Raw genomic sequence first — 57,671 nt, forward strand, 5'->3', positions numbered from 1 at the left:
TGATCATTTCGGTAATCGGCATCTATTATTTAAATGAAATTTACGTTGGCGCTTCTTATCAAGCGATTAAATATACAGGTATTTCTGAAGCACAATATTTGAAACAATACGCTTTAACAAATCAATTTATTTTAATTTTGAGTCCTATCATGACGATATGTTACTTTAGTTTACTCGTCACGTTGTTACAATATAAAGTCGTGCAACAATTATTGAAACCGTTAAGAACGTATGGGCAAATGGCACTTACGAATTATATCGGACAGACGTTGTTGATACTATTATTTAGCTATGGATTAGGATTATCAGATTGTCGTTTAATACATACGGCGAATCTTTGTTTAATCATTCTTGTCATACAGCTAATATTCTCAAGTTTATGGTTAAGTTACTTTAAATATGGTCCGTTAGAATACTTATGGAAAATTGGTACGTATTTTAAGATGTTTCCAATAAAATAAAAGCATAGAGTCTGGGATATGATATCCCGGAGTCTATGCTTTTTACATGACTTCAATCATAATTTTAGTGATATATTCATTCTCATTATTTTTAATAACTGAATCAAATACATATTCTTCATATACATATTCACCCATCTTTAAATTCAATTCATCTATTTTATTTAACATTTTGTTATACGCTTCTTCAACATGTTCATCAATGCCTATATAATAACCGACTAAATATTTCCCTTTTAACGTAACGGTATTTTTGTAGTGCTTTTTAGAATTTGGGGTATTCACATATAGGTAACTATAATGATAGTAATTACCACTTAAAATATCATTTTTGTGCGTTACGACACCGATTGGCTGACTAGAAAAAATTTCGTGTGATTTCAGCTCATCAATAAACTGGTTAATCGATATTAAGAAATCGAGTTCTGAAGCATTCGCGATGTTGTCACTGATATAGAAAGTCATTTCATCATATTCTTCAATTTTAATTTGATCAAAGGAAGTTTCCATAGCATCTCTGATGAGTTGAATCTTACTATCAATGATCATTTCATTGTATTCTAAATGCTTCTTCTGTTCTTGAATCGTTTTCTTCTGTTGCGTCATCAAATTTAAAAAGTGCTCTGGTGATTTATTTTGTGTATATTCTTTAATTTCTTTTAATGGCATGCCGAGTTCTTTCAATAAAGTTATTACACTTATAAGTTCAATTTGTTTAATGGAGTAATATCGGTACCCAATTTCGTTCTTATAATCTGGTTTGAAAAGATTGATTTTATCATAGTATATGAGTGTCTGACGGCTAACATTTGTTAAGCTTGCAAACTCACTTATAGGTATTTGATTAATTTTTTGCATAAATTAAGTTCCTCCTATTGACTGTATAGTTACTATACACTATAAATTGTATATATTAAAGATTGCATTATGTTATGCAAATCAAAATAAATAGATTAGAATATAGTGAAAATCACTTAATATTTGTAAAAGTAATGAAGAAGGAGGTCTAAAATGAATAATAAGTTAAACGTTTTATATTTTAATATATTTTTAATGTTTTTAGGTATTAGTATTGTCATACCAGTATTGCCTACAATTTTGCATGATTTAGATTTAAATGGAAGTGATTTAGGCATGCTGGTCGCAGTATTTGCAATGTTCCAAATGATCGCTTCACCGTTCGGAGGACGATTTGCAGATAAGTTTGGCAAAAAAATTATTATCATTATCGGCCTGCTGTTATTCTCCATTTCAGAATTTATTTTCGCAATGGGTAATTCATTTTCAATACTTTTAGTTTCAAGAGTATTAGGTGGCATTAGTGCAGCGTTTGTCATGCCTGGTGTAAATGGTATGATTGGTGATTTATCAACTTCAGAAAATAGAGCAAAGAACTTTAGTTATATGTCAGCCGTTATTAATACAGGGTTCATAGTTGGACCGGGTGTAGGAGGATTCTTAGCAGAAATTTCGCATAGAATGCCTTTTTATTTTGCTGGTGCACTTGGCATCATCGCTTTGTTATTCTCGATATTCCTTTTAAAAGAAGCAAGTGACGATGATTCGAATGAAACAGCACGTCCAAAAGTCAAAGAGCCATTTCCATATAAAGTGTTTGTCGTACCCGTCATCATTATGTTGATATTGTCTTACGGTTTAGCATCTACAGAAACAATGTTCTCATTATATACAGCAGAGAAAGTAGGCTTTGAACCGAAAGATATTTCTATCGCGATTACAGGTGGCGCTATAGTAGGGGTTATATTCCAATTATTCTTATTCGAGAAACTTGTCGGTAAGATCGGTGAAATAAAATTAACGCTATTCTCATTAATCTACTCAGTGTTAATACTTGGTGCATTTGTATATGCCTCTCACTACATTACAGTGATGTTAGTCAGTTTCGTAATATTTATAGGATTTGATTTAATCAGACCATCCATGACAAACTATTTCTCTAAATTAGCAGGTAATAACCAAGGTACTGCAGGTGGCTTGAACTCAGCTGCCACTAGCGTTGGTAACTTAATAGGTCCATTAGTAGCCGGAGCAGCATTCGATATTAAAATCGACTTCCCACTATTTATAGCCATGGCATTCTTTATCATCGCTTCAATTATCATCGTATTTTATAGACCAGATAAATTAAAATTCTAATAAAAAGTCAGGGACACCTCGCGTGATGTCCCTGACTTTCTTTTTTGGAGAAGTATATGGGGGTGAGGAGTAAGTTGGGGATGGTTAGATGGATAGTACGGACTGTATTTATAGAAATGGGAGCGACAAGAAAATTAGGAGGTCTGTATTTATCAAGATTGACCAAACAAGATAAATAGAAGCGTTGTATTTATCAAGATTGACCAAACAAGCAACATACGCACCTCACATACCGCCATCCCACACCAAATACACCCATCCACTACATCTCAAATATGAAAAAAGCTGAGGTAGCGGTCAATTTCCGCTGTCTCAGCTTTTCTTTTTATTATATTTGGTTTAATGCTTGGTTTAAGTCTTCTACTAAGTCTTCTGTATCTTCTATACCGATAGATAAACGGATCATGCCGTCTGCGATACCTTCTTTATGACGAATTTCTGCTGGTATTGATGCATGTGTCATAAGACTTGGTACTGAAATTAAACTTTCTACTGCGCCTAAACTTTCTGCTAATGTGAATAATTTTGTGTGCTTAATGACTTCTTTTGCTTTTTCTACATCAGCGACTTCAAATGAAATGATACCTGGGTATCCTGAAGCTTGTTCGAAGTGAATGTCGCGATTCACATGGTCTTCATTTAATGGATGAATTGTTTTAACAACATTTTCATGTTTGTTTAGTAATGCTACGACTTCTTTAACGTTTCTATTAATTTGTTCTACTCTTAAACCTAATGTTTTGATACCACGTGTTAGTAAATAACTATCTTGAGGTCCTAAAATACCACCAGTTGAATTTTGGATGAAACCAATTCTTTCTCCAAGACTTTCGTTAGCTGTTACAACTAATCCTGAAACAACATCACTATGTCCGCCTAAGTATTTTGTAGCTGAGTGAAGGACAATATCAGCACCTAGGTCTAATGGATTTTGGTAATAAGGTGTCATAAATGTATTATCTACAACAGTTAACATGTCATGTTTTTTAGCGATGTTACTTGCTGCTTTAATATCTGTTACTTGAAGTAACGGATTTGATGGTGTTTCGATAAATAACATTTTAGTTGTGTCTTTAATAGAAGATTCTATATTGCTTACATCAGTTGTATTGATAAAATCAAATTCAATACCGAAGCGAGAGAATACTTTTGTTAATGCACGGTAAGTACCACCGTATACATCTGAATTAATTAAAATATGGTCACCTTTGTCTAATAACATGATGACTGCTGAGATTGCTGCCATACCTGAACCGAAAGCATAACCATTAGTACCGTGTTCTAAATCCGCGATTAATGTTTCTAATGCTGTACGAGTAGGGTTAGCTGTTCTAGAATATTCATAACCTTGTCTTAAATTTCCGATTCCGTCTTGCTCATAAGTACTTGTTTGATAAATTGGTGTTGTTACCGCACCTGTATATGCATCTGTTGTTTTACCGCCATGGATGAGTAATGTTTTTTTATTCATAATTTTTTCCTCCATAATTAAATATATTTTTAGACATATATCTATCACTGCCATCAGGAAAAATGACGACAATATGTCCTTGTTCGATTTGTTTTGAAACGTCTATTGCTGCTTGTAATGCTGCGCCTGATGAACTACCAGCAAGAATACCTTCATTTAATGCAAGACCTGATACATTTGTAAATGCATCTTGATCCGAAATGACTTTAATATCATCGATTAAATCTCGCTTTAGAAATGGTGGCCACTTTTCAACGCCAATACCTTCAGTATCGTGAGCATGCGCTTCGCCACCAGCAAGAATGCTTCCTTCAGGTTCTACAATGATATTACGTACTTGATGTTTTTTCATGACTGTAGCTATTCCTGTAAAAGTTCCGCCAGAACCAGCGCCAGCAATCAAATGTGTGATGTCTGGACATTGTTCAAGAATTTCTGTCGCTAAAGTATGAACATATGCTTGTGGATTTTGTTCATTTTCAAATTGATTGATGTAATAAGCGCCATATTGTTCAGCGTAGGACTGTGCTTGTTGACGTGCACCTAACATACCTTCAGAACGTGGTGTTCTTCTTACTTCAGCACCTAAAGCTTTCATAATATTCATTTTTTCTTCAGAAAAGCCTTCAGGTGCAAAGATAACGCAGTTCATATTGTAATGGTTCGCTACGATAGCAAGTCCAATACCTGTGTTTCCGGCAGTGGCTTCAACTATTGTATCACCAGAACGAATATTACCTTCAGCTAGTGCATGTTCTATCAGATGCTTGCCTAGTCAATCTTTGATGCTGCCACCTAAATTATAACTTTCTAATTTCGCAAATATTTTCACATTGTCTGTACTGTAATGTTCCAATAAGACAAGTGGCGTATTCCCGATTAAATCAAATGATTTCATCCCATTACCCCAATTTAAATTAATAAATATCTTAGTTTTTCAATAAGAATTATAGGTTAAACATTATTAAAAATCAACTAAATTAAATTTGTTAGAATATTAAAAATATAATAAAAACAAAGTTAGTATATTTTTTATACTCAAAAGCATTGACATTTATTTGGAAGAGCGTTACAATTATCTCGAAATCGAAATAATATTTGAATAGGTGATGAACATGGATAGAACGAAAGAATCATTAAAAGCGCTAGTAGGTATAAAACGTACAAATGATACGTTAGATCGTATTGTTAAACAAGATATGAAGAACTACGGTTTAAATATTACTGAATTTGCTGTAATGGAACTTTTGTATCATAAAGGTGATCAACCTATTCAAAAAGTAAAACAACGCATCTTAATTGCAAGCAGTAGTACAACTTACGTCATCGATCAACTTGTTAAGAAAGGCTATGTAACACGTCGACAAGATGAACAAGATAAACGTATTACGTATGCTGTTCTGACTGAAAGTGGCCATGAATTGATGGAACGTATTTTTCCACAACATGCTGAAACAATTGAACAAGCATTTTCTATATTAGATGACGAAGAGCTTGCGATTTTTCGTAGAGCACTTAAAAAAATAAGCGCAAATTCTACTGAGTAGAAGATAGCGCAAATTTTTTTACAACTTTTTATTTCGAATTCGAAATAAAAATAAAGAGAGAAGGAAACTATAATGAGTAATCCAGAACTTATCGGTATCCATCACGTAACTGCCATGACAAATGATGCAGTAAGAAACTATGAATTTTTCACACAAGTACTAGGTATGCGTTTAGTTAAGAAAACAGTAAACCAAGATGATATATATACGTACCATACATTTTTTGCAGATGATCAAGGGTCTCCAGGTACAGACATGACATTCTTTGATTTTCCAAATAACCCGAAAGGTAGTCGTGGTACAAATTCAATTAGCCGTGTAGCATTCAGAGTGCCAAACGATGCAGCGCTTGAATATTATTTAAATCGCTTTGAAGAATTTGGCGTTAAACATGATGGTATCCAAGATTTATTCGGTAAAAAGGTATTACCCTTTGAAGAAGAAGACGGTCAAAGATATCAATTAATTTCAGATGAATTAAATGAAGGTGTTAAACCAGGTATTCCTTGGAAAAATGGTCCAGTACCTGAAGATAAAGCAATTTATGGATTGGGACCAATTGAAATTACAGTGAGCTATTATGAAGACTTAAAATCTGTATTGAAACAAGTTTACGGTATGAAACCAATTATTGAAGAAGATAACGTAACATTGTTAGAAGTTGGAGAAGGCGGTAACGGTGGTCAAGTTATTTTGAGAAAAGACGACCAAGGTCCTGAAGCAAGACAAGGTTACGGTGAAGTACACCACGTGTCATTCAGATTAAAAGACCATGAAGCGATAAAAGCGTGGGAAGAAAAATATAACGAACTTCGCATTGGTAACTCAGGTAATGTTGATAGATATTATTTTGAAGCGATATACGCAAGAATCGGTCATATTCTTATAGAAGTATCTACTGATGGACCAGGATTTATGGGAGACGAACCTTATGAAACATTAGGTGAAAGTCTTGCATTACCACCATTCTTAGAAGCAAAACGTGACTACATTGAATCTGAAATTAAAGCTTTTGATACAAGTAGAGAACATTAATGAGAAAAGGTGTGGTTAAGATGAAGGAGATACGACCAGAAGTCTTATCGCAGAAAGAAAACTATAAATTGTTAATAGGATCTATTATTCCTAGACCAATTGCATTAGTAACGACAGAATCAGATGATAACGTACTGAATATAGCACCGTTTAGCTTTTTCAACGTTGTATCTTCAGACCCACCGATTCTTTCTATCGCAGTACAAAGAGTGAATGGTGAAATGAAAGATACTGCACGAAATATCATTCAGAATAAAGAAGCGGTCGTGCATATTGTAGATACAGATAATGTGCGTGATGCGAATCAAACAGCAGCTTTGTTAAGTCATGAAGAGAGTGAACTCGAACGTACGAATTTTGAAACAGTAGATTCAGTTGAAGTATCTGTGAAAGGCTTGAAGCAAAGTAAAGTTCGATTTGAAGTGGTTCTATATGATGATATTGTAATTGAAAAAGACGGACAACCTATTTCAGATTTATTACTGCTAGAAGTAAAGTATTATCATTTTGATGAGCGTATTTATGAGGATGGCTATATTAATAAAGAAAAGCTCAATGCGGTAAGTAGACTTGCCGGGAATGATTATGCTGAAATTGGACACACATTCACAATAGAAAGACCATAATATGATGGGAGATAGTAAATATGAAACATATTTTTAAACAAGGTGCACAAGGTAAACCAGTATTTCCATTACTTCACGGAACAGGTGGAGATGAAAGAGATTTATTACCATTAGCAGAAATGCTTGATCCGACTTATAGTATTTTGAGTGTTAAAGGTGAAGTATCTGAGAATGGTATGGCTAGATATTTCAGAAGACTCGGAGAAGGGCAATATGACTTAGAAGATTTAGAATATAGAGGACATGAACTGTATCAATTTATAGAAGAATCATCTAAAGAATATGGGTTTAAATTAGAAGATGTTATTCCAGTAGGATTCTCTAATGGTTCTAATATGGCGATTAATCTCATATTAAGAGAACAAACACTATTTCAAAAATCATTACTCTTTGCACCACTTTATCCATTAGATTTAGAAAATAATCATAAAGATTTATCTCATTTTAATGTCTTTTTATCAATGGGTGCAAGAGATCCAATCGTTACAAACGCACAAAGCGAGCGCGTGATAGAAATATTTAAAGAACGAAACGCAACCGTGACAGAAGCATGGGTTAACAGTCATGAAATAACGCAAGAAGCGGTACTTAAGGCAAGAGAAATATTATAAAAAGAAGACCAGCTCGGGTGAGCTGGTCTTTTCTTGTGTGAGGGAGAGTGGGGAGCGAGTATGGTGGGAGTATGGGTTGGAGTAGGAGTGGCTAACGTTCAAGAGTGGAAAACAAGATCGTTAGCGCACCAAATCGTAGTTGGAAATGAGTATAAATACACCAAATGAGCTATCTAACGATCAAGAGTGGAAAACAAGATCGTTAGAAATTCTAACGTCCAAGAAAACGAAACAAGATCGTTAGCGCAGCAAATCTCAAGGATTCAAAGTGAAAAAATAACATAATAAAAAATCTCATGTTGCACTGAATAATTCAGGTACATGAGATTTTTTTATTTTATGATGGTACTTCTGTTCTTTTTTCGCTATGTTTTCTAAGGATAGCTGCTGATATAGCTGATACCCCACCGAAGATGATAAAGCCAATAAACATCCACATTGTACTATTAAGTTCGATATCGTGGTGTAAATACAATAGTCCTCGTAATGTTTCTGCATAATGTCTAAATGGATTCCATCCGATCATATAGTCTTGATAAAATTGTGGCAACATTTGTGTTGGTAACATGATGAGTTGCAAACTAAAGAATAACAATACCATAAATAATGGAATAGCTTTGATACCTAACCATGTCATAAATCCTAAGATTAGACTGATGAATGCAAGGATTGCGATTGAAATGTATAAACCGATTTTAGTTGGTTCGTTAATTGTTACATCTAATACGTGCGTCATAAAGTAAATATATCCGAATCCGCTGATTAATGCTGTAACGATTGCACCGCCTAATTGGCCAAGTGAAGCGATAATACGGTCTTTAATTGTGATATTATTACTTGTTCTAAATGAGAAGAATAGAACAACTGACCCAACTAATGATGCTAACCATACTGGTGTGAACATTAAGAGTGGTAAGTTTCCGTTAGCTTGATGTGATTTAACAGCGTTCATGTTTGTTTTATCCACTTTAATTGGATTTGTGATACCTTGAATATCTGAAGCTGAAACATCGACATCCATTTTATCTAGAGTTTGGATACCTTGTTTAGAAATTTGTGTATTCAGTTGATCACCGATAGTCGTTAACATTGTGTTCGCAAGTTGTGCACCTTGCATGCTTGAACCTTCGTTAACGATGATTTCAACTTGTCCTTGTTTCACCTTAACAGGTTCAACTTTGTTTTGTTCTTGCATTTTTTGAGCTTGTTCAGGTGGAATTTGTCCACTTTCGATTTTTTCTTTCATTTGTGACTGCATTTCTTTAATTTTTGCGTCTTGTACAGTTTTTTGAACTTTACTCATTGAATCTTTTGAAAGATTTTCATCTAAAATTAATGCCCCATAATATTTGTTGTCTTTGAAGCCTTGTTTTAAATCTTTCTTACTATCTACATCTACCCATTCAACTTTGTCTGATAAATCTTTATTGTCTTTAATTTTATCTGCAAAAGTTTTCCCGATATTGACATCTTTGTCTTGCATTGTTGTACCTTTATCTTGGTTTACAATCGCAATTGGGACTGATTTAGGTTCTGGATTATATGCTGGAATAAAAGCAATCGCTAATAATAAAAGTATGACGATTACTAGAATAGGTGTCATCCAAAAAAGTTTCTTTTTGAAAATATTCATATTTTTTCCTCCTTGTTTAATGAACGTTGTGTTGATTATTAATAACATTGTTTATTATAATAGAATTTAAGATAGTTACAATCGTCAATTGTTTACGATACGTTTGTTAATCAACAAAAACATGAAAATTGTTCATTAAAATAAGGAGAATGGTGAAAAATGGCAGAAGATCGACGCGTAAGAAAAAGTAAAAGAGCAATTAAACAAGCATTTATCCAGTTATTAAAAGAAAATAACCTTGATCGTATTACGATACAACAAATTTCAGATTTAGCAGATGTTAATAGAGGAACTTTTTATTTAAATTATGAAGATAAATATGCTTTGTTAGATGAAATGGAAAATGAACAAATAGAGAAAATTAAAGGATTTGTAGATATTAGAAAGATGGATTTATCCACTAAGACGAGTGATCGTTTTATTGAAGACTTTGCGAATAAAATTATTAAAAATGTCATTACACATATTGAGCATAATATAGAATTTTATCAAGTGATTCTCAACTTAGAACGTAAAAGTCAAATCGAAGAACAATTAGCAGATATTGTGAGAAGTAATATTAAGCATTTAATAGGTAATAAAGATAATGTATTTGGCATTCCAGAAAATTATTACTTAAGTTATGTAGTAGGTTCAATGATGTCGATAATCAAATATTGGGTATCAGATGAAAATCGCGTATCCGTAGAAGAACTCGTAAATTATGTCTCAACAATCGCATCAACAGGACCACTGTCTATTATGAAACGTATGATAGATGAGAATATTAAGTAATATAGAAGAAAATAATCATGATATGAATATAATTGGTAGATGGTAGAGAATATACTGGCTTGTGCGCACGAAGACTGAAAAATATCGTGCGATAAGGTACAAAATGGAGACATAACGCACGAAGACTGTGAACATAACCCTGTCAAGTAGACACTAAAAAAAGTAATCAATATGTTGGCTGTGCTTTTATAAGCGCAGTCATTTTTAATGAAATTCTTTTAGAATTATAAAATTTTATATATTCATTTATTTGCTTTGTGGCGTGTTTTATATCATTGAATGTTTGAGATTTGTCTTTGAATACCTCTGATTTGAGTAACCCCCAAAAGCCTTCCATAGGACCATTATCAATACATCTACCTACACGAGACATGCTTTGCTTCATAGAAGCATTTTTAATCATCTCTCTAAATAGAACACTCGTATATTGGAATCCTCTGTCGCTATGAAATATAATGCCTTCGGTATTTCTTTTAATTATGGCTTTGTTAAAGGTATCGTATACAAGCTTATTATTGTTTTGAGATGAGACTACATGGCTGATGACTTTCTTAGCACCTAAATCATAAATAGCGCTTAAATACACTTTAGATCCATTTTTCAATTTAAATTCTTTCACATCTGTTAACCAGACCTTATTAACTTTACTTGTTGTAAATTTTCTGTTTAGGATATTTTGAGAAGTGATTTCTGGCTTACTAAGTTTATATTGCCTTCTCTTTTTTCTAATGACAGCTTTTAATCCATACTTCTTCATAATTCTATATACGCGTTTATGATTAACCTGGAATTTAGTATATAATCTCAGATAAATATAAATTCTTCGATATCCATATATGCCATCATGTTCATGATAAATCCTGAAAATCTCATCTTTTAATTCGTTATTGAATCTTTCAGATTCTGAAACCTCTCTGTTTTTCCATTTATAATAACTTGCTCTCGATATTTCAAGTGCGGAGCATATCCATTTGATTGGATACTTATCTTTTAATGCTTCGATTGTCTTGTATGCTGCTATTTGCTTGATTTTCGATTCATCAACTGCCTCTCTATTTCTTCCTGCTTTTTTAATACCTCATTCTCCATTTGGAGAAATTTATTTCTTTGTTCAAGTGCTTTTATTTTTAATTCAAGTTCTTCTTCTCTAGTTAAAGCTTCAACTGGTTTTCCTTTTCCTTTACCTCTACCATCTACTAAACCAATATCACCATGTTTTTCATACTTTTTTACCCAATTATAGACTTGTGAATAGTTAACTTGGTACTTTTCAGCTGTCTTATTAAAGTCTCTATTATTTTCAATACAATATTTAGCTATTTCAATTCTCTCTTCAAATGTTGTTTTTCTAGTATTCATAGTGTCTACCTCCAGATATGGAAAATAAGGTTTATTTTCCTTTCCTTCAGTATACTTTACCACCCAATTTTTTAAAGTAGCATGATGTGAAATATTGTAATAGCCTGCTAGATCTGAATACGTCTTATTAGTCTCTAGATATTCTTTAACAACTTTTTCTTTAAATTCGCGTGTATAGATTTTATTTCGATTCTTATTTATAAGTGCTGTTATACCATGTTGCTTATACACTTTATATTTAAATCGAATCACACTATCACTAATATCTAAATTTAACTTATCAATTACATTTTGAAAGGAATAACCCTTTTCATGCAAATCGAAGATTTCCTGATACAGTTTAACAGGTAGTCTAGTTTTATACATAAAAATACCCCCTATAGAGTTTTAGTTTTTTAATGTCTACTCTATAGGGAATAATACACTGAGAGATATCGTGCGCTTGGGTACAAAATAAGGCTCAACTGCACGAAGACTGAGAGATATCGTGCAGTTATCCACCCAATACAATCCGGTCACATTATATAAATATAGAAGAGGCAGGGGCAACTAACGCAGCCCCTGCCTTTCATGTTACGTTATTTTATTTCATTTCATCACGAGTTTTAATGATTTTGTTAATAAATCCGTAGTCTTTAGCTTCTTGTGTGCTTAACCAGTAGTCACGGGCAGTGTCTTTTTCTACTTTTTCAATATCTTGGCCAGTTTCTCTTGCGATTAATTCATTAATTTTATGTCTTGTACGAATAATTTCTTTAGCTGTGATTTCCATTTCAACAGATTGACCTTGTACACCTCCAGAAGGCTGATGAATCATGAATCTTGTATTAGGTAAACTGTAGCGGTTTTCTTTTTTACCAGCTAAATAAATAATAACGCCTGCACTTACTACCCAACCAGAACCGATAATATTAACTTCTGGTTTAATGAAATTAATCATATCATGAATGTAATAACCTGAATCTACATGACCACCTTGGCTTGAAATGAATAGATTGATAGGTTCATCGCTCATTGCTTCTAATAGTAATAGTTGATTACCGACTTCTTTTGCCACTTTATCATTGATTTCCCCGCTAATAATAACCGTACGTGTTTCTAATAACTTTTCAGTAAGTATATCTTTTTCGTTATGTTTTTCTTCAGACATGAAATCACTCCTATAATGATTGATACTACTATTGTGAACGAGTGCGATTTTGATTTCAAATAATTTGACCTATTTTGACTAAATTAAATATTAAATAAATCGTTAAATGATTCAGCCATCGTAGGGTGCGTATAAATGTTATCTCTTAAAACGGTATATGGAATTTGTTGATCCATTGCAAGTTTCAGAATGTTAATCAATTCTTCAGATTCTTTGCCGTAAAGACTTGCGCCTAGAATGAGTTTACTATCTGCATCTACAACAACTTTGAATAAACCTCTGTCATCATGATTGATTTTGTGACGAGGGATATTCTTCACTTCAATTTGACCCTCTAAAATATTGTGACCATTCTTCTTAGCTTTACTTGCAGTGTAGACAATTCTTGAAAGTGGAGGATCTAGAAATACTGTATAAGGCACATAACCTCTATTTTCTGTTGTGCAGTGATGTTCACCAACTAAATGATCTTTGACAATACGGTAATCGTCTAATGAAATATAAGTAAATTGAGGACCACCTTTAACATCTCCGACTGCATAAATATGGTCTACAGAAGTTTGTAGATGTTCATTAACTTTAATTTCACCTTTATCTCCAAGTTCGATATCTGTATTTTCTAAAGCTAAATCAGTATTAGGCACACGACCAGTAGCTAGTAATACAGCATCCCCAGTTATATCACCTTGAGAAGTATGCACAACAGGACAATTATTTTCGGTAGAGAAGGCCGTTACTTCAGCTTCACAATAAATTCAATATCCTGACTAATAATTTCGTCATAAATAAGAGAAGCAATATCTTTATCTTCAGTTACTAGTACATGCTTACGAGGATGTACGATTTTAATCTTACGGCCTAATTTAGAAAAGATTGTCGCGAATTCTAAAGCAATATAACCAGCGCCAATAATGACAAGCGTTTCAGGTAAGTGATCTAATGCCATAATGCCTTTAGAATCATAAATATTTTCAGTAGTCTTAATACCTTCTATATTAGGTATATTTGAACGCGTACCCGTATTAATCACAATCTTATCCGCTTGAATCGTTACAACCGTTTCATTCTGATCATTTAAAAGTAACACTGTTTGGTTATCTTTAAAATGGGCTTTATAAGTGTATACTTCGATATTGTCATCAGAATTAAGATTGTTGAAATTCTTCTTATTTAAAGCAGCAACAACATCTTTCTTACGATCCATTGCTTCAGAAAATGAATGATGTTCTAGACTTTCATGGAGCAATGTCTTACTCGGAATACAACCAACATTTATACAAGTACCACCATACATATTTGAATCTTGTTCAATAACCGCGACCTTTTGACTTTGCCCAGCAAAATCTTTAGCAAGCGTCTTACCAAAACCAACAATCAACATATCAAATCGTTTCATTAACAAAACCTCCAATTGTGATGATTTATATTTAGTATAACGCTTTTGGAGATGTAAATCTGTGTAGGATGTTTCAATATCAGTTAGCAAGTTTTCTATTATTTTACCGTTTTCAAGTTTATGCATAAAAATCTAAATTAATTATGAAAGCGTTTAATACTATAATGAATTTACAAATTACATAGGAGGCAATAGATATGTCTAATAATTGGTTAGAATATGTTAATATAAAATTGATATACAACGTTATTTTAAAGAAAGCTAGGTCATGCATATGAGAATTGGTACCATTTCAGATTTGCATATAGATAGAAGTAAAGATTACTTTCCTCAAGATTTTGAATATATTTTAGCGCAAGAAATTACTCACTTGAATTTAGACCTTTTATTAATAGCAGGTGATGTTTCAAATCATTATTTACAGACGATGCAGTTTGTTCAAAATGTTAAGCGTCATTCTAAAGTTGAAGTACTGTTTATACCTGGCAATCATGATTATTGGAAAAAAGACCAAGAAGAAAAAAGTTCTTATGAAATTTTTGAATATTATAAAGCGCAGCCTGAAAGTATTATGGCAAGTCCATATATTGTGAATGAAGATTGGGCGATTGTCGGGCACAGTGGATGGTATGATTATAGCTTTGCAGATCAAAACAAATTTAGTTTGGAAAGATTAGAACGTAGAAAATATTACGGTTCTACATGGTTAGATAAAGAACATATCGATTGGGGTAAGTCAGACTTAGAGATGTCGCGATTAGCTGCCGAATCCGTGAGAAATGATTTAGAACAGGTGAAAGATAAAAATATTATATTAATGACGCATATTGTGACCAATCGTAAATTTGCAGTTCCAATGCCACATAGAATATTTGATTATTTTAATGCATTTATAGGTACATCAGACTTTGATAAGTTCTATGAAGCATACCCAATCAAATACAGTATTATGGGGCATGTGCATTTCCGTAATATAATAGAAGAAAGTGGTATTCAATATATATGTCCATGTCTCGGTTATCAAAGAGAGTGGCGAACGACTGATTTAGCAACTGAAATTAAAAATACAATACAAGTTATCGAAATATAAAAATATATATCGCAGAAAATTTATGATTATAATAGGTGATTGAATGAAAAAGTATATATCATTATATATCATAGCAGGAAGTGTGCATGCACTATTTTCATTGTATTGGGGACTTGGTGGAGATGCCGGTCTCATAACAGTTGGCTCATGGGTCTTCACGTTAAGTGCACAGTTTGGAATATGGATTAATATCGCGCTGTTATTAATAGGTTTGTTTAAATTTTTAGCGACCATCGTGCCATTAACATTAACCAATCATTTTGATAAGAAAATATATATCATATCTTTAATAGGTAGTATTTTTCTGATGATATATGGTGGATTAAACATGATAATTGGCATATTGAAAATGTGTAAAATAATCGAGAGCCATAACTATTTCACTACGTTCGGACAAGCATTCGTGTGGGATCCACTATTTTTATTGTGGGGAATCGGATTGTTCGGATATGTTATGAAAGTGAAACAGAATAGATAAAGGAGAACGTCACTGGCAGGAGGCAGTGGCGTTTTTGTCGTATATGATGACGAAGTTTGTATGCTGTAAGGGACAGAATTCCGAATAAAAGTAACTTTTTCATATGTATACTCCTTTATTTTAATATATCTATTGATGGAACGACTTTAAATAAACCTGTTGATTCTATCATGAATTTTAAAATTCTGACATGACTCATACCTGTAAAGACAACTGTTCTATCATGGTTGAGCGCATTTTTCATGATGTGGTTGGCCATAAATTGATTACGTTCTAACCATTCGAGTGAAAAGGCGATACCTGGACTACCTGCAAGTGAACGAATAGCAAAAACTTGTTCTAAAGGAATGACTGAATCTTGATATTCAGTTAATTGTTCATATAATGATAAATCTTGTCCTTTTTTATTTTGGTGGCTTTGTTTTGCTTCGTTTAAATGTTGGTATAGTATAGGGGTATCATTTTCAAGGTATTCATCTGCAAATGCTGCACGAATCTTACGTGTTTGCATTTGATTGTTGTCGATTGGTATAACAGTTGGCAAATTTAATTTCAATGCGAGCGGTATCGCTAAAAAATGATGTTCGTTGAGTTGAAGCGGCAAATGTTTACGGGATAATTGATTAAAGTCTTTATCTAATTGATTTTTATTTTTAATATCCCATTCAATTGCGATTAAATCTGGATTGTATTGCTGTAATTTATTCAAAATGACGTTAGCGTCTTCTAAGTATCTTTGATAAGTTTCTAAAAAATATTGATTGCTTTGGTCTAACCGAATATGTGGCGTACCAATGATGCAAATTTCTTTTTGTGCCAATTTGACACCTCCTTAATTGATAATCGTTATCAATTATACATGAACGTTTTTATAAATATAATGTTGCTATTATTTTAAGATAATTAATTAATAATGTTATAATTAAATAATAGAAAATTTAGATTCAAGAAAGGGCTGGAAGTATGTTTTTAGCTTGGAACGAAATGAGACGTAATAAGACGAAGTTTGGTCTAATCATTGGGGTATTAGTTATGATTAGCTATCTTTTATTCTTATTATCAGGATCAGCAAACGGTTTAATGAATATGAATAGGGAAGCAGTCGATTTATGGAAAGCAGATGCGATTGTATTGAATAAAGATGCCAATCAAACAGTTGCACAATCATCTATTAATACAGATGATGTTAAAGACAAATTTGATAAAAGTGAAGGCTTAAAGCAAACGGCTGTTATCGCTTCAGACGGTAAAAACAAAGAGAATGCTACAGTCTTTGGTATCGATGGAGAAGGTTTCTTAATGCCTAAAATAGAAGACGGCAAACTGTTTAAGAAAGATAATGAAGTCGTTGCAGATCATACTTTAAAAACTAAAGGATTCAAAATCGGGGATACATTAACACTTTCAAATAGTGATGAAGAATTAAAAATTGTTGGTTTCTCAGTGAGTTCTAAATTTAATGCATCACCTGTTTTATTTACAAATAATGAAACGATTGGCAAATTAAATCCGATGCTAAAAAGCGATAAGATTAATGCGCTAGTCGTTAAAGATAAAAATTGGAAAGATGTTGAATTAAACGAAGATCTAGAAGTAGAAGACATTGAATCATTTATTACGAAATTACCAGGCTATCAAGCTCAAAATTTAACATTAAACTTTATGATTGTGTTCTTATTTGCGATTTCAGCAATGGTTATTGGTATATTCTTATACATTATTACGTTACAAAAGAGAAATTTATTTGGTGTCTTAAAAGCGCAAGGATTAACGAATGGCTTTTTAGCACGTTCAGTCATGAGCCAAACGATTATTATCGCTTTAATCGGTACATTGATTGGCTTTGGATTAACGGTGTTAACAGGTTCGTTCTTACCAGAAGCAGTGCCTATTAAATTTGATTATTTAACAATGTTGATATACGGTATCGTGCTTATTATCGTCGCAATTTTAGGTAGTTTATTCTCAGTATTAAGTATACGAAAAGTAGAACCATTGAAAGTTATTAGTTAGGAGGCGAAATCATGTTAGCATTTGAGAATGTCACAAAGTCATTTAAAGACGGTAATAGAACGATAGAAGCAGTGAAATCAACCAACTTTAAATTAGAAAAAGGCGAACTAGTTGCCATTATCGGACCATCAGGATCAGGGAAAAGTACGCTGTTAACAATGGCAGGTGCCTTGCAATTACCATCAGAAGGTACTGTGTCTTTAAACGGTCAAAATATAAATCAATTTAATGAAAAACAATTATCTAAACTACGATTAAAAGAAATCGGCTTTATACTACAAACAAGTAATTTAATACCGTTTTTAACTGTTCAACAACAATTTGAATTACTTAAAAAAGTGAAAAAAGACGTCATGAATGAAGAAGAACATACAAGGTTATTGAAACAACTCGGATTGGATAAAATTTTATCTCAATTACCAAGTGAAATATCGGGCGGTCAAAAACAAAGAGTGGCTATCGCTAAAGCACTTTACACAAATCCATCCGTTATACTAGCAGACGAACCAACCGCATCATTAGATACAGAAAATGCAATAGAAGTTATGGAAATATTGAGAAGAGAAACAAAAGAATTAAATAAATTATGTATTATCGTAACACACGATCAAAGACTGACATCATACTGTGATAAAGTATTTAAAATGGTAGATGGTGAGTTGAAAGAAGAAGTATAATGGGTTGATTATAAAAATAACAACCCATTTTTACTGAATAAATCAGTCGAATGTGTTGTTATTTATTTTGAGATAGTATTGATATCCTATCCTTTTATTTTTTATTCATAACTTTTTAATGCTTTTTCCATGATGTCCCATGCTAAGTCTACATTTACTTCTGTAGCGAAATAGGCGTTAGGTTCTTGTTTATAAGTATTATGCAAATCAACAGACATTGTGCCATATGTGAGGTCACTTTGATGCTCGATTTGGATAAATGTTTTTTGTAACGTGAATATTTCAGGATGCAGTAAATATAAAATTGTACAAGCATCATGAATAGGACCACCGTCCATATCGAATTGCGATTTATAAGTAGATTTAAAGAATTTCAAGAGTTCAACTACGAATTGAGAAATTGGATTATTGATTTGATGAAATCTTTCAATTACAGCATCATCTGCTAATAATTGATGCGTCACATCTAATCCGAATACTACAACCGGGATGCCACTTTCAAATACTTTTCTAGCTGCCTCTGCATCAACCCAAATATTAAACTCTGCTGTAGGTGTCCAGTTACCAAACGTTCCTCCTCCCATAATGACGATTTCTTCTATATTATGAGCAATTTTAGGTTCTTGGATAAGTGCCATCGCAACATTTGTTAACGGTCCTGTTGCTACGAGTGTTATAGGTTCGTTACTGTTTAGTACTTCTTCAATTATGACATTTACACCATGCTGATTTGTAGGCTTTAAGTTTGGAACTTTCGGTAATTCAGGACCATCTAAGCCACTTTCACCATGAATACTTTCAGCAAAAGCAGCTTTCTTGATTAAAGGTCTGTCCGCACCGACTGAAACAGGAATGTCGCCTCTATTCATAATATCTAAGACATTTAAAGCATTTGTTGTATTCTTATCTACTGATTGATTTCCCGCAACAGTTGTCACAGCTAAGATGTTTAATGGACTAGATTGAGCACCAGCCAATATTAATGCGATAGCATCGTCATGCCCTGGATCACAATCCATAATCATTTTTCTATTTTGTAACATTTAAACACGTCCTCTTAATTAATGTATGTCTTGATGTCATTATACTAAAGCGTTTTCAACTAAACAAAATAAACAGACTATAAAAAATTATTCTAAATAAGGTCTTGTTTTTTAACAAAGATACGTATATAATTTTAAATCGTAAACGTTACTATTTGTATAAGGAGTGTACGAGATGAAAAAATGGATTGGGGTACTAACAGTTGTTTTTGCAATTTGTATGGTATTAGCTGGCTGTAATCAAACAGATAGCAAAAATAATGATTCTGATAAATTAAAGATTAAGACGACGGTTTACCCATTGAAATCTTTTATAGAACAAATTGCCGGTAAGCATGTAGAAGTAGAATCAATTTATCCTGCAGGAACAGATTTACATAGTTATGAACCAACGCAAAAAGATATTTTAAACGCGAGTAAAGCAGATTTATTTGTTTATACAGGAGACGATTTAGATCCAGTAGCAAAGAAAATTGCCTCAACTATTAAAAAAGATGATAAAAAATTATCACTTCAAAATAGTATGGATCAATCAGAACTTTTAACAGATCAACATGAACATAGTCATGAGCACGGGGAAGATCATGATGACGAAGATGAACATCATGAACATGGAGAAGACCATGAAGAGCATGAACACGAACATGAACATGAAGGTCATAACCACGGTGGATTTGATCCTCACGTATGGTTAGATCCTAAAATCGACCAAGAAATGATTAAAGGAATTAAAGATGAATTAATTAAGAAAGACCCAGATCATAAAGCAGATTATGAGAAGAATTACAAAAAATTAAATAATGAATTATCGGATATCGATCAATCATTAAAAGATGCTACTAAAGGTCATGAAGGCCATACAGTATTTATCTCTCATGAATCTCTAGGTTACTTAGCAAATCGTTATGGATTTGTTCAAAAAGGTGTTCAAAGTATGAATGCTGAAGATCCATCACAAAAAGAATTAACTGAAATTGTTAAAGAAATTAAAGATACAGATGCGAAATACATCTTATATGAAAGCAATATTTCATCAAAAATTACAGACACAATTCGTAAAGAAACAGATGCTAAACCATTAACGTTTAATAATATGGAATCTTTAACGAAAGAACAATTAAAAGAAAAAGACCTTTCATATCAATCATTAATGAAGGAAAATATTAAAAATATCGAAAAATCATTAAATGATAAGATTACAACGAAAGATGACAAGAAAGCTGCATCACATGATAAAGCAATTGAAAAAGGTTATTTCAAAGATTCACAAGTAAAGGACCGTAAACTATCAGATTATGAAGGTGACTGGCAGTCAGTATATCCATATTTAAAAGATGGCACACTTGATGAAGTCTTCGAACATAAAGCTGAAGAAGATGGTAAGATGTCTGAAAAAGAATATAAAGCTTATTATGATAAAGGCTATAAAACAGATGTCGAGAACATCAAAATTGAAGGGAATAAAATCAGTTTCACTAAAGAAGGCAAAACAACTACTGGCGAATATGAGTACGATGGCTATGATATCTTGAAATATGAAAAAGGTAATAGAGGCGTAAGATATACATTTAAATTAAAAGGTGAATCAAACGATAACTTACCGAAATATGTACAATTTAGCGATCACAATATTTATCCTAAAAAAGCTGTACATTTCCATATATTCACGGGCAATGATAAAGATAAAGTCTTAAAAGAATTAGACAACTGGCCAACATATTATCCAGCTAAATTATCTAAAGACGAAGTTAAAGAAGAAATGTTAGCACATTAAACTAAAGAACCTGAGACCACCGTGGTCTCAGGTTCTTTTATGTATAAATGATTGCTATACTAAATTTAATAAAAGGGGGATGTATCAGATGACAAATATTTATGATCAAGATGATTTCTTTGAAGGCTATAAACAAAAAAGAAATCATGCATTAAGTTATAACGAAGTTGTTGAAATGCCTGAGATGAAGCGGTTAATGCCAGATTTAGAAGACAAAACAGTACTCGATATTGGCTGTGGTATGGGGCATTTAATTGCGCATATGTTGACATTACATCCTAAACATATTACAGGAATAGATGAGTCATTCAATATGATTAACGCAAGTCGCGATAAATTCAATTCTAACAATGTCACGTTATACCATGAATCATTTATGGATTTTGAGACGAATGAAACGTATGATGTCATCGTATCTTCACTTGTGTTTCATTATATTGAAGATTTTAAGAGATGCACCGAGAAGTTGAATCAGCTATTAAATAGTAGTGGCACGTTACTCTTTACAATGGAACATCCTATACAAACAGCCACTAAAGGTCCAGAAGTTGCACTAGAAGATGACAAAGGTATATTTTTACGAATGGAACATTATTTTGATGAGTCATCTCGTTCAGCAAATTGGCTAGGTGCGGATGTTTATAAATATCATCATACAATTGAGACAATCTTCAATAATTTAATAGAAAATGACTTTGAAATTCAATGTGTAAAAGACCTCGGGCAGTCTGAGGAAGTATTTAAAATGTACGATCAAGCACGTATCAATAAGCTGAAACAATTTCCACCATTTCTATTAGTAAAAGCAAAGAAAAAGTAGAAGAGAAGGTTATATATGATTTTGAATTTATTTGACTTTGTTATTTTTTAAATATATCTTTGGTTTGTGTTAGTAAAAGAAGGGGTGAATATTTTGGTTAAACGATTAATTAGTGCAAATACGTCTGATATTTTGAATTTTTCATCAGAGGAATTGAAGCAAAGTATTAAGGCGAGTGAAGGTAGAACGGTACTTAGTGAAAATGTTGTCGTACATACGCCTGCTTTAGTTCAAGATATTACAAATGCGGAAATGGCGACTGCTTTTGGAGCGGATATGATTTTACTGAATGCTTTAGATGTCAATGAACCAGAAATTAAAGGTCTATACCATGAAGCTTATCAAGGTACTGGCAATGCTGTTCAAGATTTAAAGAATCTTGTCGGTAGACCTATTGGCGTAAATTTAGAACCAGTTGATGATAAAGCGAATATGGCAGAAGTCAAACTGGATATTTCTGCAGGTAGAAAAGCGACTAAAGAAACTTTTATACAAGCTGAAAAATTAGGTTTTGATTTTGTATGTTTAACTGGGAATCCAGCAACAGGCGTTACAAACAATCATATTTTAGAAGCGATTAAAGTAGGGAAATCTCATTTTAATGGGCTCATTATTGCTGGTAAAATGCACGGATCAGGTGTAGATGAGCCTGTCGTTAATTTAGAAGCAATATCGAATTTTGTAGAAGCTGGAGCAGATATTATATTAGTGCCGGCAGTAGGAACAGTATGGGGTGTCAGTGAAGCAGAAGTGAGAGAAGCTGTTCAAGTAGCGCATAAACATGGCGCACTAGTGATGAGTGCAATCGGTACATCACAAGAAGGTTCGGATGAGGCGACAATTAGAGAAATAGCTATTAAAAATAAAACATTAGGCGTTGATATTCAACATATAGGTAATGCAGGATACGGTGGATTAGCACCAGTCGAGAATATATATGCATTAAGTAAAGCTATTAGAGGGCAACGCCATACGGTATCTAGAATAGCAAGATCCATTAATAGATAAATGGGAAGTTGGAGAGGATGAGACAGTGTAGGCTGTCTCATCCTTTTCATATTTGTTGGGAAAGGTAGTATCGGTCCGGAAACAGGAAATATGGACCGATAAAAATAATTACCGGTCCAGAAATGAGAAATATGGACCGATAAAAAAATTTACCGGTCCAGAAACGAGAAATATGGACCGATAAAGAATATGTCCATATAATTGTGTAATAAAAAAAGAGCCACATATAGCTCACTTTGGTACAATGTAATCGACTAAGAAAAAATTGTAGAGGTGACTATATATGACTCAATTAAATGTTAACTTAGATTATGAAGAATTGGCAAGTGCTATTTTTGGAAGTGATATGAATGCGTCTATGAAAACAATAGCTATGACTGTCATAAATGCATACATGGAAATGGAAAGAGACAAGTATGTTAATGCTGGATATAAACAAAAGAATTCAGGAAGAAACGCACAACGTAATGGCTATTATGAGCGTGATTTCCTGATGCCTATTGGCAATCTGACATTAAAAGTTCCAAGAACACGTGACGGTGAATTTACAACTGAAGTATTTAATCAATATTCGCGTTCTGACCAATCGCTTATTTTAGCGATGACAGAAGCATACATTAATGGTGTTTCAACTAGAAATGTTAATAAAATTGTGGAATCCCTAACGGGAAAATCTGTGTCTAAATCAACTGTTTCAGGCGTAATAAAAAACCTAGATCCTGAAATTAAAGAATGGGCTGGTAGACCTATTGTTAGTCATCAGTATAAGTATGTATTTGTTGATGCTATGCACATTAAGGTAAGAGAGAATAATAAAATTGTTTCTAAAGGTGTTTATATCGCTATGGGTATCAACGAAAATAGAAAACGCGACATTATTGGCTTTAAAATTTCTAATCAAGAGTCAGAATTAGCTTGGTCAGAGTTTTTTGAAGACTTAAGAATGCGTGGTTTAACAACACCTGAACTTATTATCTCTGATGCGCATTCTGGACTTATTAAATCTATTAAGTCACAGTTTATTGATTCATCTTGGCAACGTTGTACATTCCATTTTCTTAAAAATATTGTAGAGAGATTTCCTAAAAAGAACTCTAAAGAAGCTAGAATGTTACTTAAATCAATATTCCAAGCACCAACATATCGTCACGCTGTTCAGCTCAAAGATGAATTCATTGCACAATATGAAAGTAATCCTAAGTATGTGGAAGCTATTAAAATATTGGATGAAGGCTTCGAAGATGCCTCACAATTCTATAGATTTCCTGCTCAACATCATAAAAATCTAAGAACTACTAATTCAGTTGAAAATATTAATATGCAACTCAGAAAACGAGAAAAAATAGTTAAAACATTCCCTAATCTAGATTCAGCTTTTAGATTAATTGGCGCAGTACTTATGGATATTCAAGAAAGATTTGATAAGTCTAACAGACCATTTATCGCTTAATTAAGCTACTTATTTTTTAAAAAATAAGTAGTGATCAAACAACTATATCTGTTTAAACTTCAAAACAAATATAGTTGTTCGATTCATTAAAAAACCAAAGGTTGATTACATTCTAAAGATATTACACAAACATATGGACTTGACCCCGATAAATAAAAATAGCGACCCGAAAACGGGATTATCAGGCCGATAAATAAAAATAGCGACCCGAAAACGGGATTATCAGGCCGATAAATAAAATAGCGACCCGAAAATACACCCCGCAACACCCCCCGCAACACCCCATCATCCATTTTATTTCGGATACAAAAACAATTTTAAATAAATTATTAAAAAGTGCAGAAAAAATATAATTCTATAGTATAATTAAATTTGGTCGAAATTTATTTAGGAGGTCCGTTATGAAAGAATTCTTCCAATATTATAAACCCTATAAAGGATTGTTTTTCTTAGATTTTGGTTCGGCTGTTTTTGTAGGTATTCTCGAATTGGTGTTTCCACTTATTACAAGTATATTTATAGATCAGCTATTGCCAACTAAGAATTGGAGTTGGATTGTGATTTTTGTTTTTCTTTTATTATTCATATACGTTGTTGAATCTGTATTGAAATTCATCGTGACGTATTGGGGGCATAAACTGGGTACTAATATTGAAAGAGATATTCGTAATGAGCTTTATGAGCATATTCAAAAAATGAATTTTGGATTCTTTGATAACCAAAAATCAGGTAAAATCATTGGACGATTAACGAACGATTTAATGGATATTGGAGAAGTTGCTCACCATGAACCTGAAGATGTGTTTGTAGCAGTTATGACGCTTGTCGGTTCGTTTGTTATTATGTTGACAATCGATGTGAAACTCGCGCTTATTACGTTCTGTGTTGTACCGATTATTTTTGTATTAACGATTTACTTTAATCAAAAAATGTCAGGTGCTTTTAAAAACTTATTTAGCAATGTTTCGAGATTTAATGAGCTTATTGCTGATAATGTTGGTGGTATGCGTCTTGTACAAGCATTTACAAATGAAGGTCACGAATTAGCAAGATTTAAAAAGGTCAATGATAATTTTAGAGCGACAAAATTAAAAGCATATTCTTATATGTCTTGGAACTTGTCGATTAGTCATATTGCTCAAAAATTAACGTTAATCTTTGTACTGATTTTAGGAAGTTATTTTGTATTAAATGGATCACTGTCATATGGTGGATTTGTAGCGTTTATTATGATTACAAATCTGTTATTTAAACCGTTAGAGTCTATTAATATGGTTATTGAACTATTTCCTAAAGGTATTGCTGGATTCAAAAATTTTAAAGAAATCGTAAATATGGATCCAGAAATTAAAGATAATGACGATGCTATCGAATTTATAGATGAACCAGATACGATTGAATATGAAGATGTATCATTCAAATATTCAGAGAAATTAATCTTAAATCAGCTATCTATCAAAATTGAACAAGGTGAAAAAGTAGCACTTGTAGGACCGAGTGGGGGAGGTAAAACGACAATTTGTTCGTTATTACCAAGGTTCTATGATCCGTTACAAGGTAAGATTAAAATCGATAATCGAGACATTAAATCTTATAAGTTGGAATCATTAAGAAAACAAATTGGTGTTGTACAGCAAGATGTATTTCTTTTCGGTGGAACATTAAGAGATAATATTATTTATGGTAATTTAAATGCAACGGAAGAAGAAATTAATTACGCAGTTGACCAAGCACAATTAAGAACGTTTGTAGATGAATTGCCAGAAGGTTTAGATACTGTCGTTGGGGAACGCGGTACAAAATTATCCGGTGGACAAAAGCAACGTATTTCAATTGCGAGAATGTTCTTGAAGAATCCGCCAATTATTATTCTTGATGAAGCTACGAGTGCTTTAGATGTTGAAACTGAAAATAAAATACAATCAGCATTTAAGAATTTATCACGTGGTCGAACATCACTGATCATTGCGCATAGACTGAGTACGATTAGACATGTCGATAGAATTGTATATATTGAACAAGGTCAAATTCAAGAAATGGGCAGTCATGATGAACTCGTGGATAAAGGCGGTAAATACAAAGATTTATACATGTCACAGTTTGAACAAATTGAAGAATTTTAACATACTGCCGGAGATCTTTATGAAGAAAAAGGTCTCTGCATTTTTTATTTTGAGCTAAATAATAGACTTTCAGTTTAAAGTTGTTATTATAGAGTGTTAATATCTATGATTAAGAGGTGTAACATGAAGATTTCTAAAGGGTCAGACTATGGGCTGCATGCTTTGGCATATTTAATTGCTAAAAGAGACCAACAGCCCATCAATGTTAAAAGTTTATCTGAAACGTTAAATGTGTCTGTAACATATTTATCTAAAATATTAACGCAATTAGTAAAGGCAAACGTCATAAAATCTGCATCTGGTGCAAAAGGCGGTTATTATTTAGTTAATAATTGGGAAGACATAACTGTCTATGATATTATTACTGCAATTGATGGTCATCAAAGTACACTTGAAGATAGCTTTAATCACGGTCCAGAATGTAAGATACAAGCGATATTAACTTCTGCTGAAGATGAAATGACGCAAGCTTTGAAAAATAAAACTTTAAAAGATTTAATGTAAGTTAAATCTTTTTTTATCTATCAATTATAGATATTACGACTCTACAATAGTTATGAAAGGTGGAAATGCTATGTTTGATTGTATCGCAATAGGTGGAGGGCCAGCAGGATTAGCGAGTGCACTCACGTTAGGAAGAGCTTTAAAAAAGACGTTAGTGATAGACAATAATAATGCGAGAAATAAAGTGACACAGCATTCACATGCATTTTTAACGCAAGACAGTGTAAGACCTGAAGAATTGAGAGCTAAAGGAGAACATGATGTTGATCAATATGATGATGTAACGCGAATTAATGACACGGTGTTAAACATATTGAAAGAGGAGCATAACTTTATTGTTGAAACAGCCAACCAACAATATAAAGCTAAAAAAATTATGGTATGTACAGGTTTACGGGAAACATTACCAGAAATTGAAGGTTTAAAAGAAAGTTGTGGCAAATCTGTCTTTTATTGTCCGTGGTGTGATGGATATGAATTGAAACATAAACCATTACTCGTAGCTGTTCAACCTGAGCATGTGAAACATATGGCGATGCTTATTAACAATTGGACAGACGATATCGTTATAAGTAGCCGTGATTTTTCATTATTAACTGAAGAAGATAAAGCGTTTATTGAAAGTAAACATATCACATTAGTGGAAAGCGAAGTAGCGGAATTTAAACATCATGAAGGACAAATTAATGAAGTTATCTTTAAAAATGGTGAACGTATCAATAGAAGCGGTGCAATCATTGGTGTGAAGTGGGATACTGATTTTGAATTTTTAAAAGCGTCCGATATTGAAAGAGAAGACAACGGAAAAATAAAAATTAATGAGTTAGGTGAATCATCTATACCAGGATTGTTTGTAGCAGGTGAAAGTAAAGATTTCATGGCATCTCAACTAATAGACGCAGCAGCAAATGGTAATCAAGTCGCAAAATTTGTAGCAATGCAAATCATTATGGAATCATAAATAAAAACAGGCTGGGACATAATGTAATGTCTTAGCCTGTTTTAGAATGCTTATTTTTTAGTTATTTTAATATTAATTTCAAAGTCACCAAATTGAACATTGCGATGTTCAGAATCTGAAGTTGGTTGAAGTATTGTATTCTCAACTCTGCATAATTCTTGGATTAAAGCGTTCTTCTTCTGAGTCTTACCTATTGAACCTGAATAACTTCTTGGTGGATTTGCCTGCAATTCTAATAGTTCTGATAAAATATCGTCTCTTGTTCTCATATTTATTGCCTCCTAATTTGATAGTTACAATAAAACAGCTCATCTTAAGATTAAGAAGAGCTGTTTAGAGAATCTTCTTATCTTTCAAGTTAAACTTGTTGGATTTAGCACAGTACATACGCCTGTTGCTGAGGTTTCATCGGGCCAATTCCCTCCGCCTACTCTTAATAAGACTACGAGCTATTTTATTGTTTCTTAATCATAACGAATTAATTGTATTTTGCCTAATTTTTAAAATCTAAATGTTTAAAAGGTTTGAGGTGGTCTATATATTAACTGAATATGAAGCATAGGAGGAATAGATTATGAAGTATAAAATGCTTTCTTTATTGTTGTCAGCAGGTATCGTGTTAGCAGCATGTGGTAATGGTGACGGTGATAACAATGATAAAAAAGAAAATCAAAATGATGAAAAAACAGAACAAACAACTAAAGAAAATAGTAACGACGATCAAAATACAGATGACCAAGATTCAGACGATGATCAAAACACAGATGATGATCAAAGTTCAGACAAAGCAACTAAAAATACAGTTAAATGGGATGACATTAAAGTCTCTCCTGAAGATGCTGTAAAAGCTGCACAAAAAGAATCAAAAGGTGAACTTAAAGATCTATCTTTTGAAAAAGAAACAGGCGAGTGGAGTTATAAAGTTGAATTAGCTGATGGAACAAATGAAAATAAAGTACTGATAAATGCAGATGATAAATCTGTTACGAATGTTGAAAAAGAACAAGAAGATAGTGATGATAATGATCAAACATTCAAATTATCAGATGTTGCTAAATTCGAAGATGCACTTAAAGTAGCACGAGACAAAGCTAAAGGTGATATTAAAGAATGGTCACTAAGTGAAGATAATGGCAAACTTGTTTATTCTATTGAGTTAAAAGAAGGTAATAAAGAATCAACAGAATTTACAATTGATGCTAAGTCTAAAGAAATTCTTGAACAAGAAACAGATTAATTTATTAAGAACATAGGATAATTCATTTTATCCTATGTTTTTTTATGTTTATTTATTGATTATCATTCTCAATTAGCATTTCGCATGAAGTTTGAAAAAATTTCATTACATAAATACTATAGGTACAGCCTTATATTTGTATTTTCTATGAATTCTATAAAATTTTTATTGACTATTGCACATTATAGGCATAAATTAAAGATAATAATGATAATCAATTAGATAGGAAGTGTTATGATGAAAAAGTTAGCAACAACTTTATTAGCAAGTACTTTAATTTTAACAGCGTGTGGGAATAGCGCTGATAAGAAAGAAAATGAAGATAAAAAAGAAACAAAGGAAACGAAAAAGTCTGAAAAAGCGGATTTCTCTAAAGAAACTAAAGCTTATAAAGATTTTACAACAGAACAATTAGATAAATTCTTAGCTGATACTGAAAAGTTCGTTGAAGCGGTTAAAGCAGACGATATCGAAAAAGCTAAAGAAATTTATCCTAAAGCGCGTATGTACTATGAAAGATCTGAGCCAGTTGCTGAAAGTTTCGGTGATTTAGATCCGAAAATTGATGCACGTTTAGCAGATATGAAAGAAGAAAATAAAGAAGACGAATGGTCAGGTTACCACAAAATTGAAAAAGCATTATGGGAAGATAATACAACTAAAGATATGGCACCAGTTGCTGATCAATTATTAAAAGACACTAAAGAGTTACGTGCAAAAGTAGATACAGTAGATGTGACACCTAAATTAATGTTACAAGGTTCAATCGACTTATTAAATGAAGTATCTAGCTCAAAAATTACAGGTGAAGAAGAAATTTATTCACACACAGATTTATATGACTTTAAAGCAAACATCGAAGGGGCAGAAAAAATCTTTGAAATATTTAAAGATAAAGTAGCAGATAAAGATAAAAAGCTTGCTGATACAACTCAAGAAAGATTCGATAATGTTAATAAATTATTAGATCAATATAAGACTAAAGATGGTGGATATGAAGACTATACGAAACTATCTAAAGATGAAACGAAAAAACTTTCTGAAGCTGTTGATAAATTAGGGGAATCTTTAAGTCAAATGGCTGTTATTACGGAGTGATGATTGATGTCTAATAATGAAAATCATATAGCTAGAAGAGATTTTCTAAAACTCGCTGGTGTTGGTGGTGCAGGTCTACTGATAGGTTCTACAGGTGTAGGCGGTACTTTTCTTGCATCTCAATACTTTGCTAAAGATAAAACAGGCGTAAAAAATAAAATCAATTTCTATGGTAAATATCAGTCTGGCATCACGACAGAACAACAAAAACACATTTACTTTGTCGTTCTAAGCATTAATAAAATGTCAATTTTAGATGTTAAAGAAATGTTTAAAGTATGGACAAATTATAGTGTTCATTTAATGAATGGTGAATATGTAAAAGAGATTGGTAAAAACAAAATGTTACCAAGTCCAGATACAGGGGAGACGATTGGCTTAGACGCCAGTCGTCTGTCTCTTACTTTTGGTATAAGCCCTTCATTCTTTGAAAAAGTTGGATTGAAAAAGCATAAACCAGATTTATTAAAAGATTTACCACATTTTCCTAAAGATCAAATTGATGAAGACTATTCAGGTGGAGACATTTGTATACAAGCATGCTCAGATGATCCACAAGTTAATTTTCATGCCATTAGAAATTTAATTAGAGTGGCTAAAGGTGAAGTTTCAATGAAGTGGAGCCAAGCAGGATTTAACTCATTTGAAGAAAAGGATGGTAAGAAAGAAACACCTAGAAATTTATTCTCTTTTAAAGATGGAACAGGTAATCCTAATGTCCAAAATAAAAGTGATTTGAATGAATACGTCTTTATACAAGATGGTTGGGCTAAAAATGGTTCATATTTAGTCGCAAGAAGAATTCAAATGTTGTTAGAAACATGGGATAGAACGGCTTTAGGTGAACAAGAAGCCACATTTGGTAGATACCGTCATTCTGGTGCGCCAATTGGTAAAGAAAAAGAATTTGATACATTTGACCCTGATATAAAAGATAAAAATGGCGAGAACTTGATAGAAAAAGAATCGCATGTCAGTTTAGCAAAAGCATCTAAAACGAATTTATTAAGAAGATCTTTTTCATATTCAGATGGTATAAACGCAAACACAGGTGCTTTTGATGCAGGATTACTCTTCCTAGCATTTCAAAAATCACCGGAACAATTTATTAAAATCCAAAATAAAATGGGTGCTATTGATAAATTAAATGAATATATTACACATCGAGGTTCAGGTATTTTTCTATGTTTACCAGGTGTCCAAGAAGGAGGATATTTAGGTGAAACGTTATTCAATCGTATTTAGTTTAGTTGCAATACTATTTATGCTACTATCTTTGACCGCTAAAGCAGAAACGAGCTTAAGCGATATTTATATTAGTGTGACAGATGCCAAATCTGCGATACAAGATAAAGACGAAAAGGCATTCGACAAGCATTTCAAAGAGATTAAAGATAATTGGCAAAGTACGAATAAAAAAGACCATAAACTTGTGAAAAAAATAGATCAAGATATCGAAAAAATTGAAAAAACAACGTCTCAAAAAGATAGAGAAAGTGCGCTAAATACACTGACTTCTGATTTAATTGATTATGAAAAAGTATTAAATCCTGTTGATAAAAAGAAGAAACGAGATCAGTTACAAAATGAAATGCAGCCATTGATTAAAAATATAACAAAGGCGATCTCAGATAAAGATTTTGAAAAAGCAAAAACGATTAACAATCAATTAAATGCGACTTGGACAAAGAATGAAAAAATTGTTCGAGAAGAAGATATTGGCAGATATGGTCAAGTTGAAACTGCATTAATGTTTACAAGAATTGAATTAACGAAAGATAAAGTAGATGCGAATAGTGCACAAATGCAAGTCGATCAATTGAAAAAAGAACTTGATGATTATCATGCAGGGAAAAAATCAGATGCTAAAACAAGTGATCAAGATGTTAACATTTTAAATGAACATTTAGATACTGCGATTAAAAATATCAAAAATGATGATTTAGCTAAATCAAAGCAAGCGTTACAACAATTTATTATTGCATGGCCAAATGTTGAGAGTGAAATTAGCACGAGAAATGGTGCGTTGTACACTAAAATAGAACAAAAAATTCCTCAATATGCAGGTCAACTTGATGAAGATAATAAAGATGATATTGGTAGCCAATTAGAAACGCTCAATCAAGAAATTAAATCAACCATTTCTAAGACGAGCTATACATTTTGGGATGCAGCTTTAATCTTATTACGTGAAGGTGTAGAAGCACTGCTCATTATAATGGCGTTACTTACTGTAACACGTAAATCTGAACAAACAAAAGCATCAAGATGGATTGTTACAGGTAGTGTCATTGGTATTGTATTAAGTATTGCGTTAGCTTTCATATTTAAAGCGATATTTGAAAACTTAGGTTCAACAAGAGAATTAACAGAAGGTTTAGTAGGTATTGGATCTGTGATATTAATGATCATCGTAGGTATCTGGTTGCACTCTAAATCTAGTTTAGATTCGTGGCAGAACTTCATCAACAAAAATATGGATAAAGCTATGTCTACAGGAAGTATCGTTACTTTCGGGTTAGTCGCTTTCCTATCCGTATTTAGAGAAGGTGCAGAGACGATTATCTTCTATTTAGGTATCGTTGGGAAAATCTCAACATGGTCATTAATATTAGGTATAATCGTCGCATCCGTCATACTGTCGTTAATCGCAATCTTCTTTAACCAAATTACAAAATGGATACCAATACATCGCTTATTCTTAATCATGTCATTATTCATATTTATATTGGCATTTAAAATATTAGGCGTAAGTATTCATACATTACAAATATTAAACATAGTACCACAACATACAATTAATCACTTACCATTTATAGACTTAATAGGATTTTATCCAACATACGAAACATTGATACCACAATTAGCATTAGTCATTTTAGTTGTGATTTACTACACAATGAGTAAGAAAAAATAGAGTAATTTTAAAACGCTAAGACAAGCCATTTGTCTTAGCGTTTTTTAGTTTGTCATCAAAGACTTAAAATTTAGTGGCATTTTTTATGCGCATGCTTTCCGTGGGCATGTTCTCAGCCTGTAGTCTTCGAATCATGCTGTTCCCGCAGGAGTCAGCGCTAAAAAATACCATTTGAAATGATTTATGTTTCAGATGTAGTACTTAAAAATCAATTTAGTTTTCGTGGTAATTGACATAATAAACTTGATCAATAAATTCTTGTATGAGTTCATCTTCATATTTGTCTGCTAACTTCTCACTCATCTTTTCATCTAAAATTATATTGTCACTTATATAATCTTGATAATGTCCAATTTCATGTGCTAATATTCTTAAAATATTTAAATCACTATCAAAAAGTGACATTTCTTTTTTTAATTGTTCATAGCTATGTGTGGAAACGACTATTCTTGGATACTTAAATAAAGATTTGGGATATTGGAAGTAACCATAAGAATCTTCGAGTTCTTTATGCGTAATATGAATATTAACTTTTAAAGGGAATTCCAATTCTTTTTTAATGAAATTTCTAAATTGTACAAAAGCCTTCTTTAAATGAGCACTTATTTCAGAATCAAACTTCAACGTAAGTCCATCTTTATAAAGTGTAGAACTATTATTATGACAAAATAAATATTTGTAAGTTAAATAATAACTGTATTTTCTAATGTTATATTCAAATCGGTCAAAATGATCAATGAGTTCTTTATGTGTAACTTTTTCGTACTCTAAAGTATAGAATTGTGCGATATGATAATTTAAATCATATAAAATTTCAGAAAGTGCATATTCCAATCTGTTTACAATAATGTTATTGCTCTTCTTAGCCACAAGACATTCTTCAATATTATATAAAGAATAATATATATGACGATTATCAAAGTCTACTTGGCAATCTGAAAGATAACCATAAGAACTTATTGGAGCATCATGGATAATAATTTTAATGCTTTGATTTAATATGTTATTTCTATTTATCCATTTAATATAATTATTGATGCTTTGAACTATACTTATGTGATTACTTTTATTTATTACTGTTATTTTATTCATCTTCATCATCCTCAAACACTTCTTACAATAAATTATCTATACATTCCAAATATTGTCAATTGAATCTCGCAACCTTTCATGACATTTGTCATATGATATTCGTGACAGTTTGTACTTATAACGGGTGGTGTGATTTTTTATAATATAGGTAACTTATAAAGGACGGTGATGATTGTGATTGATGTTCAAAATGTAACGAAAATCTATAATCAGACAAAAGTTGTGAGTGATGTTTCTTTTCAAATTAATGAGGGTGAATGTACGGCTTTAATTGGTCCGAATGGTGCTGGTAAGTCTACTTTGATTGATATGATTATTGGGGACAGACATCCTAATGACGGGCAAATTATTAGTGATAATCAACAATTAGATAAGAAGCGGATGGGTATTTTGTTTCAAACGACGGCTTTTCCGGATGTGATGAAAGTTAAGGAGTTGTTTTATCTTTTTAAGTCTTTTTATAAAGATACGATTTCGATAGAAACTTTTAAAGAAATTACTCGATTTGATAATGATAAACTTGAACAATTTGCTGCTAAATTATCTGGTGGTGAACGCAGAATATTGGATTTTACATTATCTATTATTGGGAAACCGGACTTTGTCATTTTGGATGAGCCGACAAGTGCGATGGATACTGAAATGAGAAAGCATTTTTGGAAAGTGATTGAGGAAATGAAACAAGAAGGTAAAACGATATTTTATACTTCTCATTATATTGAGGAAGTTGAAAGAATGGCTGACCGTGTTGTTGTACTTAATAAAGGTGAGCTTGTTATGGATAGTACACCAAGAGCGATACGTCATAGCGAAAATAAAACGATGATTCAAATTCCTTTATCGAAAAAAGAAGTGGTGAATATTCTTAAAAATGTTTCGGTTGAAGCATCTAAAGATATGCTCATCATTACGACTGAAGATGTAAATCCTGTTATTAAAGCATTTATAGACTATGGCATTGATTTTAATGAGGTAGAAATTATTAAAGAGTCATTGATGGATACGATCTTTTCAAAAAATGAAGAAAGGGTTTGATGAGATATGTTATGGGCGTATTTTAAATCTGAATTGTTATTGTTAACTAGAAAAAAATCATATTTAATACTTTCGATTATGTTGCCGTTAGTATTTTATTTAATATTCACAGCACTATTGGATTTACCTAAAGAATACGAAGCTAAATTTTATAAAGAATATATGTTTAGTATGGCGACGTTCAGTTTAAGTAGTTTCTGTATCATGACATTTCCATTAGAGATGATAGAAGATAAGAAAATAGGATGGTCTAAAAATTTATTCAAAACACCTTTATCACCAAGTTATTACTATGTAGGGAAAGTAATGAAACTCATGTGCATGTTTTGTTTAGCCATTATCGCATTATTTTTAACAGGTGCTTTTTATAAAGGTGTTGAAATGTCAGCAGGTGAATGGATTGGCTCAGGATTGATGTTATGGGTTGGATCTAGCATGTTTTTATCAATGGGTGTTCTTATATCTCAAATTAAAGATATCCAAAAAGCTAGTGCTATTGCGAATATCATATATTTAGGGTTTGCTGTATTGGGAGGACTTTGGTTCCCAACAGATCAGTTTCCAGATTGGCTAAAGCACGTATCGTATGCAACACCTACTTATAATTTAAGAGAACTTTCTTTATCTGTGACAACTCAAGGTGGTATACACTTTGTTTCACTTCTTATATTGGCAATTTATTGTATACTGTTTATAAGTATTGCGTTGATTATACGTAAAAAGACGGAAGTGGTTTAATGACATTAATAGAAAGAATTAAAGAGAATCCTATAGGTTCATCAAACTTAATTTATCTCATCTTTCCGATATTGAGTTTAACAGTACTTGGTTATAAAGGATCTTTATGGAGCGGTATATTGGTTACCGCTCTATTTACGATAAGTTACTTAATGATGATTTATGTAGATTTATCTAAAAGGCGCATGCTTAGAAGAATACTTTTAATGGTTCATTTTTTAGGTATATTTTATTTTGTAGATTTTTTTAATGCTTCACATTTATTATTCTTTTTCTATGCAGCTTATATTATTCCATATGTCTTTCAAACTAAAATGAAATCTATCGAAGTATTAATGTATATTGTGTCGTTTATGATTGCTATTTATATTATTGCGGTTGATCATAGAGACTATTTAATTATTATGATACCTATGAGTATTGTCATTATATTTATTCTGTTTGGAAATTTTAAAGCGTTAGAATCTGAACAGTTAAAAGAAGAAATTAGAAGTAAAAATGAACATATCAATACGTTAATTGCTGAACAAGAGCGAAATCGAATCGGACAAGATTTACACGATACGTTAGGTCATGTATTTGCGAGTTTAAGTATTAAATCTGAACTTGCGATGAAATTAGTGGATAAAGATATTGATAAAGCGAAAGAAGAAATGGCGTCTGTGAATGAATTATCTAAAGAAGCACTTGTTAAAGTAAGAGCAATTGTAGATGATTTAAAGTTGCAATCTTTTGAAGAAGAAGTGAAGACGATGGAAACATTGTTAGAAAATGCAAACTTATCGTTTGAATTTAACAATGCTGACAGAGCTCAATCACTCAGTCCAACTCGACAATCAGCCCTGTCAATGATTTTGAGAGAAGCGGTTAACAATGTCATTAAGCATGCACAGGCTACTAAAGTAACGGGTGAAATCGTTGAAGAAAATAAACATTTAACATTGGTAATCATAGATGACGGCATAGGTATGAAACACATTGATGAAGATGATTTTAAGAGTATCAAATATCGTGTTCATGCATTAAATGGCCAATTAAAAGTAAGTAATTTAAGTAAGGGATTAAAAATGACGATCACATTGCCTAGAGGGGATGACACATTATGATATCAATTGTTATAGCAGAAGACCAAGAAATGTTACGGAAAGCCATGGTTCAATTGATGGAACTGAATGATGAATTAAGTATTTTAGGAGACTTTTCAAATGGAGAAGATGCGTTGGAAGGAATTCAAAGTCTTGAACCAGATCTAGCAATACTAGATGTCGAAATGCCTAAAATGACAGGATTAGAAGTATTGAAAAAAGTAAAAGATTCAAACTTAAATACGAAAGTCATCATCGTTACAACTTTTAAAAGACCTGGATATTTTGAAAGTGCAGTAGCAAACGATGTTGATGCATACGTATTGAAAGAACGATCAATCGATGAACTCGTTGAAACAATTAAAAATGTGATGGACGGTAAGAAAGAATATAGTGAATCTTTAATGACATCAATGTTTAAAGATAGAAATCCATTAAGCCCGAAAGAACAACTCGTATTAAAAGAAATAGGCAAAGGCTTATCCAGTAAAGAAATATCAAAAGAATTATATTTATCAGACGGCACAATTAGAAACTATACATCGATAATTATAGATAAATTAGAAGCAGATAACCGATTTGACGCATGGCAGAAAGCAATCGAAAAAGATGGATATAGATAGGTGCAAGGGTAGTAGAGGTAAGTAGAGCTTAGTGGGGAATTTCTGGACCGATACGAAAATTTACCGGTCCATAAACGAGAAATATGGACCGATAAAAGTCAAGTCCATATGTTTGTGTAATATCTTTAGAATGTAATCAACCTTTGGTTTTTTAATGAATCGAACAACTATATTTGTTTTGAAGTTTAAACAGATATAGTTGTTTGATCACTACTTATTTTTTAAAAAATAAGTAGCTTAATTAAGCGATAAATGGTCTGTTAGACTTATCAAATCTTTCTTGAATATCCATAAGTACTGCGCCAATTAATCTAAAAGCTGAATCTAGATTAGGGAATGTTTTAACTATTTTTTCTCGTTTTCTGAGTTGCATATTAATATTTTCAACTGAATTAGTAGTTCTTAGATTTTTATGATGTTGAGCAGGAAATCTATAGAATTGTGAGGCATCTTCGAAGCCTTCATCCAATATTTTAATAGCTTCCACATACTTAGGATTACTTTCATATTGTGCAATGAATTCATCTTTGAGCTGAACAGCGTGACGATATGTTGGTGCTTGGAATATTGATTTAAGTAACATTCTAGCTTCTTTAGAGTTCTTTTTAGGAAATCTCTCTACAATATTTTTAAGAAAATGGAATGTACAACGTTGCCAAGATGAATCAATAAACTGTGACTTAATAGATTTAATAAGTCCAGAATGCGCATCAGAGATAATAAGTTCAGGTGTTGTTAAACCACGCATTCTTAAGTCTTCAAAAAACTCTGACCAAGCTAATTCTGACTCTTGATTAGAAATTTTAAAGCCAATAATGTCGCGTTTTCTATTTTCGTTGATACCCATAGCGATATAAACACCTTTAGAAACAATTTTATTATTCTCTCTTACCTTAATGTGCATAGCATCAACAAATACATACTTATACTGATGACTAACAATAGGTCTACCAGCCCATTCTTTAATTTCAGGATCTAGGTTTTTTATTACGCCTGAAACAGTTGATTTAGACACAGATTTTCCCGTTAGGGATTCCACAATTTTATTAACATTTCTAGTTGAAACACCATTAATGTATGCTTCTGTCATCGCTAAAATAAGCGATTGGTCAGAACGCGAATATTGATTAAATACTTCAGTTGTAAATTCACCGTCACGTGTTCTTGGAACTTTTAATGTCAGATTGCCAATAGGCATCAGGAAATCACGCTCATAATAGCCATTACGTTGTGCGTTTCTTCCTGAATTCTTTTGTTTATATCCAGCATTAACATACTTGTCTCTTTCCATTTCCATGTATGCATTTATGACAGTCATAGCTATTGTTTTCATAGACGCATTCATATCACTTCCAAAAATAGCACTTGCCAATTCTTCATAATCTAAGTTAACATTTAATTGAGTCATATATAGTCACCTCTACAATTTTTTCTTAGTCGATTACATTGTACCAAAGTGAGCTATATGTGGCTCTTTTTTTATTACACAATTATATGGACATATTCCCGATAAAAATAAATATCGACCCGAAAACGGGATTTTCAGTCCGATAAAAATAAATATCGACCCGAAAACGAGATTTACAGTCCGATAAAATAAAATATGATGTGAACCCAAATATTTGAACTAAACAAATCAAAATATTGGGGTGCATTCTAATGAGGAAAAAATATGAATTTAAATTCAAACTAAAACTTGTAAAAGAATATTTAGAAGGACATCAAAGTTATAGAACAATTGCTTTAAAATATGGTATTTCAAGTTGGTCTGTCCTTCGGATTTGGGTCAATCAATATAAAGAGTTTGGAGAAGAAGGTTTAGAAATAAAAAGTAGAAATACTGTTTATACTAGCGAATTTAAATTATCTGTTTTAAAATTTAGACAAGAAAATATGTTGTCTTATCAAGATACTGCGAATCACTTTAGAATTATTAATCCTATTATCATTGCCAATTGGCAACATCAATTTGATGAAAAGTGTCGTCTTGATATAGATAATAAACAAAAGGGACGATCTCACACTATGACTAAAAAACGATCTAAATCAGATAATAAAAATTTACCTTTAAATGAAAATGAACGTGAAGAACTTGAAAGACTTAGAAATGAAAATGAGACGTTAAAGGCAGGTATAGCTTATCAAAAAAAGTTACAAGCCTTGACCGACATTTACGGAAGCAAAAATCAGAAATAGTAAAGGTCATTAAGGAACTAAATGAAACATATAATATACGATTAAGTATCTTATTTAAAGTCGCTCAAATAGCTAAATCTGTATACTATTATTGGATAAATAAATTTAGTAAAGCTGATAAAGATGAAACATTGATTCAAGTAATAAAAGAAATATGTGAAGAATCAAACCATACCTATGGTTATCGTCGTGTTACACAAGCACTAAGAAATAGAGGTCTTATCGTAAATCATAAAAAAGTACTAAGAATTATGAAAGAACATAATCTAACTTGTACAAAGTTCACACATAGAGGTCGTAAGTATCGTTCCTTTAAAGGTAAAGTTGGTAAAGTAGCTCAAAATATATTAAATCGTAGATTTAAAACAAGTCTCCCATTTCAAAAAGTCGTAACAGATATTACAGAGTTCAAATTAATGAATGGTCAGAAATTATATTTATCACCTTTTATGGACTTATATAGTTCAGAGATTATCAGCTTTAAAATCTCAAGTCGTCCTACATTAGATATAGTCATCAATCCATTAAAAGAAATGATAAAGCGTCGTCCAAACCTAGATCATCGTTTAACGATTCATTCAGATCAAGGCTGGCATTATCAACATTCACAATACACTAGATTATTAAAAGACCATAAAATATTTCAGAGTATGTCTAGAAAAGGTAATTGTCTAGATAATTCAGTTATGGAAAACTTTTTTGGGTTACTTAAACAAGAAATGTATTATGGCCAAGAATTTAAAGATTTTCAGGACCTTGAACAAGCTATTCATCGATATATCGATTTTTATAATAACGAAAGAATCAAATCAAAATTAAAAGGCTTATCTCCCAAAAATTACAGGAGACAAACCTTTGAAATAATATACTAATTAAGGTTTAGATTTTTGGGTTCAGTACAGAAACAGAAAAAGACAGTTTATTCTGTTACATTCAAAATAAATGTATTAAACTATATGAAAAGAACAGGCGATTCCTTCCAAGATACAGCGATTAAATTTGGCCTAAATACCCCATCTATTATTGTGCGATGGAAAAAGATATATGACAAAGAAGGTGTGGAAGGACTCGAAAAGCCGAAAGGACGACCTCCCATGAAAAAGAAGAAACAGAAGAAATCTAATCAAAACCTATCACGAGAAAAAGAGTTAGAGCTAGAAAATGAAAATCTTCGATTAGAGAATGCTTATTTAAAAAAGTTGAACGCTTTTCGAGAGAATCCGAGTGCCTTTCTAGAAAAGCACAAGCAGCAGTGGCATTCGAACTCAAAGAAGAAGGATTCAAATTAAAAGATATCTTAGTAAAGGTTGGTATACCAGAAGCAACCTATCATTACCATGCCAAACAATTACAAAAGGAAGATTTAGATAAAGGTTGGAAGAAAAAGATCATTGAACTTTTTCAAAAACACAACGGTAAATACGGCTATCGTCGTATATATTTAGCTTTGAGAAATCAAGGTTATCTCATTAACCATAAGAAAGTACAACGAATTATGCGAGAACTAGGATTAAAATGTCAAAAATTCACACGTAAATCACGCTATCAATCATACAAAGGTACAGTTGGTAAAGTGGCTGAAAATCGCTTGAATCGTAGATTCCATACATCTATTCGACTTCAAAAATTAGTGACAGATATCACTGAATTTAAATGTGCTGAAGAACAAAAATTATATCTCAGCCCTATTATGGATTTATACAATGGGGAAATCATTTCTTATGGTATATCCAGAAGACCAACATTAGACTTAGTACTTCAATCATTGGATAAAGCAGTTACAATCATTAAGCATGAAGCACCATATCGTACGACGATACATTCTGATCAAGGTTGGCATTATCAGCATAATGCATGGATTAGAAGATTATCGGAACAAAGGATTTATCAAAGTATGTCACGTAAAGCGACGTGTGCGGATAATGCTTCTATGGAGAATTTCTTTGGCATCATGAAGCAGGAAATGTATCATGGAGAAGAACTTGTTAACTATGAAACATTAAAAAGAAGAATTGAGGATTACATCTATTGGTATAACAATGAACGTTTGAAATTAAAATTGGCTGGACGAAGTCCAGTACAATACCGAACTCAATCCAGCCAATTAATAGCATAATGGAAACTCTAACTTTGGGGGGTCACTACCAAATGGTTGGAATTTTTTTATTATATGGAGGAATTAATTAATAATTGGGGACCACAATTAGTTTAATCACGTTTATTGTATTACTCGCTTTAACCGGATTCTTTGTTGCGACAGAATTTGCAATTGTAAAGGTCAGGTCATCTAGAATTAACTACTTAGCAGAACAGAATTATAAGAACGCTCAACCAGCTAAAAAGGTAGTCGAACATCTTGATGAGTATTTAGCAGCATGTCAGCTAGGTATTACCATTACAGCACTTGGAATTGGTATGGTTGGCGAATCAACATTTGAGTTTATTCTGCATCCACTTTATAGTAGCTTTGGATTATCAGAAACGGTTATTCATGTCTTAACATTAGTCAGCGCATTTATTATCGCAACTTATTTACACGTTGTAGTAGGTGAAATGGCGCCAAAGACAATCGCAATTCAAAAAGCAGAACAAGTTACATTATTCTTTGCAAGACCGATCATACTGTTTTACAAATTATTATATCCTTTTATTTTTATTTTAAATGGGTCAGCAAGAATGATATTGAGCTTATTTAGTATGAAACCTGCGAAAGAGTCTGAATTATATCACTCTGAAGAAGAATTGAAAATGTTGATTAAAGAAAGTCACCAAGGTGGGAAAATTTCATCAACAGAACTAGAACATATTAATAAAGTCTTTATTTATGATGAACTTGTCGTCAAAGATTGTATGATTTCTAAAGACAATATGACAATGATTAATAGTAAGTTTAGTCAGCAAGAAGCAATACAATTTGTAAAAATGGCTATTATACGAGATACCCAGTTTATCAAGAAGATAAAACGAATGTTATTGGATATTTACATGCGAAAGATTTATTGAAAGACAACATACAAGATATAACTGAATTGATTCACGAAATCATATACGTCAAAGAGGCAGACGCCATCCAAAACGTATTAGATAAAATGAAAAAACAACGTGCACATATCGCAATTGTTCATAATGAACACGGTGAATTAGCAGGTATGATTACGATGGAAGACATACTTGAAAATATTGTCGGTAACATTGAAGATGAACACGATAAATGGACGTAAGCAGAACCTGAGCCAAACAAATGGCTCAGGTTCTTTTAGTTTGGTCTGCTTTTATCATGTGTTAAATAAAATTTTGAAAAATAAAATATATTAAATAATAAAAATATAAAAATGCATTGACATTAACGTTTGCAATACATATCATGAAATTATAAATTGCATTTTACAAAATCTTTACATTCTTTACAAAAAATAATAATAGGAGGTAAGAGTATGGCGAATTTCTTGAAGCCAGCGAAACATATAGATCCTCTACCAAGTGAGCAGGTAGATGATACATATAAGAAATTGAGACTACAAGTCTTTATAGGGATATTTCTTGGTTATGCTGGGTACTATTTATTAAGGAAAAACTTTTCACTTGCGATGCCTGCATTGATCGATGAAGGCTTTAGTAAGACGGAATTAGGGTTTGCTTTATCAGCTATTTCAATTGCTTACGGTTTTAGTAAATTTATTATGGGTACAGTGAGTGACCGGAGTAACGCAAGGATATTTTTAACATTAGGTTTAGTATTAACGGCAATCGTTAATTTATTGATGGGTTTTATACCAGTCTTAACTTCTAGTGTATTTATCATGTTTATTATGCTTTTCTTAAATGGTTGGTTCCAAGGTATGGGATGGCCACCATCTGGAAGAGTGCTTGTACATTGGTACAGCGTTAGTGAACGTGGCGGTAAGACAGCTATTTGGAATGTCGCGCATAATGTTGGTGGCGGTTTGATGGCACCGTTAGCTTTATTAGGTATTTCAATTACGGGAACATTATCATTTGGTTATTTAAAAGGATTTGAAGGTGCATTTATATATCCAGCTATTATCGCGTTAATTATTGCGATTATTTCATATGTTCTAATTAGGGATACACCACAATCTATGGGATTACCACCGATTGAAGAATATCGAAATGATTACCCTAATAAAGAGCAGAAAACGTTAGAAGTAGAGCTTTCAACAAAAGATATTCTCTTTAAATATGTATTGAATAACAAATGGGTTTGGATGATTGCTATTGCAAATATCTTTGTTTATTTTGTTAGATATGGTGTGTTAGACTGGGCACCAACATATTTAAGTGAAGAAAAAGGTTTCGACTTAAATGCATCAGGTTGGGCATACTTCTTATATGAATGGGCAGGTATTCCAGGAACATTATTATGTGGTTATATTTCAGATAAAGTGTTCAAAGGTAAAAGGGGACCAGCAGGATTTATATTCATGTTAGGCGTAACAATCGCTGTCATTGTTTATTGGTTAAATCCAGCAGGAAACCCATTAGTAGATAATATCGCATTAGTCGCGATAGGCTTCCTAATATACGGACCAGTTATGTTGATTGGTTTACAAGCATTAGATTATGTACCTAAAAAAGCAGCAGGTACTGCAGCAGGATTAACAGGGCTGTTTGGTTATTTAGGTGGAGCTGTAATGGCTAATATCATTATGGGATTAACTGTTGATAAATTAGGATGGGATTCAGGATTCTTATTATTAACAATCATTAGTGTATTAGCAATGTTAAGTTTCATCTTAACTTGGAACAAACGTGGACAAGAAGTTGTAAAATCATAATTATATAAAGTGAAAAGAGACTAGGGTATTTTGCCTTAGTCTCTTTTTGCATTTAATGATAAACGTTCGCGAAATTCGATGACACTATTCAATAAATTCTCACTTAATAAATTGTATGATTCTTTCAAAATATTAAAACATTTACCTTAATCTGATTTTCTTCAATTTATATATTTACTGATTTAAGTTTTAGAATTATAATAACTTCATTATAATTCAATATTTTTACATTAGTAATTTGATGTTTACTTTTGGGATTTGGATTAAATTTATTAAGATATCAAAGAATTAGGAGATTTGTTGTGAGAAATATATATGAAATCAAATACCTAAAATATTCTGCTACTAAATATCGCAATCATATAGGTATTTCATTTTTTGTAGTATTAAAGGGTCGTGTTATGGTCACGATCAAAGCGCATAGTAAAGAATATAAAGAAGGGGAAACGTTTGTTGTTAAACATAATGAGTGGTATAAACTCGATGTGTCAGATGGGAATATCGTTGTACAAATTCATCTTTATGAGTCAATCATAACAACGATGATACCAGAGTTGCTTTCATATCATCAGCATGTGGGTGTGCAATCAAAGTTAGTCCCTTTGCGAGACCATTTAATTTGCCTGTGTGATTTATATTTAATACAAGAAAACAATCGTAATTTAAAAATAATGAAGCAACTTATTACGATATTAGAATTTTATAGAGAACGATTGACGGTTTATTCAAAAGAATGTCAAATTGTTAATAGCCATATGAACCCGATAATTGATGAAATTAAAGATTATATTTATGAGCATTATAATGAACGTATAACGATCAATACATTCACCGATAAATATCATATTTCTGAATCGTATTTTTCGAAATTATTTAAAGAACAAATGGGTGTGAACTTTAAAGATTATTTAACTGATATCAGATTGTTAAACAGCACGTATGATTTAATTCATACACAAGAAAAAGTAATCGACATTTCTGAAAAACATGGCTTTTATAATGTATCATCTTATATTTATTCCTTTAAATTGTATTATGGTGTCACGCCGAAAAAGTATCGTGATATGACACAACGTAAACACGTACAAATTGAACGACAAAGCTTTTTTAATGAAGTAGATCGTGAGCGAGATTTATCAGATGAGGAAGTTAAATATTATTTAAAAAAGTTTCAAGAGGATTATTCAAGTATGATATGTACATAAAACTTTCGTATTTTTAACAAAATAAAACCTCCCAATCTCTTAAAAGGTTAAACAGATTGGAAGGTAAATGTTTCGTATTATGATTGTGCGATATATTTTTTAATAACTTCTTTGTTCTTTTCTTTGAAGACGTCGTTGTGGCTCGATACACGACCACCTGCTTGTGCTTCAGGGTCGATATAGCTTTTAGCTAAGTTTGCAGCATTTGCAGCATCATTGAAACAAGAAGCAATCAAATGAACTTTTGCATCATGTATAATGATATCCCCAGCACCGAATATGCCAGGAACTGAAGTTTGAGCATTTCCTAAACCTTCAATAAAGAATTCATTCACTAAATTAACTTTCGTTTGTGCGTTATGAAGTAATTCTGATTCACGATCAAAACCATGACTAATGATAACTTCATCAACAGGTACAATTTCTTGTTCATGTGTATCAACATGTTCTAAAACAACTTCTGTGATAACTGGTTTATCATGGTCACTGTTAAGCTGTTTAATAACCATACTTGGTTTCCTAGAGATATCAAGTTTATCTAATAATTGTTTCATATGCTCATGGCCAGAAATTTCTTCTTTTCTGTAGCAAAGCGTAACACTTTTCGCATATTCTGATAAATCACAAGCCCAGTCTAATGCAGAGTTACCCGCACCCGAAATTAATATGTGTTTGTCTTTAAACTTCTGAATTGACTGTACAACATAATTTAAATTAGATAATTCAAAACGCTCAGCACCTTCAATATCTAAAGTTAATGGTTTAATAATGCCACTACCAACAGCAATAATGACAGATTTTGAATGATACTCATGACCTTTTTCTGTATATATAATAAAATGTTGTTCTTCAACTTTTTTAATATCAATAACTTTTTGTTCTAAGCACACTTCTGGACCGAAATGTAAGCCTTGTTGAACTAAATCTTGAATAACTTCATAACAAGGTTTTGGCGCAAGTGCCCCTATATCCCAAATGACTTTTTCAGGGTAGATGTGCATTTTACCGCCTAATTTATTTTGGAAATCAACTATTCTAACACTCATTCCTCTTAACCCGGAATAGAAACTCGCAAATAATCCCGCTGGACCCCCGCCGATAATCGTAACGTCTGTAATATTCATCAGTCATGATTCCTCCTAATTATTTCAACTTACGATTATTATCCTATATTTGCAAATGATAATCAATATCAGTGACGGGATTGTCATATTTTTTTAATTAAATACATATGTAGAATATTTTTAGATGAATAAAAATTGGGGGAGAATATTTGTGTGAGTGGGCGTGACAAGGAAGTGACTGTATTGTTGAAAAAATGGGTGGGTGTTAGGGACAGAATACCGAGAAATGTCCGTAAGAGCTGCCCGTCTAATTACCAGAATTCAGAATAATGGAAGTTAGCGGATTCTAATTACCACAATTCGAAATAATGGGAGTTACAGCGTTCTAATTACCAGAATTCGAAATAATGGAAGATACAGCGTTCTAATTACCAGAATTCCGAATAATGGAAGATACAGCGTTCTAATTACCAGAATTCCGAATAATGGTAGTTAGCCGATTCTAATTACCACAATTCGAAATAATGGAAGATACAGCGTTCTAACTACCACAATTCCGCAAAATGAAATTTAGCACACTCATACATAATGAAAGGCTGAGACAATTTTTCATGTCTCAGCCTTCTTATCATACTTATGCGATTGGGAAAAGTGATTCTATAAGTTGAATGTTCTCTTCTGTTAAGTTGACTTCTAATGTTTTTAAGTTGTCGATAACTTGTTCGCCTCGTTTAGCACCTGGTATGATCACATCTAATGATGGTTTTGTTAAATAATATGCTAACACAATATGTGCTACGTCTACGCCATGTTCTTGAGCGATTTCTCTAAGTTTGTCTACTTTTTTTAGATTTTCTTTAAAAGCTTCACCTTGGAATTCAGGTTTTTCTGCTCGTAAGTCATCAAATGTTGTATTTTCATCATATTTACCAGCTAATAATCCTGCAGCTAATGGGAAATATGGAATAAATGTAATATCATGTTCTGCTGTATATTCCAAGATTTGTTCATTCTCACGGTTTAATAAATTATATTCATGTTGAATAACATCTACATTACCATTTTTATTGGCTTCTTTAAGCTGTTCTAATGTGAAGTTAGAAACACCGATTGCTTTAATTTTTCCGGCATCTTTTAATTCTTGTAAAGCTGCAACTGCTTCGTCTTTAGGTGTTTCATCATCTGGGAAATGAATATAATATAAATCTATATAGTCAGTTTGTAATCTTTTAAGGCTGTTTTCAACTTGTTCTTTTAAAAATTCAGGGTCGTTTGATAATTTCGTATCATCTCCGTCAAAGTAGTGAGCACCTTTAGTAGCGATCACGACATCTTCGCGATTGTATTCTTTAACGACTTCTCCGACAAGTTCTTCTGATCTTCCTGGACCATAGATGAAAGCAGTATCTAATAAATTAACACCATTGTCTAGGGCAGCTCTTACAACATTTTTACCTTGTTCTTCATCAAGGTTTGGATATAAATTATGACCACCAACAGCATTTGTTCCTAAACCAATTGGATTAACTTCAATATTTGATTTACCTAATTTTACGCGTTTTGCCATTTCAATCATCCTTTTCTCATTATTTGTTTTAAATTTGAATAAGTTTGAATTAAAATTCTTCATAAGTTGCTGGATCTTGATCTTTAATACGTCCATCAGCTTTTGTTAATGCATCGATTGCGTGTAAATCTTCTGATTCTAAATAGAAATCAAACACATCTAAATTTTGTAGTTGTCTAGCATTAGATGTTGATTTTGGAATTGGGACAATACCATTTTGAACGTGCCATTTTAAAATGATTTGTGGAATTGTTTTATTATATTTTTCAGCGATTTTACCAATTTCTTTATCGTTTATAACTTCTGTAGCGCGACCTAATGGACTCCAAGCTTCTATTATAATACCTTTTTCTTGATGATATTCGAGTACATCTTTTTGGTTGAAATAAGGATGTAATTCTATTTGGTTAACTGCAGGTAGTACGCCAGTTTCTTTTTCTAATGTATCAATATGTTCTTCTAAGAAATTACAGACACCAATAGATTTAATAAGGCCAAGTTTCTGTGCATCTATGAGTGCTTTCCAAGCTTCTACATATTTGCCTTGTTTAGGGTTTGGCCAGTGAATTAAATATAAGTCAATATATTCTACACCTAATCGATAAATCGATTCTTGTATCGCAGTAATGGCTTGATCATAACTATGATAACGACCAGGTAGCTTTGATGTTACGATAATTTGATCGCGACTAACATGGCTTTCTTGTATCGCTTTACCGACAGTACCTTCATTTTCGTAATTATAGGCAGTATCCAATATGCGATATCCGTTGTTTAATGCATTTACGATTGCATGAACGCCAGATGATCCGTTTAATTTATACGTACCAAATCCTACTTGCGGTAACACTTGTCCATCATTTAAATGATAATTTTCCATGATAAAATGCCTCCTATTTAAATATAATGACTGTACACTTTTAAACTATATCATACCTTTTTATGTAGATAGGAATAATCAGCTTATAAAAATTTTTGTAAAACGTATTGAATTCATATAGTGAATGTAGTAAGATTTATCTCATTGCGCAAGATAAGTAGCTAATAGCTAGAGTCATATTATTGAGAAAAGAAGGGTTAAAATGGAGCGTGTATGTGTCATATCATTAAGCATTATAGATGCAATCATGATACTCATGTTGGTACTGTTTAATACGGCAATTATTTCTAATATATATGTATTAACAGTTTATGCTTTAATCATGGTACTGGTTTCTGGTTATATCGTATATTTAGCTATCAGTATGAAATGTGATCAATCTATTAATCAATTTGATCAATATTCTAAATAATTAAATTTAACGAGTAAAAAATATATATGATTGAAACTTCGACGAATAAGCCTTTATGGTTTGTTCGTTTTTTTATTTATATAAAAATCGTAAATAGTATGTAAAAATGTAGTAACATACTTTTACATTGCATGTTATAATAATGGTGCTTTTAATTAAACGAAAAGGGTGGACAATAAACAATGTTTTTAATCATCAACATAATTGGTTTGTTGGTATTCATTGGTGTCGCTTTTCTTTTTTCTAGAGACAAAAAGAATGTTGATTGGAAATCAGTCTTAATACTAATTGTCATTAACTTAGTATTAGCATGGTTCTTCACACAATTTTCTTTCGGAGCGAGATTCGTTAAAGGTGCGGCTGACGGCGTATCATGGCTTTTAGAATCTGCTTTTTCGGGAATTGGATTTGCATTTGGTAGCTTTACAGCACCAGGACCAGGGAAAATGGATATGGCAGTTTCAGCGTTACTACCAATTTTACTAGTTGTACCAGTATTCGATATTTTAATGTATTTAGGTATTTTACCGAAATTTATTTCAATGTTAGGTTGGGTTATTTCAAAAATAACAAGACAACCTAAATTTGAGTCATTCTTCTCAATTGAAATGATGTTCTTAGGAAATACGGAAGCTTTAGCAGTTTCATCTAAACAATTAACATCTATGAATAAAGTCAGAGTACTTACGCTTGCAATGATGTCTATGAGTTCTGTATCAGGGGCAATTGTTGGTGCGTATGTCACAATGATACCAGGAGAATATGTATTAACAGCAATACCATTAAACATCATTAATGCGATTATTGTAACAACAATTTTAAATCCATTTGATTTAGACCCAGAAGATGATGTTGTGGCTGAGATAGACGAAGGGGAAAAACAGCCATTCTTCTCATTCTTAGGGGATTCAGTTATTAATGCAGGTAAACTTGTATTAATCATTATCGCATTTGTTATCGCATTTGTTGCGATTGCAGACTTGATCAATAAATTACTAGGTATTATGGATCCAATTCCATATTTACCAAACATAAGATTAGAGTATATCCTCGGAATCTTCATGTTCCCATTTGCAATTTTACTTGGTATGCCAGTTGGAGAAGCGTGGGTAGTTGCTCAACAAATGGCACTTAAGATTGTAACAAATGAATTTGTTGTCATGAGCACGATCAGTAAAGAAGTAAGTGAATATTCAACACATAGAGCAGCAGTAATTAGTACATTCTTAGTATCATTTGCTAATTTCTCTACTATTGGTATGATAATAGGTACTTTGAAAGGTATCGTCAAAGAAGATGTATCTAATTTCGTATCTAAATACGTACCAATGATGTTGTTATCAGGTATATTAGTATCACTATTAACAGCAGCATTCGTTGGATTATTTGCTTGGTGAGTTCAATAAACACTTTTAAAGTTTAAATTTAAATTTAAAAGCAACAAGCACATTTAATGTACTTGTTGCTTTTTTTATAAAGGGGGATATATCATGCTCAAAAAAGTATTAGATATATCGAGTATTGTTTTGTGGTTAATTTCTATTATATTAATTATGATTAACTATGTCGATTTACCTGACAAAATACCGAGTCATTATAATTTTGCAGGAGATGCAGATGCATGGTCGACTAAGACTTTTATATTCTTTATGCCTGTATTAGGATTATTGATATGGCTTATGCTTCATTATTTAGTCAGTAATCCAAAGTTAGATAAATACATACATGTTCCATCACTTTATGGTCAACCAAATAAAGCCCAAATAGAAAATGCTAAATTATTAATTTACTTTATTAAATTTGAAATGATGGCATTATTTACATTTCTCGTCATTAAAGACTTGTATACGGCACTTGGCATGCCTTTTAAGTTGGGTGTATGGGAAACGATTATTATTTTAAGTGTGATAGGCGTGACGATTATCATATTTATGGCTCGAAATTATATGTTAGATAAAAATGAAAATACGAAATGAGTGAAAATATATGTCTGAATGTACTTGGCCAAGTAGTGATTTAATGAAAAAATATCACGAAGATGAATGGTGTAGAATTAATAAAAATGATGATTACATCTTTGAAATGTTATCATTAGAAGGTGCGCAAGCTGGTCTGTCATGGGAAACGGTTATTCAAAAGCGTGAAGATTATCAAGCAGCTTTTAAACAATTTAAAATTAATCAATGCGCAGCCTTAACAGATGAAGAATTAGTAAACATTAAAACTGAATATAATGTCATTAAACATTTAGGTAAGATAAAGTCCGTAAAAAGTAATGCATTATTAGTTCAAGAAATACAACAAACATATGGTAGCTTTGCAGATTTTCTATGGTCATATGTAGATGGCGAGCCGATTATAAATGAATGGCATGACATGTCAGAAGTTCCGGCAGAAACAAATCTTTCTATTAAATTAAGTAAAGACTTAAAGAAATTAGGTTTCAAATTTGTTGGACCTAAAATTATGTATTCTTTCTTGCAAAGCATCGGTATTATCGATGACCATCTCATCACCTGTCCATATCACAGTTATAATAGAAATAAAAAGGGTTAGGACAATCGTTAAAGCTTGTCCTAACCCTTTATGTTATTTCAAAATTATGCATCTTTGTCATTATTAAGATTTGTTTGAATAAATGATTCTACTGAATCTCTTAATTCGTTAAATTGCTCGGTATCCATGTTCAAATCTTTGAATGCTTTGTAAATTTCTTCTAAGATTTGACCTTGTGTTTCGACACCTGATTCAGTAAGAGAAACACGTAAGTTTCTTTCATCATTAATCGCTCTTTCACGATTAACGAATCCTTTTTCTTCAAGTTTCTTTAATAACGGTGTTAAAGTCCCAGAATCTAAGTATAGTCTGTCGCCTAAAGTTTTAATATTGATTACTTCGTTTTTATCTATAGCTACAAGAACGATATAACCTGTATATGTTAGGTTATATTTCTTCAATATCGGTGTATATTTTTTTATAAGCTCTTTTGACGCAACATATAACATGAATCCAAGTTGTTTGTTGATTGGTGGTATATCCATTTCATTATCCTCCTTACGTCAAAATTAAGCCTATTATGAAATGAAAACAAAGTCAAGCTATTTAGGAAATGTTCATAAAATAGAAAAAATTATCGCGCTCAATTCAGTTTTGGAAAATCTCAGTTATAATATAAATATAAATTAGAATTTTTTTGAAGGAAAGTTAAATTGTAATGTTATTTTTGATATTCTATTATAGATATAAAGATAAAGTGAGGTGTGTAGTATATGAATCAACAACGTTATCCTAAATCTTTAGTTCAAGAAATTGTGATGAATGCCGGTTTAGTCTTGTTAGAAGCGGGATCGGAGGCTTTTCGAGTTGAAGATACGATGTATAGAATGGCTAAACGATTAGGGTATCCGAATAATCAATGTTATGTCAGTTCAACGATTATAAATTTCGCTTTAGATATTGATGATAATATTAGAGTTTATAGAGTTAGTAAACGAGATACTAATTTAGGTAATATCCACCGAGTAAATAATATTTCTAGAATGTTAGATAAAGGGCAAATATCTGCTGAAGAAGCATTGAAACGTATTCGTACTATACATAAATCCCCATTACCATACTCGTTACCGTTTAAAATGATTGCTGCAGGTTTTATTTCAATTTTCTTCCTATATTTATTTAGTGGACATAAAGAATATATCATCGCTACATTTATTGGCGGTGCAATAGGTTATTCTATAGTAGAAATCCTACATTCATGGACACGTGTTAAATTTATAGCAGAAATTATAGCGGCAAGTGTCATCGCTTTAATCGCCATTTATAATCAAATGTTATTTGGAGGAGAAGCTTTAAATATTGCGATTATATCTGCAGTCATGCCGATCGTGCCAGGTGTACTTATAACGAATGCGATTCAAGATTTATTTTTAGGACAATTATTAGTTGGTATATCTAAAGGATTAGAAGCAACTTTTACTTCTATTGCCATTGGTGTAGGTGTAGGTATCGTGTTGTTAATATTCTCATAAGAGGTGAATTATGGTTATTACGATAATATTAAAGATTGTATTTAGTTTTGGTACGGCTTTCTTTTTTGCTTTATTATTTAATTCACCTAAATATTTATTAACCCCGGCTGGTATCGTTGGTGCCATCGGGTGGATTGCTTTTCAAACGGGTATGATAGTCAATGGATCTGATGTACAATCTTCATTTATTGGCGGTTTGTTTATAGGTGTGGCAGGACATATCATGAGTAGAAAATTCTTCTCACCAGTTATTCTCTTTATTATTCCTGGTATCATACCGCTTGTACCTGGTGGCACAGCCTATGAAGCGATTAAAAATTTAATATTAAATGATTATCATGAAGCATTAATTACGATGATAAAAGTTGCGCTTATCTCAAGTTCAATAGCACTTGGGTTGCTCATAGCAGATTTATTATCGAAAGTTTACTATACATTTAAGAAACATCGACAATTAAATAAAGTTAAATAAAAAGGTTATCACGCATGTATTGTCATTAATAAGCGTCATAACCTTTTATTTTTATTCGTAAATATATTTAAGGACTTCTAATGCTTGGTCTACTGTTTCAACAGTGACATTCGCTTTGTTAGATAACTCTTTAAGCGGGTGAATTAAGTCAGTTGGTCGTATAAGTATTAACGGCTTGTTTAAAGCAATCGCTGTAGAAGCATCCATTGCTGTATTCCATTGTTTATATTTTTCACCAAATAATGCAATGACAACATCTGCTTTATTCATTAACACTTGCGCACGAAAATTATTAATATCAGAAGCAGCATGATCTTTATAATAATTATTAGGTTGTTCACCTAAAATAGATTCGCCAATATTATCAGAACGATCATGGTTAGTTTGTGGACCAACAAACGTTAGTGGTAAATTATGCTGTTCAGCCTTCTGAGTGATTTCTTCTCTCCAATTATCATGAATTTGTCCTGCTAAATAAATTGTTAAATTTGTCATACGAATATTCACTCCTTTTTTATTAGTTTAACATATTTAAAACAATCGCTTTCTTTGATATGATTAGAAAAATATAAATAAAAAAGTATGGAAGAAGGCTTTCAATATGCATACAATCGAAATAACAGCTATTCAAGAAAATGAAATAGAAGCTTTATCAACAATATGTAGAACGACTTTTAAAGACATATTTATAGACGACATACCACAAGAAGATATGGATCAATATTTTGAAGAAGCATATAATCATGAAATACTTTTAAGCGAACTACAAAATAAAGAATCATGGTACTTCTTTGCCAAAATCAATCAAGAAATAGCAGGGTACATGAAGCTCAACATTGGATCTGCGCAAACAGAACCAATGGGAGATGACTATTTAGAAGTACAACGTTTATACATATATAAGCAATTTCAGTCAAAAGGAATCGGCAGTGAACTCATGAAAAAAGCCTTTGAAATTGCTAAAGAACAACACAAATCAAAACTATGGCTTGGCGTATGGGAACATAATCACCAAGCACTGAACTTCTATACTAAACATGGGTATAAAATAGTAGGTTCTCATCAATTCGTAGCTGGTAATGACATATCAACCGACTATATCGTTGAGACAGAAATATAATGATGAAAATAATACTTAAAAAAGAGACCTAATTTCAGGTCTCTTTTTTAAGTAACTATGAATCATTTTATAAATTCTACATAAAATCTGAAAAGTAATCTCTATATTTAAAGTTAACATATGATCCGATTATAAAAGTGATTAAGAGAAAAGCAAAGTTATATATCACTAAATCCCAATTATTAATAAAGAACCATTCTTTATATAGAATCGCTGAACGGTATCCCTCAGCCAGAAAATAAATGGGGTTATATTTGATGATATTTATGACAATTTTATTATCTGGTAGATAAAGAATAGACGATACAAAAAATAACATTCTCATTAATGCTTGTATAATCATTTGAGTGTCTCTTATTATCACATTTAAAGTCGATGTAAATATAGCTATAGATATCGAGAGTAAAAGTGCATATGGAATAAATATTAATAATTGTATTAAATATATAGATGGTGTAAATCCAGCAATAAAGCATATTAAAGTTATAATGCCCAATAGCACTAAATGACTATAAAATTTACTCACTACGATATAACTAGGTAAGATTGAAATTGGAAAGTTCATTTTTGCTACTTGATAATATTTCATAGTAATAGACCTAGTTCCATCTAGAATCCCCTGATTAATAAAAAACCACATACTTATTCCAACTATTAACCAATAAATAAAGGGAATACCTTCTATTTGCTGATTGTTTTTAAATCCAAGGCCAAAAATAAACCAGTATATTGCAATTTGGATCATAGGGTTTATTAACTCCCATGCCGTACCTAAATAGTTATTCGTATTTGCAATTCTAATTTCAAAATTAGCTAACCTTTTAATTAAATAAATATTTTTAACCTGTTCTTTTAAAATGAATACAAAAGATGACATACACGTGCGCCTACTTTATTTAATATTTATTATGTTTACATAATTTAACCATAATTCCATTTATTTGTAAATATTGTTTTGAAGTAGTCGATCTTTGTTGTAAAATTAACTTAAACGTAGTGAATCATAGGCAGAAAAATATATTATGTAAATCACTGCACCTTAGACAAAGGATCTTAATAATGTTGTATTTAGAAGTGATTGCATTGCTATACTTAATAATTATTTTATACATTATAGGATATACTGCTTTTGAAACATGGGTACAGGTAAATGGATTAAAGAGGTATAATAGAAAAGTTTCCAAAAAGCTATTTAGAACTATATTAGTAACAAATTTAGCGTTCGCGATAATATTAATCATCTTCTATATCTGTTTTCCTTAATAAAGATATAGAGGCATTTGAAGATGTTTGGAATCATGTAGAATATTTTATCTTCATTATTTACTCATATTGAAATGAAAGAAGTGATTATTGTTAGGAGGGGTATTTATGATTAAAATGCTCTTTGTATTTTCAATTGTTTTTGTGATTTATTATTTGTTTTGGAAATTATACATTATCTGCGCAAAGTTTTTGAAACAACAAAGAAGAACAAAAAATAACTACATAGTTAAACATATATTACTTTCATCTGGAGAAAGACTTAGTCACGTTGATTTAATAGTCGTACTGTTGTTAACTTTCTTAAGTTGTAGATAGACCATATTAAGATACTAATGCTATATTTGATGATGAATAAACAATAATCAAAAGTGTGATATTAGAGTGAAATATAATTCTATAGAAGGTGCAGGTATTGATGAAATTCAACAAAATAGCCAGTGTCGAAAATAACTCAATTATTAGGGATTTATTTCAAAATATATTGAACATAGAAAGTATAAAAGATGTTGAAGAGTATTACAGTATAACTGAAAATGAACTGTATTCTGTTAGTAATAATGAACGTATAGTAGGACTAGTGGGGTTAATCAGTACTGAACAAGAAGTTGTGATTAAACATATCGCTATTCAAAGTCACATACAGAATAAAGGGCTAGGAACTGAGATTATAAATAAAATA

57 protein-coding genes, 3 pseudogenes and 1 riboswitch (2 of these 61 cut by a window edge) are annotated in these 57,671 nt (G+C 31.9%); of the genes and pseudogenes, 42 read left to right on the forward strand and 18 right to left on the reverse strand.

Translation table 11 applies throughout. From position 1 onward, the window contains the following. Nucleotides 1-461, forward strand: partial view of a DUF418 domain-containing protein gene (locus tag MUA60_RS02765; protein ID WP_262649578.1) — the 3' end only. 559 nt of this gene lie to the left of the window's left edge; the window shows 461 of its 1,020 coding nt (coding positions 560-1,020); its start codon lies beyond the left edge, outside the window; its stop codon occupies nt 459-461. A 42-nt stretch (nt 462-503) separates the two neighbouring features. Here the strand turns inward: MUA60_RS02765 and MUA60_RS02770 are convergent, their stop codons facing one another. Continuing rightward, the gene (locus tag MUA60_RS02770) at nt 504-1,319 is read right to left on the reverse strand and encodes a MerR family transcriptional regulator (RefSeq protein ID WP_262649579.1); all 816 of its coding nucleotides are present in this window, start codon (nt 1,317-1,319) and stop codon (nt 504-506) included. A 153-nt stretch (nt 1,320-1,472) separates the two neighbouring features. On the opposite strand from MUA60_RS02770, the gene norA reads away from it, so the two are divergent. Continuing rightward, nucleotides 1,473-2,618, forward strand: coding sequence for a multidrug efflux MFS transporter NorA (gene norA, locus MUA60_RS02775; RefSeq protein ID WP_262649581.1), 1,146 nt, complete (start codon nt 1,473-1,475; stop codon nt 2,616-2,618). Nucleotides 2,619-2,946: 328 nt separating this feature from the next. Here norA and MUA60_RS02780 read toward each other — a convergent pair whose 3' ends face one another. Beyond that, nucleotides 2,947-4,089 carry an aminotransferase class I/II-fold pyridoxal phosphate-dependent enzyme gene (locus MUA60_RS02780; RefSeq protein WP_262649582.1) on the reverse strand — a complete coding sequence of 381 codons (1,143 nt, stop codon included), beginning with the start codon at nt 4,087-4,089 and terminating at the stop codon, nt 2,947-2,949. Then, nucleotides 4,082-4,987 (reverse strand): annotated as a pseudogene (locus tag MUA60_RS02785) (PLP-dependent cysteine synthase family protein). The gene MUA60_RS02780 and the pseudogene MUA60_RS02785 overlap by 8 nt, the downstream one beginning before the upstream one ends. Before the next feature lie 217 nt (nt 4,988-5,204). Between MUA60_RS02785 and MUA60_RS02790 the strand changes: the two are divergent. The 4 genes from MUA60_RS02790 to mhqD all read left to right on the forward strand — a co-directional run bounded on the left by MUA60_RS02790 (nt 5,205) and on the right by mhqD (nt 7,908). After that, the gene (locus MUA60_RS02790) at nt 5,205-5,636 is read left to right on the forward strand and encodes a MarR family winged helix-turn-helix transcriptional regulator (protein ID WP_262649584.1); all 432 of its coding nucleotides are present in this window, start codon (nt 5,205-5,207) and stop codon (nt 5,634-5,636) included. A 72-nt stretch (nt 5,637-5,708) separates the two neighbouring features. Next, nucleotides 5,709-6,671: a ring-cleaving dioxygenase MhqE gene (gene mhqE / locus MUA60_RS02795; RefSeq protein WP_262649586.1), complete on the forward strand. Its 963-nt coding sequence runs from the start codon at nt 5,709-5,711 to the stop codon at nt 6,669-6,671. Between the two features lie 20 nt (nt 6,672-6,691). Then, the gene (locus MUA60_RS02800; RefSeq protein WP_262649588.1) at nt 6,692-7,297 is read left to right on the forward strand and encodes a flavin reductase family protein; all 606 of its coding nucleotides are present in this window, start codon (nt 6,692-6,694) and stop codon (nt 7,295-7,297) included. 20 nt (nt 7,298-7,317) lie between these two features. Next, on the forward strand, nt 7,318-7,908 hold the full coding sequence (mhqD, locus tag MUA60_RS02805) for a methylhydroquinone degradation carboxylesterase MhqD (RefSeq protein ID WP_262649590.1): 591 nt from the start codon (nt 7,318-7,320) through the stop codon (nt 7,906-7,908). A gap of 337 nt (nt 7,909-8,245) precedes the next feature. Here the strand turns inward: mhqD and MUA60_RS02810 are convergent, their stop codons facing one another. Then, a complete protein-coding gene (locus MUA60_RS02810; RefSeq protein ID WP_262649591.1) occupies nt 8,246-9,541 on the reverse strand; it encodes a YhgE/Pip domain-containing protein in 1,296 nt (431 codons plus the stop codon). Nucleotides 9,542-9,700: 159 nt separating this feature from the next. Here MUA60_RS02810 and MUA60_RS02815 point away from each other — a divergent pair, with 159 nt between their 5' ends. After that, on the forward strand, nt 9,701-10,315 hold the full coding sequence (locus MUA60_RS02815) for a TetR/AcrR family transcriptional regulator (RefSeq protein ID WP_262649593.1): 615 nt from the start codon (nt 9,701-9,703) through the stop codon (nt 10,313-10,315). 166 nt (nt 10,316-10,481) lie between these two features. Here MUA60_RS02815 and MUA60_RS02820 read toward each other — a convergent pair. From MUA60_RS02820 to merA, 3 genes and pseudogenes are all read right to left on the reverse strand, one after another. Continuing rightward, nucleotides 10,482-12,040 (reverse strand): IS3 family transposase gene (locus MUA60_RS02820; protein ID WP_262649595.1). Its coding sequence is split into 2 segments (ribosomal slippage): nt 10,482-11,357 and nt 11,360-12,040, totalling 1,557 coding nucleotides; the frame shifts between segments, so codons are not numbered across the junction. 217 nt (nt 12,041-12,257) lie between these two features. Next, a complete protein-coding gene (locus MUA60_RS02825) occupies nt 12,258-12,824 on the reverse strand; it encodes an ATP-dependent Clp protease proteolytic subunit (RefSeq protein WP_262649596.1) in 567 nt (188 codons plus the stop codon). Between the two features lie 83 nt (nt 12,825-12,907). Further along, nucleotides 12,908-14,220, reverse strand: a pseudogene (merA, locus tag MUA60_RS02830) (hypothiocyanous acid reductase MerA). 274 nt (nt 14,221-14,494) lie between these two features. Between merA and MUA60_RS02835 the strand changes: the two are divergent. After that, complete coding sequence (locus tag MUA60_RS02835) at nt 14,495-15,310, forward strand: metallophosphoesterase (RefSeq protein WP_262650570.1); 816 nt, start codon at nt 14,495-14,497, stop codon at nt 15,308-15,310. A gap of 43 nt (nt 15,311-15,353) precedes the next feature. Then, nucleotides 15,354-15,788: a DUF3995 domain-containing protein gene (locus tag MUA60_RS02840; protein WP_262649598.1), complete on the forward strand. Its 435-nt coding sequence runs from the start codon at nt 15,354-15,356 to the stop codon at nt 15,786-15,788. 115 nt (nt 15,789-15,903) lie between these two features. Here MUA60_RS02840 and MUA60_RS02845 read toward each other — a convergent pair whose 3' ends face one another. Next, complete coding sequence (locus tag MUA60_RS02845; RefSeq protein WP_262649600.1) at nt 15,904-16,608, reverse strand: DUF5694 domain-containing protein; 705 nt, start codon at nt 16,606-16,608, stop codon at nt 15,904-15,906. Between the two features lie 143 nt (nt 16,609-16,751). Here MUA60_RS02845 and MUA60_RS02850 point away from each other — a divergent pair, with 143 nt between their 5' ends. Together MUA60_RS02850 and MUA60_RS02855 are read left to right on the forward strand one after the other, a co-directional pair. Continuing rightward, nucleotides 16,752-17,801, forward strand: coding sequence for an ABC transporter permease (locus tag MUA60_RS02850; protein ID WP_262649602.1), 1,050 nt, complete (start codon nt 16,752-16,754; stop codon nt 17,799-17,801). Between the two features lie 11 nt (nt 17,802-17,812). Further along, complete coding sequence (locus MUA60_RS02855; protein WP_204179039.1) at nt 17,813-18,478, forward strand: ABC transporter ATP-binding protein; 666 nt, start codon at nt 17,813-17,815, stop codon at nt 18,476-18,478. A 101-nt stretch (nt 18,479-18,579) separates the two neighbouring features. Here the strand turns inward: MUA60_RS02855 and MUA60_RS02860 are convergent, their stop codons facing one another. Continuing rightward, nucleotides 18,580-19,521 carry a nucleoside hydrolase gene (locus MUA60_RS02860; RefSeq protein WP_262649605.1) on the reverse strand — a complete coding sequence of 314 codons (942 nt, stop codon included), beginning with the start codon at nt 19,519-19,521 and terminating at the stop codon, nt 18,580-18,582. 175 nt (nt 19,522-19,696) lie between these two features. On the opposite strand from MUA60_RS02860, the gene adcA reads away from it, so the two are divergent. The 7 genes from adcA (at nt 19,697) to MUA60_RS02895 (ending at nt 28,161) form a co-directional block, all read left to right on the forward strand. Further along, entirely contained in the window at nt 19,697-21,295 is a 1,599-nt protein-coding gene (gene adcA, locus MUA60_RS02865; protein ID WP_262649606.1) for a zinc ABC transporter substrate-binding lipoprotein AdcA, read from the forward strand. Between the two features lie 88 nt (nt 21,296-21,383). After that, a complete protein-coding gene (locus MUA60_RS02870; RefSeq protein WP_262649608.1) occupies nt 21,384-22,115 on the forward strand; it encodes a class I SAM-dependent methyltransferase in 732 nt (243 codons plus the stop codon). Nucleotides 22,116-22,208: 93 nt separating this feature from the next. Continuing rightward, a complete protein-coding gene (locus tag MUA60_RS02875) occupies nt 22,209-23,123 on the forward strand; it encodes a DUF7916 family protein (RefSeq protein WP_262649610.1) in 915 nt (304 codons plus the stop codon). Nucleotides 23,124-23,406: 283 nt separating this feature from the next. Further along, on the forward strand, nt 23,407-24,573 hold the full coding sequence (locus tag MUA60_RS02880) for an IS256 family transposase (RefSeq protein ID WP_107611145.1): 1,167 nt from the start codon (nt 23,407-23,409) through the stop codon (nt 24,571-24,573). 401 nt (nt 24,574-24,974) lie between these two features. Continuing rightward, nucleotides 24,975-26,696 carry an ABC transporter ATP-binding protein gene (locus MUA60_RS02885; protein WP_262649612.1) on the forward strand — a complete coding sequence of 574 codons (1,722 nt, stop codon included), beginning with the start codon at nt 24,975-24,977 and terminating at the stop codon, nt 26,694-26,696. 123 nt (nt 26,697-26,819) lie between these two features. Further along, the gene (locus MUA60_RS02890) at nt 26,820-27,200 is read left to right on the forward strand and encodes an RrF2 family transcriptional regulator (RefSeq protein ID WP_262649614.1); all 381 of its coding nucleotides are present in this window, start codon (nt 26,820-26,822) and stop codon (nt 27,198-27,200) included. A gap of 70 nt (nt 27,201-27,270) precedes the next feature. Further along, the gene (locus tag MUA60_RS02895) at nt 27,271-28,161 is read left to right on the forward strand and encodes an NAD(P)/FAD-dependent oxidoreductase (RefSeq protein ID WP_262649615.1); all 891 of its coding nucleotides are present in this window, start codon (nt 27,271-27,273) and stop codon (nt 28,159-28,161) included. A 50-nt stretch (nt 28,162-28,211) separates the two neighbouring features. On the opposite strand, the gene MUA60_RS02900 is transcribed toward MUA60_RS02895, so the two are convergent. Further along, a complete protein-coding gene (locus MUA60_RS02900; protein WP_198471514.1) occupies nt 28,212-28,430 on the reverse strand; it encodes a hypothetical protein in 219 nt (72 codons plus the stop codon). A 74-nt stretch (nt 28,431-28,504) separates the two neighbouring features. Continuing rightward, a riboswitch (SAM riboswitch) is annotated at nt 28,505-28,604 on the reverse strand. Nucleotides 28,605-28,735: 131 nt separating this feature from the next. Here MUA60_RS02900 and MUA60_RS02905 point away from each other — a divergent pair. The 4 genes from MUA60_RS02905 to MUA60_RS02920 all read left to right on the forward strand — a co-directional run bounded on the left by MUA60_RS02905 (nt 28,736) and on the right by MUA60_RS02920 (nt 33,413). Beyond that, nucleotides 28,736-29,398: a PepSY domain-containing protein gene (locus MUA60_RS02905; RefSeq protein ID WP_262649617.1), complete on the forward strand. Its 663-nt coding sequence runs from the start codon at nt 28,736-28,738 to the stop codon at nt 29,396-29,398. A gap of 237 nt (nt 29,399-29,635) precedes the next feature. Further along, nucleotides 29,636-30,496, forward strand: coding sequence for an iron uptake system protein EfeO (gene efeO, locus MUA60_RS02910; protein WP_262649618.1), 861 nt, complete (start codon nt 29,636-29,638; stop codon nt 30,494-30,496). 6 nt (nt 30,497-30,502) lie between these two features. Continuing rightward, the gene (efeB, locus tag MUA60_RS02915) at nt 30,503-31,741 is read left to right on the forward strand and encodes an iron uptake transporter deferrochelatase/peroxidase subunit (protein ID WP_262649620.1); all 1,239 of its coding nucleotides are present in this window, start codon (nt 30,503-30,505) and stop codon (nt 31,739-31,741) included. Continuing rightward, nucleotides 31,716-33,413, forward strand: a complete 1,698-nt coding sequence (locus MUA60_RS02920) for an FTR1 family iron permease (RefSeq protein WP_262649621.1) — start codon at nt 31,716-31,718, stop codon at nt 33,411-33,413. Before efeB ends, MUA60_RS02920 begins: the two co-directional genes overlap by 26 nt. 213 nt (nt 33,414-33,626) lie before the next feature. On the opposite strand, the gene MUA60_RS02925 is transcribed toward MUA60_RS02920, so the two are convergent. Further along, on the reverse strand, nt 33,627-34,505 hold the full coding sequence (locus MUA60_RS02925; protein WP_262649622.1) for a hypothetical protein: 879 nt from the start codon (nt 34,503-34,505) through the stop codon (nt 33,627-33,629). A 168-nt stretch (nt 34,506-34,673) separates the two neighbouring features. On the opposite strand from MUA60_RS02925, the gene MUA60_RS02930 reads away from it, so the two are divergent. Genes MUA60_RS02930 through MUA60_RS02945 form a run of 4 tightly spaced genes read left to right on the forward strand, consistent with a single transcriptional unit; the run spans nt 34,674 to nt 37,986 of the window. Next, nucleotides 34,674-35,540, forward strand: a complete 867-nt coding sequence (locus tag MUA60_RS02930) for an ABC transporter ATP-binding protein (protein WP_262649623.1) — start codon at nt 34,674-34,676, stop codon at nt 35,538-35,540. Between the two features lie 6 nt (nt 35,541-35,546). Beyond that, nucleotides 35,547-36,278 carry an ABC transporter permease gene (locus tag MUA60_RS02935; protein WP_262649624.1) on the forward strand — a complete coding sequence of 244 codons (732 nt, stop codon included), beginning with the start codon at nt 35,547-35,549 and terminating at the stop codon, nt 36,276-36,278. Beyond that, nucleotides 36,278-37,384 (forward strand): sensor histidine kinase, encoded by a 1,107-nt coding sequence (locus MUA60_RS02940; RefSeq protein ID WP_262649625.1) that lies wholly within the window; start codon nt 36,278-36,280, stop codon nt 37,382-37,384. The genes MUA60_RS02935 and MUA60_RS02940 overlap by 1 nt, the downstream gene beginning before the upstream one ends. Next, on the forward strand, nt 37,381-37,986 hold the full coding sequence (locus tag MUA60_RS02945; protein ID WP_262649627.1) for a response regulator transcription factor: 606 nt from the start codon (nt 37,381-37,383) through the stop codon (nt 37,984-37,986). Before MUA60_RS02940 ends, MUA60_RS02945 begins: the two co-directional genes overlap by 4 nt. Nucleotides 37,987-38,227: 241 nt before the next feature. On the opposite strand, the gene MUA60_RS02950 is transcribed toward MUA60_RS02945, so the two are convergent. Then, the gene (locus tag MUA60_RS02950; protein ID WP_107611145.1) at nt 38,228-39,394 is read right to left on the reverse strand and encodes an IS256 family transposase; all 1,167 of its coding nucleotides are present in this window, start codon (nt 39,392-39,394) and stop codon (nt 38,228-38,230) included. A 251-nt stretch (nt 39,395-39,645) separates the two neighbouring features. On the opposite strand from MUA60_RS02950, the gene MUA60_RS02955 reads away from it, so the two are divergent. The 7 genes and pseudogenes from MUA60_RS02955 to MUA60_RS02990 all read left to right on the forward strand — a co-directional run bounded on the left by MUA60_RS02955 (nt 39,646) and on the right by MUA60_RS02990 (nt 46,183). Then, nucleotides 39,646-40,182, forward strand: coding sequence for a transposase (locus MUA60_RS02955; RefSeq protein ID WP_262648361.1), 537 nt, complete (start codon nt 39,646-39,648; stop codon nt 40,180-40,182). Nucleotides 40,183-40,190: 8 nt separating this feature from the next. After that, complete coding sequence (locus MUA60_RS02960) at nt 40,191-41,054, forward strand: IS3 family transposase (protein ID WP_262650532.1); 864 nt, start codon at nt 40,191-40,193, stop codon at nt 41,052-41,054. Nucleotides 41,055-41,069: 15 nt separating this feature from the next. Beyond that, a complete protein-coding gene (locus MUA60_RS02965; RefSeq protein WP_262649629.1) occupies nt 41,070-41,471 on the forward strand; it encodes a helix-turn-helix domain-containing protein in 402 nt (133 codons plus the stop codon). After that, the gene (locus tag MUA60_RS02970; RefSeq protein ID WP_103361549.1) at nt 41,435-42,298 is read left to right on the forward strand and encodes an IS3 family transposase; all 864 of its coding nucleotides are present in this window, start codon (nt 41,435-41,437) and stop codon (nt 42,296-42,298) included. The genes MUA60_RS02965 and MUA60_RS02970 overlap by 37 nt, the downstream gene beginning before the upstream one ends. 74 nt (nt 42,299-42,372) lie before the next feature. Further along, nucleotides 42,373-43,403: pseudogene (locus MUA60_RS02975) on the forward strand (hemolysin family protein). Nucleotides 43,404-43,616: 213 nt separating this feature from the next. Beyond that, a complete protein-coding gene (glpT, locus tag MUA60_RS02985) occupies nt 43,617-44,978 on the forward strand; it encodes a glycerol-3-phosphate transporter (RefSeq protein ID WP_262649634.1) in 1,362 nt (453 codons plus the stop codon). 302 nt (nt 44,979-45,280) lie between these two features. After that, nucleotides 45,281-46,183: a helix-turn-helix transcriptional regulator gene (locus MUA60_RS02990; RefSeq protein ID WP_262649635.1), complete on the forward strand. Its 903-nt coding sequence runs from the start codon at nt 45,281-45,283 to the stop codon at nt 46,181-46,183. A 77-nt stretch (nt 46,184-46,260) separates the two neighbouring features. Here MUA60_RS02990 and MUA60_RS02995 read toward each other — a convergent pair whose 3' ends face one another. From MUA60_RS02995 to MUA60_RS03005, 3 genes are all read right to left on the reverse strand, one after another. Further along, nucleotides 46,261-47,301 (reverse strand): NAD(P)/FAD-dependent oxidoreductase, encoded by a 1,041-nt coding sequence (locus MUA60_RS02995; protein WP_262650572.1) that lies wholly within the window; start codon nt 47,299-47,301, stop codon nt 46,261-46,263. 580 nt (nt 47,302-47,881) lie between these two features. Then, complete coding sequence (locus MUA60_RS03000) at nt 47,882-48,814, reverse strand: aldo/keto reductase (RefSeq protein ID WP_262649637.1); 933 nt, start codon at nt 48,812-48,814, stop codon at nt 47,882-47,884. 49 nt (nt 48,815-48,863) lie between these two features. Then, entirely contained in the window at nt 48,864-49,694 is an 831-nt protein-coding gene (locus MUA60_RS03005; protein ID WP_262649638.1) for an aldo/keto reductase, read from the reverse strand. A gap of 202 nt (nt 49,695-49,896) precedes the next feature. Between MUA60_RS03005 and MUA60_RS03010 the strand changes: the two genes are divergently transcribed. From MUA60_RS03010 to MUA60_RS03025, 4 genes are all read left to right on the forward strand, one after another. Beyond that, nucleotides 49,897-50,106 (forward strand): hypothetical protein, encoded by a 210-nt coding sequence (locus tag MUA60_RS03010; protein WP_048541810.1) that lies wholly within the window; start codon nt 49,897-49,899, stop codon nt 50,104-50,106. 182 nt (nt 50,107-50,288) lie between these two features. Beyond that, complete coding sequence (locus MUA60_RS03015; protein ID WP_262649640.1) at nt 50,289-51,503, forward strand: NupC/NupG family nucleoside CNT transporter; 1,215 nt, start codon at nt 50,289-50,291, stop codon at nt 51,501-51,503. A gap of 93 nt (nt 51,504-51,596) precedes the next feature. Continuing rightward, the gene (locus tag MUA60_RS03020) at nt 51,597-52,082 is read left to right on the forward strand and encodes a DUF1648 domain-containing protein (RefSeq protein ID WP_262649641.1); all 486 of its coding nucleotides are present in this window, start codon (nt 51,597-51,599) and stop codon (nt 52,080-52,082) included. Between the two features lie 10 nt (nt 52,083-52,092). After that, entirely contained in the window at nt 52,093-52,662 is a 570-nt protein-coding gene (locus tag MUA60_RS03025; protein ID WP_262649643.1) for a DNA-3-methyladenine glycosylase I, read from the forward strand. 44 nt (nt 52,663-52,706) lie between these two features. Here MUA60_RS03025 and MUA60_RS03030 read toward each other — a convergent pair whose 3' ends face one another. Further along, nucleotides 52,707-53,147 (reverse strand): MarR family winged helix-turn-helix transcriptional regulator, encoded by a 441-nt coding sequence (locus tag MUA60_RS03030; protein WP_204977400.1) that lies wholly within the window; start codon nt 53,145-53,147, stop codon nt 52,707-52,709. Between the two features lie 228 nt (nt 53,148-53,375). Between MUA60_RS03030 and MUA60_RS03035 the strand changes: the two genes are divergently transcribed. Both MUA60_RS03035 and MUA60_RS03040 read left to right on the forward strand, forming a co-directional pair. Next, a complete protein-coding gene (locus tag MUA60_RS03035) occupies nt 53,376-54,134 on the forward strand; it encodes a threonine/serine exporter family protein (protein ID WP_262649645.1) in 759 nt (252 codons plus the stop codon). Between the two features lie 10 nt (nt 54,135-54,144). Then, the gene (locus MUA60_RS03040; RefSeq protein ID WP_262649647.1) at nt 54,145-54,606 is read left to right on the forward strand and encodes a threonine/serine exporter family protein; all 462 of its coding nucleotides are present in this window, start codon (nt 54,145-54,147) and stop codon (nt 54,604-54,606) included. A 51-nt stretch (nt 54,607-54,657) separates the two neighbouring features. Here MUA60_RS03040 and MUA60_RS03045 read toward each other — a convergent pair whose 3' ends face one another. Beyond that, nucleotides 54,658-55,101, reverse strand: coding sequence for a YtoQ family protein (locus MUA60_RS03045; RefSeq protein ID WP_262649648.1), 444 nt, complete (start codon nt 55,099-55,101; stop codon nt 54,658-54,660). Nucleotides 55,102-55,207: 106 nt separating this feature from the next. On the opposite strand from MUA60_RS03045, the gene MUA60_RS03050 reads away from it, so the two are divergent. Further along, nucleotides 55,208-55,726: a GNAT family N-acetyltransferase gene (locus tag MUA60_RS03050; protein ID WP_262649650.1), complete on the forward strand. Its 519-nt coding sequence runs from the start codon at nt 55,208-55,210 to the stop codon at nt 55,724-55,726. A gap of 76 nt (nt 55,727-55,802) precedes the next feature. Here the strand turns inward: MUA60_RS03050 and MUA60_RS03055 are convergent, their stop codons facing one another. Further along, nucleotides 55,803-56,603, reverse strand: a complete 801-nt coding sequence (locus MUA60_RS03055; protein ID WP_204977397.1) for an ABC transporter permease — start codon at nt 56,601-56,603, stop codon at nt 55,803-55,805. A 494-nt stretch (nt 56,604-57,097) separates the two neighbouring features. On the opposite strand from MUA60_RS03055, the gene MUA60_RS03060 reads away from it, so the two are divergent. Both MUA60_RS03060 and MUA60_RS03065 read left to right on the forward strand, forming a co-directional pair. Beyond that, a complete protein-coding gene (locus MUA60_RS03060) occupies nt 57,098-57,307 on the forward strand; it encodes a hypothetical protein (protein WP_262649651.1) in 210 nt (69 codons plus the stop codon). Nucleotides 57,308-57,407: 100 nt separating this feature from the next. Continuing rightward, nucleotides 57,408-57,671: the 5' portion of a GNAT family N-acetyltransferase gene (locus MUA60_RS03065; protein WP_262649652.1), read on the forward strand. 144 nt of this gene lie beyond the right edge of the window; the window shows 264 of its 408 coding nt (coding positions 1-264); its start codon is at nt 57,408-57,410; its stop codon lies off the right edge, out of view.

Source organism: Mammaliicoccus sciuri (assembly GCF_025561425.1).
Classification (GTDB): domain Bacteria; phylum Bacillota; class Bacilli; order Staphylococcales; family Staphylococcaceae; genus Mammaliicoccus; species Mammaliicoccus sciuri_A.

Bases quoted from the DNA above. Each gene is read 5' to 3' on its own strand.
- MUA60_RS02770 (WP_262649579.1), bottom strand. From the start codon at position 1,319: ATGCAAAAAATTAATCAAATACCTATAAGTGAGTTTGCAAGCTTAACA.
- norA (WP_262649581.1), top strand. From the start codon at position 1,473: ATGAATAATAAGTTAAACGTTTTATATTTTAATATATTTTTAATGTTT.
- MUA60_RS02780 (WP_262649582.1), bottom strand. From the start codon at position 4,089: ATGAATAAAAAAACATTACTCATCCATGGCGGTAAAACAACAGATGCA.
- MUA60_RS02790 (WP_262649584.1), top strand. From the start codon at position 5,205: ATGGATAGAACGAAAGAATCATTAAAAGCGCTAGTAGGTATAAAACGT.
- mhqE (WP_262649586.1), top strand. From the start codon at position 5,709: ATGAGTAATCCAGAACTTATCGGTATCCATCACGTAACTGCCATGACA.
- MUA60_RS02800 (WP_262649588.1), top strand. From the start codon at position 6,692: ATGAAGGAGATACGACCAGAAGTCTTATCGCAGAAAGAAAACTATAAA.
- mhqD (WP_262649590.1), top strand. From the start codon at position 7,318: ATGAAACATATTTTTAAACAAGGTGCACAAGGTAAACCAGTATTTCCA.
- MUA60_RS02810 (WP_262649591.1), bottom strand. From the start codon at position 9,541: ATGAATATTTTCAAAAAGAAACTTTTTTGGATGACACCTATTCTAGTA.
- MUA60_RS02815 (WP_262649593.1), top strand. From the start codon at position 9,701: ATGGCAGAAGATCGACGCGTAAGAAAAAGTAAAAGAGCAATTAAACAA.
- MUA60_RS02825 (WP_262649596.1), bottom strand. From the start codon at position 12,824: ATGTCTGAAGAAAAACATAACGAAAAAGATATACTTACTGAAAAGTTA.
- MUA60_RS02835 (WP_262650570.1), top strand. From the start codon at position 14,495: ATGAGAATTGGTACCATTTCAGATTTGCATATAGATAGAAGTAAAGAT.
- MUA60_RS02840 (WP_262649598.1), top strand. From the start codon at position 15,354: ATGAAAAAGTATATATCATTATATATCATAGCAGGAAGTGTGCATGCA.
- MUA60_RS02850 (WP_262649602.1), top strand. From the start codon at position 16,752: ATGTTTTTAGCTTGGAACGAAATGAGACGTAATAAGACGAAGTTTGGT.
- MUA60_RS02855 (WP_204179039.1), top strand. From the start codon at position 17,813: ATGTTAGCATTTGAGAATGTCACAAAGTCATTTAAAGACGGTAATAGA.
- MUA60_RS02860 (WP_262649605.1), bottom strand. From the start codon at position 19,521: ATGTTACAAAATAGAAAAATGATTATGGATTGTGATCCAGGGCATGAC.
- adcA (WP_262649606.1), top strand. From the start codon at position 19,697: ATGAAAAAATGGATTGGGGTACTAACAGTTGTTTTTGCAATTTGTATG.
- MUA60_RS02870 (WP_262649608.1), top strand. From the start codon at position 21,384: ATGACAAATATTTATGATCAAGATGATTTCTTTGAAGGCTATAAACAA.
- MUA60_RS02880 (WP_107611145.1), top strand. From the start codon at position 23,407: ATGACTCAATTAAATGTTAACTTAGATTATGAAGAATTGGCAAGTGCT.
- MUA60_RS02885 (WP_262649612.1), top strand. From the start codon at position 24,975: ATGAAAGAATTCTTCCAATATTATAAACCCTATAAAGGATTGTTTTTC.
- MUA60_RS02890 (WP_262649614.1), top strand. From the start codon at position 26,820: ATGAAGATTTCTAAAGGGTCAGACTATGGGCTGCATGCTTTGGCATAT.
- MUA60_RS02895 (WP_262649615.1), top strand. From the start codon at position 27,271: ATGTTTGATTGTATCGCAATAGGTGGAGGGCCAGCAGGATTAGCGAGT.
- MUA60_RS02900 (WP_198471514.1), bottom strand. From the start codon at position 28,430: ATGAGAACAAGAGACGATATTTTATCAGAACTATTAGAATTGCAGGCA.
- MUA60_RS02905 (WP_262649617.1), top strand. From the start codon at position 28,736: ATGAAGTATAAAATGCTTTCTTTATTGTTGTCAGCAGGTATCGTGTTA.
- efeO (WP_262649618.1), top strand. From the start codon at position 29,636: ATGAAAAAGTTAGCAACAACTTTATTAGCAAGTACTTTAATTTTAACA.
- efeB (WP_262649620.1), top strand. From the start codon at position 30,503: ATGTCTAATAATGAAAATCATATAGCTAGAAGAGATTTTCTAAAACTC.
- MUA60_RS02925 (WP_262649622.1), bottom strand. From the start codon at position 34,505: ATGAATAAAATAACAGTAATAAATAAAAGTAATCACATAAGTATAGTT.
- MUA60_RS02930 (WP_262649623.1), top strand. From the start codon at position 34,674: ATGATTGTGATTGATGTTCAAAATGTAACGAAAATCTATAATCAGACA.
- MUA60_RS02935 (WP_262649624.1), top strand. From the start codon at position 35,547: ATGTTATGGGCGTATTTTAAATCTGAATTGTTATTGTTAACTAGAAAA.
- MUA60_RS02940 (WP_262649625.1), top strand. From the start codon at position 36,278: ATGACATTAATAGAAAGAATTAAAGAGAATCCTATAGGTTCATCAAAC.
- MUA60_RS02945 (WP_262649627.1), top strand. From the start codon at position 37,381: ATGATATCAATTGTTATAGCAGAAGACCAAGAAATGTTACGGAAAGCC.
- MUA60_RS02950 (WP_107611145.1), bottom strand. From the start codon at position 39,394: ATGACTCAATTAAATGTTAACTTAGATTATGAAGAATTGGCAAGTGCT.
- MUA60_RS02955 (WP_262648361.1), top strand. From the start codon at position 39,646: ATGAGGAAAAAATATGAATTTAAATTCAAACTAAAACTTGTAAAAGAA.
- glpT (WP_262649634.1), top strand. From the start codon at position 43,617: ATGGCGAATTTCTTGAAGCCAGCGAAACATATAGATCCTCTACCAAGT.
- MUA60_RS03000 (WP_262649637.1), bottom strand. From the start codon at position 48,814: ATGGCAAAACGCGTAAAATTAGGTAAATCAAATATTGAAGTTAATCCA.
- MUA60_RS03005 (WP_262649638.1), bottom strand. From the start codon at position 49,694: ATGGAAAATTATCATTTAAATGATGGACAAGTGTTACCGCAAGTAGGA.
- MUA60_RS03010 (WP_048541810.1), top strand. From the start codon at position 49,897: ATGGAGCGTGTATGTGTCATATCATTAAGCATTATAGATGCAATCATG.
- MUA60_RS03015 (WP_262649640.1), top strand. From the start codon at position 50,289: ATGTTTTTAATCATCAACATAATTGGTTTGTTGGTATTCATTGGTGTC.
- MUA60_RS03020 (WP_262649641.1), top strand. From the start codon at position 51,597: ATGCTCAAAAAAGTATTAGATATATCGAGTATTGTTTTGTGGTTAATT.
- MUA60_RS03025 (WP_262649643.1), top strand. From the start codon at position 52,093: ATGTCTGAATGTACTTGGCCAAGTAGTGATTTAATGAAAAAATATCAC.
- MUA60_RS03030 (WP_204977400.1), bottom strand. From the start codon at position 53,147: ATGGATATACCACCAATCAACAAACAACTTGGATTCATGTTATATGTT.
- MUA60_RS03035 (WP_262649645.1), top strand. From the start codon at position 53,376: ATGAATCAACAACGTTATCCTAAATCTTTAGTTCAAGAAATTGTGATG.
- MUA60_RS03040 (WP_262649647.1), top strand. From the start codon at position 54,145: ATGGTTATTACGATAATATTAAAGATTGTATTTAGTTTTGGTACGGCT.
- MUA60_RS03045 (WP_262649648.1), bottom strand. From the start codon at position 55,101: ATGACAAATTTAACAATTTATTTAGCAGGACAAATTCATGATAATTGG.
- MUA60_RS03050 (WP_262649650.1), top strand. From the start codon at position 55,208: ATGCATACAATCGAAATAACAGCTATTCAAGAAAATGAAATAGAAGCT.
- MUA60_RS03055 (WP_204977397.1), bottom strand. From the start codon at position 56,603: ATGTCATCTTTTGTATTCATTTTAAAAGAACAGGTTAAAAATATTTAT.
- MUA60_RS03060 (WP_262649651.1), top strand. From the start codon at position 57,098: ATGATTAAAATGCTCTTTGTATTTTCAATTGTTTTTGTGATTTATTAT.